This is a genomic window from Bacteroides sp. OM05-10AA (assembly GCF_003439055.1).
GTDB classification, from domain to species: Bacteria; Bacteroidota; Bacteroidia; order Bacteroidales; family Bacteroidaceae; genus Bacteroides; species Bacteroides intestinigallinarum.
The window spans coordinates 1,612-59,282 of record NZ_QSUR01000004.1; the positions used below are offsets into that span (position 1 = coordinate 1,612).

General features: G+C 43.6%; 37 protein-coding genes (1 of these 37 running past the window's edge). 10 read left to right on the plus strand and 27 right to left on the minus strand.

The window, feature by feature from the left end; genetic code table 11:
* Positions 1-801 precede the first annotated feature (801 nt).
* The 5 genes from DXB58_RS04140 (at position 802) to DXB58_RS04160 (ending at position 10,204) form a co-directional block, all read left to right on the plus strand.
* Positions 802-1,626 (plus strand): family 16 glycosylhydrolase, encoded by an 825-nt coding sequence (locus DXB58_RS04140; RefSeq protein ID WP_122135991.1) that lies wholly within the window; start codon positions 802-804, stop codon positions 1,624-1,626.
* A gap of 11 nt (positions 1,627-1,637) precedes the next feature.
* Positions 1,638-4,826 (plus strand): SusC/RagA family TonB-linked outer membrane protein, encoded by a 3,189-nt coding sequence (locus DXB58_RS04145; RefSeq protein ID WP_122135992.1) that lies wholly within the window; start codon positions 1,638-1,640, stop codon positions 4,824-4,826.
* An 11-nt stretch (positions 4,827-4,837) separates the two neighbouring features.
* A complete protein-coding gene (locus tag DXB58_RS04150) occupies positions 4,838-6,514 on the plus strand; it encodes a SusD/RagB family nutrient-binding outer membrane lipoprotein (protein WP_122135993.1) in 1,677 nt (558 codons plus the stop codon).
* Positions 6,515-6,534: 20 nt separating this feature from the next.
* Positions 6,535-7,797: a hypothetical protein gene (locus DXB58_RS04155; RefSeq protein ID WP_122135994.1), complete on the plus strand. Its 1,263-nt coding sequence runs from the start codon at positions 6,535-6,537 to the stop codon at positions 7,795-7,797.
* A 112-nt stretch (positions 7,798-7,909) separates the two neighbouring features.
* Positions 7,910-10,204, plus strand: coding sequence for a glycoside hydrolase family 3 N-terminal domain-containing protein (locus DXB58_RS04160; RefSeq protein WP_122135995.1), 2,295 nt, complete (start codon positions 7,910-7,912; stop codon positions 10,202-10,204).
* Between the two features lie 254 nt (positions 10,205-10,458).
* Here DXB58_RS04160 and cysK read toward each other — a convergent pair whose 3' ends face one another.
* Positions 10,459-11,406, minus strand: coding sequence for a cysteine synthase A (cysK, locus tag DXB58_RS04165; RefSeq protein WP_004324060.1), 948 nt, complete (start codon positions 11,404-11,406; stop codon positions 10,459-10,461).
* 127 nt (positions 11,407-11,533) lie between these two features.
* Positions 11,534-12,334 (minus strand): alpha/beta hydrolase, encoded by an 801-nt coding sequence (locus DXB58_RS04170; protein ID WP_122135996.1) that lies wholly within the window; start codon positions 12,332-12,334, stop codon positions 11,534-11,536.
* Positions 12,335-12,728: 394 nt separating this feature from the next.
* On the opposite strand from DXB58_RS04170, the gene DXB58_RS28090 reads away from it, so the two are divergent.
* Both DXB58_RS28090 and DXB58_RS04175 read left to right on the plus strand, forming a co-directional pair.
* Entirely contained in the window at positions 12,729-12,923 is a 195-nt protein-coding gene (locus DXB58_RS28090; RefSeq protein ID WP_229036689.1) for a hypothetical protein, read from the plus strand.
* Positions 12,924-13,012: 89 nt separating this feature from the next.
* A complete protein-coding gene (locus DXB58_RS04175; RefSeq protein WP_233527228.1) occupies positions 13,013-14,059 on the plus strand; it encodes a TIM-barrel domain-containing protein in 1,047 nt (348 codons plus the stop codon).
* Between the two features lie 153 nt (positions 14,060-14,212).
* Here DXB58_RS04175 and DXB58_RS04180 read toward each other — a convergent pair whose 3' ends face one another.
* From DXB58_RS04180 to DXB58_RS04230, 11 genes are all read right to left on the minus strand, one after another.
* On the minus strand, positions 14,213-15,109 hold the full coding sequence (locus DXB58_RS04180; protein WP_122135997.1) for a heparin lyase I family protein: 897 nt from the start codon (positions 15,107-15,109) through the stop codon (positions 14,213-14,215).
* A gap of 5 nt (positions 15,110-15,114) precedes the next feature.
* Entirely contained in the window at positions 15,115-16,104 is a 990-nt protein-coding gene (locus DXB58_RS04185) for an alpha/beta hydrolase (RefSeq protein WP_122135998.1), read from the minus strand.
* A gap of 27 nt (positions 16,105-16,131) precedes the next feature.
* A complete protein-coding gene (locus DXB58_RS04190) occupies positions 16,132-17,334 on the minus strand; it encodes an alginate lyase family protein (protein ID WP_009001240.1) in 1,203 nt (400 codons plus the stop codon).
* 225 nt (positions 17,335-17,559) lie between these two features.
* Entirely contained in the window at positions 17,560-18,312 is a 753-nt protein-coding gene (locus tag DXB58_RS04195; RefSeq protein WP_004324067.1) for an SDR family NAD(P)-dependent oxidoreductase, read from the minus strand.
* A 22-nt stretch (positions 18,313-18,334) separates the two neighbouring features.
* Positions 18,335-19,801 (minus strand): MFS transporter, encoded by a 1,467-nt coding sequence (locus tag DXB58_RS04200; protein ID WP_122135999.1) that lies wholly within the window; start codon positions 19,799-19,801, stop codon positions 18,335-18,337.
* Between the two features lie 4 nt (positions 19,802-19,805).
* Positions 19,806-20,150, minus strand: coding sequence for a cupin domain-containing protein (locus DXB58_RS04205; protein WP_004324069.1), 345 nt, complete (start codon positions 20,148-20,150; stop codon positions 19,806-19,808).
* A 26-nt stretch (positions 20,151-20,176) separates the two neighbouring features.
* Positions 20,177-22,384 carry a heparinase II/III family protein gene (locus DXB58_RS04210; RefSeq protein WP_009001241.1) on the minus strand — a complete coding sequence of 736 codons (2,208 nt, stop codon included), beginning with the start codon at positions 22,382-22,384 and terminating at the stop codon, positions 20,177-20,179.
* A gap of 36 nt (positions 22,385-22,420) precedes the next feature.
* Complete coding sequence (locus DXB58_RS04215; protein WP_122136000.1) at positions 22,421-24,697, minus strand: chondroitinase-B domain-containing protein; 2,277 nt, start codon at positions 24,695-24,697, stop codon at positions 22,421-22,423.
* A gap of 3 nt (positions 24,698-24,700) precedes the next feature.
* Positions 24,701-26,386, minus strand: coding sequence for an IPT/TIG domain-containing protein (locus DXB58_RS04220; RefSeq protein ID WP_074556649.1), 1,686 nt, complete (start codon positions 26,384-26,386; stop codon positions 24,701-24,703).
* A 21-nt stretch (positions 26,387-26,407) separates the two neighbouring features.
* Positions 26,408-27,925 carry a RagB/SusD family nutrient uptake outer membrane protein gene (locus DXB58_RS04225; RefSeq protein ID WP_117932580.1) on the minus strand — a complete coding sequence of 506 codons (1,518 nt, stop codon included), beginning with the start codon at positions 27,923-27,925 and terminating at the stop codon, positions 26,408-26,410.
* Positions 27,926-27,938: 13 nt separating this feature from the next.
* Positions 27,939-31,094, minus strand: a complete 3,156-nt coding sequence (locus DXB58_RS04230; RefSeq protein WP_122136001.1) for a TonB-dependent receptor — start codon at positions 31,092-31,094, stop codon at positions 27,939-27,941.
* A gap of 240 nt (positions 31,095-31,334) precedes the next feature.
* Between DXB58_RS04230 and DXB58_RS04235 the strand changes: the two genes are divergently transcribed.
* Positions 31,335-32,054, plus strand: a complete 720-nt coding sequence (locus DXB58_RS04235) for a FadR/GntR family transcriptional regulator (protein WP_009001245.1) — start codon at positions 31,335-31,337, stop codon at positions 32,052-32,054.
* A gap of 84 nt (positions 32,055-32,138) precedes the next feature.
* On the opposite strand, the gene DXB58_RS04240 is transcribed toward DXB58_RS04235, so the two are convergent.
* The 10 genes from DXB58_RS04240 to DXB58_RS04285 all read right to left on the minus strand — a co-directional run bounded on the left by DXB58_RS04240 (position 32,139) and on the right by DXB58_RS04285 (position 45,466).
* Positions 32,139-32,624 (minus strand): HU family DNA-binding protein, encoded by a 486-nt coding sequence (locus tag DXB58_RS04240; protein ID WP_009001246.1) that lies wholly within the window; start codon positions 32,622-32,624, stop codon positions 32,139-32,141.
* A gap of 199 nt (positions 32,625-32,823) precedes the next feature.
* Positions 32,824-33,618, minus strand: coding sequence for an endonuclease/exonuclease/phosphatase family protein (locus tag DXB58_RS04245; RefSeq protein ID WP_117932576.1), 795 nt, complete (start codon positions 33,616-33,618; stop codon positions 32,824-32,826).
* Positions 33,619-33,679: 61 nt separating this feature from the next.
* Positions 33,680-35,059, minus strand: a complete 1,380-nt coding sequence (locus DXB58_RS04250) for an SMP-30/gluconolactonase/LRE family protein (protein WP_117932574.1) — start codon at positions 35,057-35,059, stop codon at positions 33,680-33,682.
* A gap of 17 nt (positions 35,060-35,076) precedes the next feature.
* The gene (locus tag DXB58_RS04255) at positions 35,077-35,910 is read right to left on the minus strand and encodes an endonuclease/exonuclease/phosphatase family protein (protein WP_117932572.1); all 834 of its coding nucleotides are present in this window, start codon (positions 35,908-35,910) and stop codon (positions 35,077-35,079) included.
* A gap of 26 nt (positions 35,911-35,936) precedes the next feature.
* Positions 35,937-36,665, minus strand: coding sequence for a DUF3823 domain-containing protein (locus DXB58_RS04260; RefSeq protein WP_122136002.1), 729 nt, complete (start codon positions 36,663-36,665; stop codon positions 35,937-35,939).
* Positions 36,666-36,697: 32 nt separating this feature from the next.
* Positions 36,698-38,638 carry a RagB/SusD family nutrient uptake outer membrane protein gene (locus DXB58_RS04265; protein ID WP_122136003.1) on the minus strand — a complete coding sequence of 647 codons (1,941 nt, stop codon included), beginning with the start codon at positions 38,636-38,638 and terminating at the stop codon, positions 36,698-36,700.
* Positions 38,639-38,652: 14 nt separating this feature from the next.
* Positions 38,653-41,820 carry a TonB-dependent receptor gene (locus tag DXB58_RS04270; protein ID WP_122136004.1) on the minus strand — a complete coding sequence of 1,056 codons (3,168 nt, stop codon included), beginning with the start codon at positions 41,818-41,820 and terminating at the stop codon, positions 38,653-38,655.
* 8 nt (positions 41,821-41,828) lie between these two features.
* Complete coding sequence (locus tag DXB58_RS04275) at positions 41,829-42,989, minus strand: glycoside hydrolase family 130 protein (protein ID WP_122136005.1); 1,161 nt, start codon at positions 42,987-42,989, stop codon at positions 41,829-41,831.
* A gap of 165 nt (positions 42,990-43,154) precedes the next feature.
* A complete protein-coding gene (locus tag DXB58_RS04280) occupies positions 43,155-44,402 on the minus strand; it encodes an MFS transporter (RefSeq protein ID WP_009001254.1) in 1,248 nt (415 codons plus the stop codon).
* Between the two features lie 17 nt (positions 44,403-44,419).
* Complete coding sequence (locus DXB58_RS04285; RefSeq protein ID WP_122136006.1) at positions 44,420-45,466, minus strand: glycoside hydrolase family 130 protein; 1,047 nt, start codon at positions 45,464-45,466, stop codon at positions 44,420-44,422.
* 155 nt (positions 45,467-45,621) lie between these two features.
* On the opposite strand from DXB58_RS04285, the gene DXB58_RS04290 reads away from it, so the two are divergent.
* The gene (locus DXB58_RS04290; RefSeq protein ID WP_199487918.1) at positions 45,622-49,605 is read left to right on the plus strand and encodes a hybrid sensor histidine kinase/response regulator transcription factor; all 3,984 of its coding nucleotides are present in this window, start codon (positions 45,622-45,624) and stop codon (positions 49,603-49,605) included.
* Between the two features lie 21 nt (positions 49,606-49,626).
* A complete protein-coding gene (locus DXB58_RS04295) occupies positions 49,627-50,502 on the plus strand; it encodes an endonuclease/exonuclease/phosphatase family protein (RefSeq protein WP_122136008.1) in 876 nt (291 codons plus the stop codon).
* A 159-nt stretch (positions 50,503-50,661) separates the two neighbouring features.
* Here DXB58_RS04295 and DXB58_RS04300 read toward each other — a convergent pair whose 3' ends face one another.
* The 4 genes in view from DXB58_RS04300 to DXB58_RS04315 are tightly spaced (at most 52 nt apart) and all read right to left on the minus strand, a layout consistent with a single transcriptional unit that may run on beyond the window.
* Positions 50,662-53,178, minus strand: a complete 2,517-nt coding sequence (locus DXB58_RS04300; protein WP_122136009.1) for a glycoside hydrolase family 31 protein — start codon at positions 53,176-53,178, stop codon at positions 50,662-50,664.
* A 52-nt stretch (positions 53,179-53,230) separates the two neighbouring features.
* Positions 53,231-55,009, minus strand: coding sequence for a glycoside hydrolase family 66 protein (locus DXB58_RS04305; RefSeq protein ID WP_122136010.1), 1,779 nt, complete (start codon positions 55,007-55,009; stop codon positions 53,231-53,233).
* A 14-nt stretch (positions 55,010-55,023) separates the two neighbouring features.
* A complete protein-coding gene (locus DXB58_RS04310; protein ID WP_122136011.1) occupies positions 55,024-56,538 on the minus strand; it encodes a SusF/SusE family outer membrane protein in 1,515 nt (504 codons plus the stop codon).
* A gap of 36 nt (positions 56,539-56,574) precedes the next feature.
* Positions 56,575-57,671 carry the 3' portion of a RagB/SusD family nutrient uptake outer membrane protein gene (locus DXB58_RS04315; protein WP_369907076.1) on the minus strand. It continues 367 nt past the right edge of the window, so only the last 1,097 of its 1,464 coding nucleotides appear in the window; the start codon falls outside the window, past its right edge — the gene reads right to left on this strand; its stop codon occupies positions 56,575-56,577.

Here is a 57,671-nt window from a genome sequence, read left to right on the forward strand (position 1 = left end):
GATACCATCTTGTTGCAGATTATCGTAGCCAAGACTGAATCTGAAATCATGGAATAATCCCCTATTTGTAGGAGTATTTTCTTTTTTTGATGTATATTTGTACGTTGTAGATATGACTTGTTGCATTGTAACTCTTAATGATGTGGTGTCTTTAAAGTTACTAAAAAGCAAACATATCTACAACTTTTAATAGGATTAAGAAAGAAGAAGACCGGTGAAATAAAAAAGAGATTACCACCAAATTTGACGAAGAACCTTTTTCAACTTTATAGTAGGAAAAAATTTCATTCATTTCCGTACCGTTCTTTATTAAATGGGGAATTTAGCGGTTAAATGGGGAATTTAGCGGTTAAATGAGAATTTAGCGGTTAGGCTGAAAGCCTTACAATTATATATTTATTGGGGTGCCCTGAAAGGGCTTAATTATATAGCGTAGGGCAGCGCCCTACGAAAAAACACACCAGCCACAAGCCCTGAAAGGGCGGAACTGTATACAATTATGCCCTTTCAGGGCGTAAATTCAGATTGTCGTTTTTACGTAGGGCGTTGCCCTACGCTATATAATTAAGCCCTTTCAGGGCACTCCGCAAAATTATCATTTACCTCATTCTTATACAGCAACAATCTTCGAAAAAGAATGGGTAAGATAACGTCCGTTCGATAAAAATCAGCAGATTTGTCAGCAATCAAACCTTATATGTCAGCAATCTAACCATCGTTTCAGCCGGATATTAGCATCTTTGCACCAAGCTTTACAAGTATAAAGCACATATTACGTTTAACCTTTAAAATGCTAAAACGATGAAAAAAGTAGCACTATTCCTATTTTTATCCGTTTGCTTCGCGCAACAATCCTGTTCGTCGGATTCTGTTGGAACGGAACCGGAGGAAAATCCACAAGACATTCTTTTTAAAGACGATTTCAACTTTTTCGACGAAAAAGTATGGACGAAAGAAAGTCATGAACCCGGCTGGACCAATCAAGAGCTACAGGCATACGATGCCGCTCATGTATCGGTAGGAAAAGACGGGGATAAATCGGTTCTGATTCTTACCGCCGAACGTAAAGGGAATAAAATCTATTCAGGCAGGATCAATTCAAAAGGAAAAAAGAGTTTCAAGTATCGCAAGATAGAAGCAAGCATCAAGCTTCCCAAAACTAACGGCGGACTATGGCCTGCTTTCTGGATGATGGGAGACAACGACAAACAGTGGCCGGCATGCGGGGAGATCGACATTATGGAAATGGGAGAACAGAGCGGAATGGCTGCGGGCGATTCGGAAAAACAAGTGAACACCGCCATTCACTATGGCCCCAGCGCAGCGGCTCACGAACAGCAATACTACAAAGCCAATGTGGCCAACAGCCTGCAAGACGGCAATTATCACACCTACTCTCTGGATTGGGATGAAAACAGCCTGACAATATCCGTCGACAACGTCAAGTTTCATACGTTCGACATTAGCTCGAACACATACTTTCATGACAACTTCTACATCCTGTTCAACCTCGCCGTGGGAGGTGCGTTTACAGGAATTACCGATATTAATAAGCTGACGGGCCTGAAAGACGGTCAGAAAGTGAATATGTACATCGACTGGGTGAAAATATTAAAGGAATCTTAAATATACATGCTATGAATATGGAAAAATGTAAGTATCTACTGTTTTGCGGAACACTCGCCCTTTGGATGGCGGGAAGTTTCCAGCAAGTGTATGCAGCAACGGAACCAAGTTCCCAGGCTATTCAACAACAAAGCAACAAGGTAACCGGAAAAGTGAGCGATGCCACAGGTCCCATCATTGGGGCTTCCGTAGTGGAGAAAGGAACTGCCAACGGAACGATTACCGATCTGGATGGAAATTTCAGTTTGAATGTAAAAGCGGGAGCTACGCTCGTTGTCAGCTACGTGGGTTATAAATCCGAAGAAGTAAAAGCGGGAAGAGGTCCTTTGAGCATCACCTTAAAAGAGGATGCCAAAGCATTGGATGAAGTGGTAGTCACCGCCCTTGGCATCAAAAGAGAGCGCAAAGCGTTGGGCTACGGCATTGATGAAGTGAAAGGTGAAGCCTTGACCAAAGCGAAAGAGACGAATCTCATCAACTCCATGGCAGGACGTGTGCCGGGCTTGGTAGTCAGCCAGACCGCTGGTGGTCCTTCCGGTTCTACGCGCGTTATTCTGCGAGGCAGTACCGAAATGACCGGCAATAACCAACCTCTTTATGTAGTGGACGGTGTACCTTTGGACAATACCAATTTCGGCAGTGCCGGTACAAACGGCGGCTTCGACTTGGGCGACGGTATTTCGAGCATCAATGCCGATGACGTAGAAAATATGTCGGTATTGAAAGGCCCTGCGGCGTCCGCACTTTATGGTAGCCGTGCCAGCCACGGTGTTATCTTGATTACAACCAAGCGAGCCAACAAGGATAAAATCAGCGTGGAATATAACGGAACGCTGACTTTCGACACCCAACTTGCCAAATGGGACGAAGTGCAACAGATATACGGTATGGGAAGCAACGGTACTTATAGCTATGATGCCATATCCAACACAAACAAAAGTTGGGGCCCCAAAGCGGACGGTTCAAACATGCTGAAGTATTTTGACGGCGTAGAACGCCCTTTCCTCATTGTCCCCGACAATACGTCCAACTTCTTCCGCACGGGTATCACCGCCACCAACTCCGCCATCATAGGTGTGAACAGCGGAAAAACCGGAATTCGCTTTACCTATACGGATATGCGCAATAAAGACATTGTTCCCCAAACGCACATGAGCCGTGACATTTTCAACCTGCGCGCCAATACGTCTGCAGGAAAGGTAGACCTGGATTTCAGCGTCAACTATACACGGGAAGACGTGAAGAACCGTCCGGCACTGGGCGACAGCAAGTCCAATATCGGTAAAAACCTGATGACCCTTGCCACCACCTACGACCAGGAATGGTTGCAAACCTATCAGACTGCCGACGGCGAATACTCCAACTGGAACGGTATGGATCCCTACAACGTGAATCCGTATTGGGATATCTATAAGAACTTCAATAAATCCAAGAAAGACTTGTTCCGCATGAACGGCAAGGCCGTATGGAACATCGACCCACATCTGAAACTTCAGGCAACGCTGGGTGCCGAACTCAACTGGTTCACGTTCGATGATTACAAAGCGCCTACCACTCCCGGATTCGAAGCCGGAAGACTTCAAAACAGCGCTTTCCGCAACCGCATGTACAACTTTGAAGTGTTGGCTCTCTATAACAACCATTGGGGTGATTTCGATTTCAACGCTACGTTAGGCGGCAATGTATATAAGGTGAACAACCAGACCACCGTTACCACCGCTCAAGACATGAAGATACGCGATGTCCCTTCATTGACGAGCTTCAACGAGATCAGTGTAGTGCCCGGCAGTTACCGCAAGCAGATTAATTCGGTTTACGGAGCAGTGAACGTAGGCTGGAAACACATGCTTTACCTCGATGCTACGTTGCGTGGCGACCAATCGTCTACCCTTCCCACTGGCAACAATATGTATATGTATCCTTCTTTCTCCGGCAGCTTTGTATTCTCCGAGCTGACAAAACTGGGCGACCTCCTGCCTTACGGAAAGTTACGTATGTCATGGGCGCAAGTGGGTAGCGATACAGACCCTTATCAATTGGGACTCGTCTATACGAAATCCAAATATGCTTATCCCGGATATACCATCGGATATATCGATAACGGAACCATCCCCAACAAAGACTTGAAACCAACCAAAACAAACTCCGTGGAAATGGGATTGGAATTGAAATTCCTGAAGAACCGTATCGGACTGGATTTCACCTACTATTCTCAAATCAGTAAAAACCAGATTATGGGAATGGCAAGTTCCTGGACAACTGGTTATAACTATCGCTTGATTAATGCCGGCAAGATAGAAAACAAAGGTATTGAGATTGCCCTTAGCACACGACCGATTCAAACACGCGATTTTTCCTGGGACATTAATCTGAACTTCTCCAAAAACAGCAACAAAGTAAAAGAACTGGATGGCGAATCGGATATGTTTGAACTGGAAAAGGCGTCTTGGCTCGACGTTCAGGTGGCCGCTAAGGTAGGCGAGAACTTTGGTTCTATTGTAGGCCCGGACTTCCAACGGAGCGCAAAGGGAGATATTCTGATTGACCCGCAAACCGGTCTGCCGCAATATGACAAGAGCAACCACGTATTGGGTAATGCCTCTTGGGACTGGACAGGTGGATTACTCACCAACTTTACCTACAAGAATCTTTCGCTGGTAGCGGTATTCGATGTGAAAGTAGGTGCCGACCTCTATTCTATGTCTGCCCGTGCTGCTTACGAATCGGGTAAAAGTCCGGAGACATTGGCAGGACGCGACGCCTGGTATCGCTCGGAAGAAGAAAGATTGGCAGCCGGCATTGCAAAAGGAGCCGATAACTGGAAGCCGACAGGCGGATTCGTTGCTCCGGGTGTCATCGACAACGGTGATGGAACGTATCGCCCCAACGACATCTACATCAATCCGGAAGACTACTGGATGAGCGTTTGCCGTAATGCACCTTCTATGTTTATTTACGACAACTCATACGTGAAATGCCGTGAACTGACGTTGAGTTACAATGTGCCCAAATCCTGGCTGAAGAATGTAGTAAGCGGACTGACCGTTTCATTCGTTGCCCGCAATCCGTTCATCGTATGGAAGAATATCCCGAATATCGACCCGGATTCCAACTACAACAATACTACCGGTATGGGACTTGAATACGGTTCGTTGCCTTCACGCAGAAGCTATGGTTTTAATGTAAATGTGAAATTCTAAAAAGATATATCATGAGACAATCTAAATACATCACAATCATCACGATGGCATGTGCCCTGTTTTTCGCTTCTTGCAGCGATGAATACATGGAAAACATGAATACCGACCCTTCCAAGGCCGCTACCATCGACCCGAATGCGCAGCTCACCACTGCCCAACTGCAAACGTACGGAGACCTTAGTATGATGGAAATCTACCGTAACTACCATTATGCATTCACCCAACAACTGATGGGATGTTGGAACACCACCAACTACGGCGGACGCCATACGCTAGACAATAATGAAATGAGCCGTATCTGGACATCGTTCTACACTCAATCCCTGAAGAATATCATTGATGCTCAATATCGCACAGCCGAAGATGCAGAGAAAGTGAACATCAACTCTGTGCTCCGCATTTATCGGGTTTATCTTATGTCTATCATCACCGACACTTACGGAGACGCTCCTTTCAGTGAAGCCGGACTGGGATTCCTCGAAGGAAAGTTCAATCCGAAGTATGACAAACAGGAAGATATTTACAACGCTTTCTTTTTGGAGCTGGAAGATGCCGTCAATAAAATCGATCCGACCAAAGATAAAGTGACAGGTGACCTCATCTATGCCGGTGATGTAACTAAATGGCAACAACTGGCAAACTCGCTTCGCCTACGTTTTGCCATGCGAATCTCCAATGTTAATCCTACAAAGGCACAAACGGAATTTGAAAATGCTTTGGCTGCCAATGGGGGTGTGATAACGGACGCCTCAAGCGATGCGCTCATCAAATACATGACAATCGCATTTAGTTTCGGACAAGAAGCTTACTCTGATTATCGCGGAAATTCATTGTCACAGTTGTTGTTCGGCAACGACCCCGCTAATAATCCAAGTTACCTCTGTTCCACTTTCTTTAATCAGTTATACAATTCCGGTGACCCCCGTACATTCAAAATTTCCCGTTGTTATTATGACGGGCTGATGAGTGCCACCAGTCCCGACAATCGTGTCGACATCACCCAAGAGATGATTGAAAAAGGGATTGCTTTCAGTCCGCGCGACCCAGGTGCCTACTCGTGGGAACCATGGCCTACAGGGTACGACAGCGATATTTGTGCGGAATTAGCCGTTAACAACCCTTCCGTTACAGCAACCATGGCTCGTGAAGTGGAACCCAAACTTGCCAATAATTTCCTAAAAAGCGACAATCCGGGCGTAGTGATGACCTCTGCAGAAGTGAAGTTCCTGATGGCAGAAGCTACTGTGAAAAAATGGAACGTTGGCAGTGCTTTGGCAGAAGATCTTTACAAACAAGGAGTGCGTGCGGCTATGGATTTCCTGACAGACAATTACGGTTGCACAGCTACTACTGATGCAGAGTTTGATGCATTCATTCAAGATAAAGGGGCGTTCGGACATACGGACAATCAGAAACTTGAAGCTATCAATACACAGGCCTGGATTCTTCACTTCACCAATCCTGCCGAATGTTGGGCAAACGTGCGTCGTTCCGGTTATCCGAAGTTGAAATCACCGGCAGAATATGGGTTCGGACAATACCTCACCGGTGGAACGGAAATTCCGGTACGTCTCTGCTATCCTGTATTGGAATCTTCCTATAATAAGAAAAGCTACAATGAAGCCATCGAGCGCATGGGAGGAACAGACAATTGGCACAGCCTTCTGTGGTGGGATACTGAAAACTAACTATTAAACAATCATCCATTATGAAAAAGATATATATTGCACTATTTGCCCTACTCGCTGTAGGCTCCACATTTACTGCATGCACCGAGGAAGAACCGTTCGCTACGGTGACAGAAAATGATGATCCGCATATCCTTGCCCCAGTATTCCCTGACAGGACGAACGGCCAATTGGCTACATTCGCCAACATCAGCCGGGATGCGAACTTATCCATCGCGCTGACCGTGACTCCGAAAGATTACACCACAGTAACCTGGTTCATTGATGGGCAGGAAGTGGAATCGGGTACCGACTCCGACAAGGAAATCAACCGTAGTCTGAAAGCCGGTACGTATAATTTGAAAATAGAAGTGGAAACTGTGAAAGGGAAGAAGACTTCCCGTGAAGGATTAGTGGTGGTCAATCCGTTGGCTGATGACCCTCAATCTAAAGAAGTAGCCTTTGAGAGAATTGTATCTCCCGGTAAGACTGCCCGTTTATATGGCAGTAATTTACAGAACGTAACAGCCATCCTCTTGGGAGGAAACACGATCACCGATCCTACTTATGTTGAATCGGCAGACGAGAATTATCTGGAATACACCATTCCGACAGGCGTAAGCGAAGGCGATTACCGTATCGTTCTGCAAGATGCCGACGGCAATCAATATGGAGCCGACATGGTGAAAGTAACCAATGCTTCCCTTGTCATTTCGGGTGCTAACCGGGCTACTGCCAACGTGGACTGGACCATTTCCGGTATCAATCTTGAAAACATCGCTTCTCTAACTATCGGCGGACAGACGGTGTCTCAATTCAGCAATCAATCTTCTACGGAAGTTACGCTGACTTGTCCGGATTTGTCTGATGGAAGCTATACGCTGACAGGCAAAACCCGTAGCGGAGAGGCTGTGCAGTTCTTGAACGATAATATTACGACTACCGAACAGACTGTGACCGTATCTACCGAAATAACGCTTTGGGCAGGACACCATTACGTTTCGTGGGATAAGCCGGACGGTGACCCCAACAAAACTTTTGGTTTGATTCCAATGGATGTATTTGCTGGTATCACAGCCGGGTCGACACTGAAAGTAGTCTACTCCATAGAACCTACTGCCGAATATCATAAAATGCAGCTTGCCACAGGCTATTGGACAGGCTTGGCGGGTGAGATGGAATTTACGGAAAACGGTGAATATACACTGATACTAACACAAGACATGTTGAATAAGATTCAAGCTGAAGCCGGATTCTTATGTGTAGGACATGGCTATTATGTAGATTTGGTAACCGTGAAATAATGTTCCTAAGTAAGTTTAAAAATCATTCATACCATAAGTGTCTGTCATTCTTCGGGTTAAAGCCCTCTGAATGACAGATTACATAAACGATGCTACTTAAAAACAAATCATAATGAAACTAAGAAATATTATATTAATGACCGCATCTATCGCAATGACTGCCTGTTCCAAACAGGCAGTTCCCACTGCCATTCCTGAAGACGCTAAAATAGAACAACAAGTGGAAAAGCTTCTATCAGAGATGGACCTTGACGCCAAGATAGGGCAAATGACCGAGCTTGCTATTGATGTATTAGGAGAGACGATAAATGGAGAATTCCAATTGGACGAGGCAAAACTCCACAAAGCAATTGCTGAATACAAGGTAGGTTCGTTTCTCAATGCTCCCGGCCCGGTAGCACAAAGCCCTGAAAAGTGGAACAAGATTATCGGTCGAATACAAGAACTGTCGATGGCGGAGATTGGTATTCCATGTATCTACGGCCTGGATCAGAATCATGGTACTACCTATACATTGGGCGGCACGCTCTTTCCTCAAAATATCAATATGGGTGCTGCCTTCAATCCGGATTTGACCTACGAAGCGGCACGTGTAACGGCTTATGAAACAAGGGCTAGCAATTGTCCCTGGACATACTCCCCCACTGTCGATATGGCACGTGATCCCCGTTGGCCGCGTGTATGGGAAAATTATGGAGAAGACTGTTTAGTCAATGCCATTATGGGCAGCACTGCTGTCCGAGGTTTCCAAGGAGATGATCCTAACCATATTCCCGCCGACCGAATCGCCACCTCCGTGAAACATTACATGGGATACAGCATGCCACGTACCGGTAAGGACCGCACACCGGCTTATATATCTGTTTCCGAACTGCGTGAAAAATGTTTTGCACCGTTCAAGGCTTGTGTGGAAGCTGGTGCACTGACTATAATGGTCAACAGTGGTTCCATCAACGGAAAGCCTGTGCACGCCGACCGCGAACTCCTTACACAATGGCTGAAAGAAGACTTAGGATGGGACGGAATGTTAATCACCGACTGGGCGGACATCAACAATCTTTATACCCGCGAACATGTGGCGGCAAACAAAAAAGAAGCCATCGAAATGGCAATCAATGCAGGTATAGACATGGCTATGGAACCGTATGATCTCAATTATTGTACACTACTAAAAGAGTTAGTGCAAGAGAAGAAAATACCCATGAGCCGTATTGACGATGCCGTCCGCCGGGTGCTTAGACTTAAATTCCGTCTGGGTCTGTTCGATCATCCGAACACTTTATTGAAAGATTATCCTCTCTTCGGCAGCAAGGAGCATGCACTTATCGCACTTCATGCAGCTGAAGAATCGGAAGTATTGCTAAAGAATAAAGAGAACATTCTTCCGCTTCCTCAAGGGAAAAAGCTACTGGTAACCGGTCCGAACGCCAACTCTATGCGTTGCTTGAACGGCGGTTGGAGCTATTCGTGGCAAGGACATCTGACCGATAGATTTGCCGACAAATATAACACCATTTACGAAGCAATCTGCAACAAATTCGGAGCCGATCATGTCCGTCTGGAACAGGGCGTAACCTACAAACCCGAAGGTGCTTACATGGAAGAAAATGAACCGGAGATTGAGAAAGCTGTGGCCGCCGCCCGCAACGTGGATATTATTATCGCCTGCATCGGTGAGAATTCATATTGCGAAACACCCGGTAATCTTTCCGAACTTGCCATCTCTGCCAGCCAAAGCAAACTGGTAAAGGCACTTGCCGCTACAGGAAAACCGATCATCCTGATACTCAATGAGGGTCGTCCCCGCATTATCAACGAGTTGGAGCCATTGGCTGATGCAGTTATTGACATTCTATTACCCGGAAACTATGGTGGCGACGCATTGGCGAACATTCTGGCAGGAGACGTGAACCCCAGTGCCAAGATGCCTTACACATATCCGCGACACGAAGCAGCACTGACTACCTACGATTATCGGGTGAGTGAAGAAATGGACAAAATGGAAGGAGCTTACGACTACAATGCGGTAGTCTCCGTTCAATGGCCTTTCGGATACGGATTGAGCTACACCACTTTCGAATACAGCAACTTCCAAACGGACAAATCTTCGTTTACCACAGGAGATGGTTTGCACTTTTCCATAGATGTAACCAATACCGGTAAATATGCCGGAAAAGAAGTTGTGATGCTGTTCAGCAGTGATCTTGTGGCATCGCTTACTCCCGAAAACCGTCGGTTACGAGCCTTCAAAAAGGTGGAACTGCAACCGGGCGAAACCCAGACTGTCACTCTATCCATCAAAGGCAGCGACTTGGCTTTTGTCAATTCTGACGGGCAATGGGTACTGGAACAAGGGGATTTCCGTATGCAATGCGGAAATCAAGTAGTGACTATTACTTATAAGTAGGCATTTATAAGTAGGTATTTATAAGTAAATGCGCATTATTAATGTATACACTCCCGACAATAACTCTATGAGACACTGCGTTACTTTGTGGTGAACTCAAATTATCATCTAACCGGTTGAACAGCCTCAAACGGCTGTTCAACCAAATTTAAACAACCGCTCCTCTTGATCCAAACGACCGTATGTCTACAACAAAAAGACAATCGTTTGAGCCCAAAGGAGCGATTGTTTTTATCTGAAGGAAAGCGGCATTATTACAAAGGGTATTCCTCAAAAGCATACAAAATGGTAGATAAATAACGTTCACCTGTATCGGGTAATAATGCAACAATCATTTTCCCGGCATTTTCCGGTCGCTTCGCCAGTTCCGTAGCAGCATATACGGCTGCTCCTGAAGATATGCCTACCAACAAACCTTCCTGTTTAGCCAATTCACGACTCGTACGAATGGCATCGTCATTCTGCACCTGAATAATTTCATCTACGACAGAAGCCTTGTACGTCTTAGGAATAAACCCTGCACCGATTCCCTGAATCTTATGCGGACCTGGTTTACCTCCCGATAGTACCGGAGAATCAGAAGGTTCTACTGCCACAATCTTTATACTCGGATCACGCATCTTCAGCGCTTCCCCTACACCGCTAACTGTCCCGCCAGTACCTACTCCGGCCACAAAGATATCGACTTTCCCCTCGGTATCTCTCCATATTTCCAGACCGGTAGTCCGTAAATGCATGGCAGGGTTAGCAGGATTCTCAAATTGTTGTAAAATGACAGCTCCCGAAGTGACCGCCTTCAGTTCTTCAGCTTTGGCAATGGCTCCTTTCATGCCATCCGCACCAGGAGTCAATACTAATTCCGCCCCTAAAGCTTTCAGAAGATTACGCCGTTCGATACTCATGGTATCGGGCATCGTCAGAATCAGTTTATAGCCTTTAGCAGCTGAAACAAAAGCCAATCCCACACCGGTATTCCCACTGGTCGGTTCAATGATAGTTGCTCCGGGATGCAAAATTCCTTTCGTTTCTGCATCCTCAATCATAGCCAATGCTATGCGGTCCTTCACGCTTCCTGCGGGATTGAAAGATTCAATCTTTACAATCAGACGAGCTTTCAGGTCGTTACTTGTATTATAGTTACTAAGTTCCAATAACGGAGTATTACCTACCAAATCCGTCAATTTTCTTGCTATCTTTTCCATATATATCTGTTTTAAATTTCTCTTGTTTTAATATATGACAAAGATAGTGCGGATTCTGTTCAGGGTAAATACCATATATATGGTAAATTCATACCACATATATCTGACTTCTTGCCAGAACAATATATCATTTGAATCTCTTCACATAATCTGCAATCAGATAACATGCCGGACCGAGTACTTGACCATGATCGAATCCTTGCATTTCGTACAAAGTCACTTTCTTGTTACCTATACTTTTCAAGACAGCTTCCAGCAACGCATTTTCTTCATACCTTGCCGCCATCTCCAGATGCTTGTCCCCCGTAATCAACACGAGAGGAGCTGTTTCCTTACGAGCCTTATTTACCGGAGCATACTCATCAACCACCGGAATACCGTCAGGCAAACCGCGTTCCTTGCGAATAGTGAAATGTGTCACTGTCTGACCACTCACCGGAAGATAAGCAGCTACACTATCGGCATCTGCTCCGTATGCTGCCATGTACTTTTTATCCATTGCCAGAATCAATGAAAGATAACCTCCCGCAGAATGACCGGAAACAAAAATATGATCCCTACGACCACCATACTTTTCAATATTCTTGAAAACCCATGCCACAGCTTCAGCCGCATCTTCGATGTAAGCCGGATTCTTTGCTTTCGGACTCAAACGGTAATTCACCGTCACTACTGCAAACCCTTGTTCTCTCAATTCTTTTGGGACAAATTTATTTCCGCCTTCCATACCACCACCGTGAAACCAGACAATAGTTGAGAAATCCTTCTTGTTTTCAGGGTAATAAATATCCAGTTTACAACGTTCCAGACGATAGGTATCCGTTTCGGAACCAGAGACATAAGATATATCTTTGTCTGTGCGATAAGCATTTTGTGCTTGAGCAATGCAAGTACTAAACAAAAAGAGAAGAAAGCAAATCTTTTTCATAACCACATTATTCAGTGTACTTAATAAAAATGCAATATTACGAAATCTTAATAAGAATAGAAAAGGAAAATTACTCCAATAACTACCACTCCACAAATCAACCAAACATTTAAAAGAATAAAAGCGTAAAAATCTCACAATTTTTATTTATGTTTATGACCTTATTTAACGGAAAGAGCCGCATAAAAAGTCATATATAAATAAAATCATTAATGGACCAATAACAATAAAGAAACTATTAATCTATCTTTCTCTAATTACAACAGGACTATTGTCCACTATACAAGTATCCGTCCAAAAAGAAATTGCTCCAGGGGTTATTAAACTACAAAAGGGAGAAATTGACCCTTCCCCCCCCTATTCTCTATTTGGCGGAAAGCCTGTTATAGAAACTATGAAGTCACTTCCTACAGCCAAGTTACCTTTCGACATTCAAGAAATACAAATAAAAATAACAGATAGAGGATGCTTGATAGAAGCCCCCTTGGAAGACAATGAACAAATCTATGGCTTCGGACTCCAGTTTGAAACCTTCGGTCAACGTGGCTTACGTAAACGTCCGATAGTGAACGACAACCCTCTAAACTGACTCGGATATACACACGCCCCACAAACATTCTACGTCTCTACCAAAGGTTATGGCATTCTCGTCAATACAGCACGTTATACCACTTTTTTATGCGGATCCAACCAAAAAAACAGCAAAATATACAAAACGCGAAAACCCGCAAACATATTTCCACCACCACGGAAGACTTATATAAAAATAGAAGCAATGGAGACAAAGTTTTTATCGACATTCCTGGTGCAAAAGGTATCGAAGTATTCATTATCACCGGACCGGAATTACTTGATGTAGTGAAAAAATATAATCTTCTCTCCGGTGGAGGCTGTCTCCCCCCAATGTGGGGACTCGGATTCAAATACCGTGTGAAAGGAGATGCTATACAAGATTCTGTTATGCGTTTTGCTGATTATTTTCGTAACAATCATATTCCATGTGACGTACTAGGGCTTGAACCCGGATGGCAAACGGCTACTTATTCCTGCTCGTACATATGGAGTAAAGAACGATTCCCACAACACAAAGAAATGCTAGCCCAACTCCAGCAGAAAGGCTATAAGATCAATTTATGGGAACACGCTTACATACACCCCACCTCTCCCATCCGAAAAGCGTTGGAACCTTACCTTTATACAGCTTTCCGCACATACCAGCAAGAGGGAATACCTCCTTTTCGCCCGCTGCTGATGGATGATCCCAAGGATGAACGTCTGCGCACCATCAGCGATCAATACATGATTGGCAACGGAATGATGGCTGCTCCCCTGTACGAGAATAAGAAATCACGGAAAGTTTACTTCCCGGAAGGAGTCTGGTACAACTTCAACACCAATGAAAAGTACGAAGGTAACCGTGAATATGAGATAACAACCGAGCTTAATCAATTACCACTCTACGTACGTCAAGGAACGTTATTGCCTCTTGCCGAGCCTGTTCCTTATATAAATACGCAGACCGTATTCAACCTGAACTGTAAAATATACGGCACTCCCACCGCTACTTGCCAACTTTTCGAAGATGATGGTGTAAGCTATGATTTCCAGAAAGGGCAATTCAATCAGGTTACGTTGAATGCAGCTAAGGGAAAGGTCAAACTTACAAGAACAAAAGGCTGCAAGATTAAGAGATACCAGCTCAAAGGCTACGAATTTATCAACTAGAGCATGTCTTTTTAAGAAGATATACTTACTATATAACTTTCTTGAAAGAATATTTTCACCAGAGACACAATACGACAATCTCCCGCCCGAATATGTACCCGAAAACACATTTCCAGACAGGAGATCCACCATTATAGACAACAAAGTCCCTCTCTAAAGTTTCTTGATGGAGAAATCGGCAAAACGGATTTCTTCATCGCGCAACTGGTCTTGCCAGCTACGGTTCTCGCCCAGATAGCGGTAGATACCCCATTTGGGGCGAAGTCCCGTACAATCGGTGCGCCACATATCCATCTTTTGGGGATCGAGTTTCAAGAGAACTTTCCCGTCTTTCACGCGCATGATAGTTACTTCATAAGAACCATCCTCACCGAAACGTGCTTTCTCTTCCACCTCTACCCAGTTACCGAGGAAGTCGGCCAAATCCGCGCTGGCAATAGTCGTAGTACTCTCGCCACGCTTATCATAGCGCACACGTAACTGTTGTCCGCTCTTACTATTCGAATAGGCAGTCAGAGTGATGAGCGGAGAACTGACATCTGCCGTACCGGATGCGTTGTCGATACCTTTCAACTGGTGAAGATGGGAGAATTTGGTAGTTGTGCGAAATCCTGCCGGCAAACAGAATTTCCAACGGAACACCATTGTCTCTCCTTGCTGGCCAACAAGGCTTTGCGGAGATTTATTATCCGTTTTTATTTCATTCCGCTGACGGTCTGTGATATTCGGCAGACCGCGGTCGTCGTCTATCGCAGCATGAATAAATAATGCGAATACATATTTGTTCAACTGATTGTCACGCACCTGCTGAATATGCTGGAAATGCTCCGTTTTATGCTCGCGCGAAGAATCGGGAGCCTCGTGGTTGTAGCCCGAGCGCTTTATCAAATCGTACGTTTTCGCGCTGTTGCCATCGGCTATTAATGAACCATCCACTTGCTGTTCCGGTTGTCCGGGCTTCGGCTGTTCCTTGTCGTCTATCACTTCGGATGAACTATTGGAGCAGGCAATAAAAGCAAAGAAGGTTAAGAATAAGATTCCTGTTTTCATACGGTTTATTTCATATAGGTAGTCAGGAAATCGACAGACTTGAAGAAAATCTCTTCCATCTTATCAGAAGTCTTTGAACTTACGTTGTGGTCATAATACTTATACGTCAGCAGGTTGCAGACGCCTCCTTTTTTCTTTAGTGCCGATGCAAACATTTCACTTTGCTCACACTCTACCGTCACATCACACGTGCCACATACCAGCATGGAAGCAGGGATATTCTTCTTTGGAATGAGATTGATAGGAGATGCTTCGCGCAGGACTTTCGGGTTCCGGTCACAGAAATAAGCGATGCGTTGAGCATCTTTTGTCTTCATGGTGATGGCAGCCTTTTCCAGATCATAGATACCGGAATAGCCGACAAGTGCTTTCGTTCCGGGAGCAGTCATGGCAGCAACTGCCGCCAGGTGTGCACCTGCAGAAGTGCCCAGGAAGCCGACACAGGCAGGATTTACATTCAATTCGGCAGCATGCTCCTGCACGTATTTCACAGCATCCAGAATATCTTGAATGGAGACTTTCACGGTTGCGTCGGATTGCGGTGCCAGTGTATAAGAGACACGTACACCTGTAATACCCTTTTGCTTTGCCAGGTATTGAGACAGAGATCTGGACGAACCATTATCTCCACGTGCCCATCCACCTCCGTGGATGTAAACCACGAACGGAGCGGGTTTGTCAGTCTCTGCAAAGTCTACTGTGAGTATCAGCTCATAATCCTTATGTTTCTTATACACAATGTCTTTGGTAGTCACTCCCTTATAGTCCTTGCTTTTCAGACGGTCCGGCTGATAGGTATAAGGCACCATCACATCGGGAATGGTATTCACATCGATAAACTTCGCATATTTCTTTGCATACAGCAGCGCATAGGAGCCGTCCTCATTCTGCGTCATCTTCATGCCATAGCGATTGGAAAATTGCTGCGGTTGCGCTTCCTGGGCAAGGCAAAAAAGCGGCAGCATACACAAACATAAAATCAGTTTCAATTTCATGATATCACTTCATTAGGTGGGATAATCTTATTTCTTCTTTAAAATTAGATACGGTATCGTTTCTACATCCGACGTACTGTATTTCAGTCCGATGCGCTTTGCCGTATCTATGTACTTCTGATTGCCCAATGCCGTTCCCGCTTCATAAAGAAGAATGGCGGCACGCGACTGGTCGAATGGTTTAATCTGCTTGAACTTCCAGCTTTCGGGATTCATATAATAAGGATACAGATAGTCTACTGCCTGCGAAGCCACTTTACCGTTGGCGGCCGGAGTATTCCACAAGTTGATACCTATCTGGCTGGTAATCTGATTGGCTTCCATCAGAGCTTCAAGAGCGAAAGTTGAATAATGCAGGGAGAGCGTCCGTTCCAGTTCTTGGGGTAGTGAGCCATCGTCGGCAATCTGTGCACCCATTTTGGGGAGGATGCTTTGCTCGGCTACTTCACGGATGCGGTCGGTGCGGTCCAGATAGGCGAGTACCATCAGGTGAATGGCTTCGTACCACAGGCCATGATTGTTGGCAGCATGAGATTCTCTTTGTCCCTGTGTGCTGTTCTCCATCCAATAACAGAAAGCGGTAGCCCAGTCATCGAGCTTTTTCTTGTCCGAGGCAGTCCAGCTTTTCGAGCTTTCTATTAATTTGGCAACTCCCAGTGCACGACTGAAACGACGGGAGTCAATGAAGCCCGAACCACGCATATTTTTCATTCCCGGAACGGATTGTGCATAAGTCATATTGGGGTTCATACCCAATTTCGGGTCGGTAAACCATGTTCGTAAATGATCGGCACAGGCTTTGGCGTAGACTTCTTTTCCGGTGATGTAATAGAGTACGCCCAAACAGTAGGCAGCGTCGCCAAAACGGTTGGCATTCTCACGTTCAGGGTATTCATAAACTTCCGGGTTGCGTTCGCCATCCTTACGGATATAGGGAAGCCCATCTGTCTTCGTGGAGTCCGGCCACCAGTATGGGGATAGAGTCATATAATCCCGGGGGTCCTTGCTGGGAGGTAATTTCTTTTTAGCTGTTACCGACAGAGGAGACATCTTTATATATTTCTCTGCCGCCTTTTCCTGTAATTCGATGTACTGGGTCACCTCTTTATCGCCTTTCTGATAATCGGTCTTCAGCTTCTCGAGCAATGTCGCATTAAACGGTCCCAACGGTGCCGCGTTCAGTACTCCCCAACAAAGGCATAGAGCCCATATAGCAAAGATTCGTCTCATAAATGTATTCTTTTAGAGTAGTGGAGATGAGTGGTTAAGATAAGATGTGTAATGGTAAGATTAATAGTGAAGCAAGTAAGAGGTAAGTTAGCCAAAAATAGGTAATCAGGAAATAAGCAACCAAGCAGTAAGTAGTTGATTATAAAACATTTGCTACTTAACTACTCACTACTTGATTGCTAAATCTTTACTACTTATACTAGCTCCAGATTCGGTGATTCTTCTTTAAGAGAAGAAACAACCACCGTTAATATCAATATTCGTACCTGTCAGGTAAGAAGATTCGGAGCAAGCTAGGAAGCAAACCAGTTCGGCAACTTCATCAGCAGTTCCCTCACGACGCAATGCGTAAGAGCCTTTCATACGTTCACGATTCTCCGGTGTATTGAAGCGGTCGTGGAACGAAGTAGCAATCGTACCCGGACAGATAGCATTGCAGCGGATTCCTTGAGGACCGAGTTCTTTGGCCATAGAGCGGGTGAATGTCATTACGGCACCTTTGGCAGTTGCATACATGGAAGCTCCGTTGCCACCGCCGTCGCGGGCAGCCAATGAAGAGAAGTTTACGATAGAACCACCCTCCGGCATCATCGGAACTACCTCACGGGTACAAAGGAATACGGAACGCATATTGACATCCATCAGGAAGTCATACCAGTCTTCATCCTGTTCGGTGATTTTCTTACGGCCTACGATTCCGCCTACTACATTTACCAATACATCTACCTTGTCGCCAAAAGCCTTGTTGCACTCTGCAAAAAGATTCTTCACCGCAGCAGCTTTCGTCATATCACCCTGAACAGCGATTGCTTCACCACCCACGTTTTTAATCAATGCCAGTGTTTCCTGTGCATCGGCTTCATTATCAAAATAGTTCAAACAAACTTTAGCGCCTTCTGCAGCTAATTTTACAGATATTGCGCGACCCAGGTCACGTGCACCACCAGTTACAATAGCAACTTTTCCTTCTAATTTCATAATTGTCTTTTTTTAAATACGTTTATTTATTGATTTGTTTAATCTCTCCTACTGTCAGGAAGATGGAGCACAACGATAGTGGTACCAAAGCTCCCAACAGGCTGAATAATAAAATCCAGTTTGTAATATAGCTGGCAAAAAGAATAGCCAGAATTGTACCCAACACAGCCGAAGCACCTCCAAGACCTGCTAGAGAACCTACGGACTTGCCGCTATGCAAATCGCTCGGAATGGTTTGCAAGTTCGTCATGAAGAACTGGAAGCCTCCCAATACCAGTGCCATAAAGAGAATGGCAACCGGAGCTGTGGTAGACATGATAGCTGCCAGAATGGACGGAATAATTATAAATCCACCAATCAGCATGGCTGCTTTGCGGGCATAGTTCACAGTCTTTCCACGGTTTATCAGCCAACCGGAATACCAGCCCCCGGCAACACTTCCCAAAGCCGCGCCCACATAAGGCACCCAAGCAGAGAACGCCACCTCTTTTATATTCAGATGGAATACGTCGGCAAGATAAAGCGGCAGGAAAGTTACAAACATCCACCAGATAGGGTCGAGGAAGAATCGGCCGAGAATGACAGACCAGTTCTTTTTCACGCGCAACAGTTCGCCCCAACTCTTTCCTTTATCTTCTGTCTTTATCTCCTTTTCGGGCTGACCGCTTAGAATATAAGTACGCTCTTCTTCCGTAATCCAGGGATGCTCTTTCGGAGTTTCCTTATTGATTATCAACCAGGGAATCAGCCAAATCAATCCCAATCCACCGACTACAATGAAAGTCAGTTTCCAGCCAAAGGCGATGAACAGCATCAGAATGATAATCGGAGCAAGAATGGAACCGATGGAAGCTGCCGCTCCAAACAATCCCTGTGCAAAAGCACGCTCTTTCTGCGGGAACCATTCGGCATTACTTTTCGTAGTGCCCGGCCATGGGCCGGCTTCACCCAAGCCCAACATCATCCGGAAAAAGGTCAGTGAGAAGATTCCTCTGGAAAGAGAGGCCAGCGCATCCGCCGCTCCCCATACCAGCACACTCCAGAAGAAACCTTTCCGGCATCCGATTTTATCGTACAACTTGCCGGAGACAAGTTGGCTGATGCCGTATGCAATCATAAAGAAAATCGTAATCAGGCCGAGAATGTCTTTCGCTTTCTGCGACGCATCGGGATCGTTACGGTCTATCAGACCGAGGTCGATGGCGATACCCTCGCGATTGGTGACAAAGGTGACTCCGTTCTTCTCTTTCATCTGCACATTGGCTACGCTGACCGAATCGCGGTTTCCGTTGGCGGCTGTCAGGATATACTGGTCGCCCACCAATGCGGCGTGGTTGCCTTTATCGCTCAACGCCTCCGCCTCGGGCAGAAGACGATAGTCGATATTAGCCACCCACATATAGTTGAGCGTGCCTCTATCCAGATAATTGATGATGGTTATCAACATGATTAATCCGATAACCACCCATCTAAGTCCTTTTACTTTCATGCGCCTAGAGGTTTAAGAAGTCTGCACGCACGGGACTAAAAGTATCAATCAGAATACCAGCTTCCAGGCAAACGCATCCGTGCCATTCATCCGGTGCTACGTAATAACCATCTCCGGCAGAAAGAATCTCTTTCTTATCGCCGATGGTGAGTTCGAATTTGCCGCTCACCACGTAAGTGGCCTGGCTGTGATAATGCTCGTGCATGGTTCCTACCGCACCTTTATCAAATTTCACTTTGACCATCATCAACTGTCCGTCATACGCCATAATCTGACGATTGACACCCGGAGCGGGGTTTTCCCACTTCAAATCTTTCTCAAACTGAAAAGTTTCACTACATGTTTTCATACTTTCTATCTATTAATGGTTTGTTCTCATTTGGCAAAAACTCCGCAACGACCGTTCCAGTCGTAATTCTTTCCTTCGACGGACAAGTGATGTTTATTCTCTTTGCTTTCTTCTGCGTTGGCCAGACAGAGTGTTACGGAATGTCCACCTTTATATATAGCTTTGATAACGGTGTATTCGGCCGTATCCATCACCACTTTCACTTCCTCGCAGGAGGATGTCAGATTGTTGGAAGTCTCCATCACTACGTCATAATCTCCATGCGTTTCGATGGAAGTAGCAAACGTGTGATTCTTCTGTTCCTTTTCTCTGATTAGAAACGCTGTCTCGTTTCGCAAATTGAAATCCGGATCATTGGCTCCCAGGCGAAGCATCTTTAGCTCTGTCTGGGGAGTGGTGGCCGCACTAATGGTATAGAGGCGGTTGTCCTTGACAAAAGTGAAACTGGAGGTGTTCGTTTTCTCATTCTGTCCCCATGCTTCCAGCCACAGATGCTGATAACCGTTCTTTGTTCCGAGGGTTTGCAATCCGTTGCTTGCTTTGGTATATGGGAAATTCAAAGAAACGAAGTGCCCGTTATACCATAGCGGATAGTCGTATTGGTGTTCCTTGTCGGAGTTGGCCTGCAACACGTCCAGTATCAGCGGGAATTGCAGGAAAGGAGTAGTCACATACACCAATGTACGTTTCATTTCCACTCCGGAATATGCATTGGTTTCTTTGGCTACCATCACTTGGAAATGATCTCCGTTGAAATCACTGTAAATGATGTCCGAATGATAACGGGAAGACACTTTTATATCGCCGCCGAAATTGGACGTTTCATCGACCACCAGTGTGTTGTGTGCAATGGTCTGTTTGGCAAACGATTCGTTCTCACGTGTGTAATGTCCCTTATTCTTGGCTTCGATATTGAGAAAACGGGAAGCTCCGTAATCTGTCAGAATCTCGTTTCCATTATCGTAATAGGCCATTGTGAGTTTATCGTAATGTCCGTGGCTAAGGCCATGAGAAGTGGCTTTCAGGGTCAGGGCACTATTCAGTTTCGGGTCTGTCGAGCGAATCACGGCAATGCCTCCCTCGTCTCCTTTGCGTCCGTCACGGAACACACTGCTGCGATATACGATTGGAGCAGCTTCGCCACGGGCAATATCACGGGCTACCCGGAAACCACCGATTGTAGGCAGATAAGTATGCTGGTATTCGTTCGCTACGGAGAGCAATGATTTATCCGACGGATGGACATTGTATAGAATATCTGCAGCGTAAACCAGTTCCTGTGCAGAAAGTCCTTTCAGCAGGGCATCGTTGATGTGGAAGAATTCTCCCTCATAAGATAGCTGTATTAACGTGGAAAGTGCTTTTGAGAGTATGCTGTCGCGATAGCTGAAGATTTTCAGCTCCGGCAGTTTGTTTTCAATGCATTGGGCGAAGATGACGAAAGGCCAGATGGCATAACGTTGATAGTAGGCCCCCTCTGTGAAATAGCCATCGGGAGAGAATAGATAATCCATTTGACGGATGAATCCTCCGTGTTTGCCTGTTTCGTCGGAGCCATAAAGGGCTTTCTTCACGTAATCTTCACGATTCATGGCGAAACCAATCATACCTACGGCAGCCGTAGCCCAGGTGGCATGATTATGCATCTTGTTGAAAGTCTTATTGTTTGCATGGTTATCGCCCATACCATCCATGATGAAGTCCGCCATTGGGGCAAACAGATTCTTTTCGATGGTGGTGCGCTGCTTGGCCGAGAGTGTATGATAGATGCAATCGTATGCTACTGCTGTATGTACCAGCCATACACTTTCATTCAGTGTCTGCCAGAACAGGCGTCCGGGAACAGGGGAAAGTGATACGGGATGGAAACTCAATGTAGGATAGAGCTTTGCATAGGCTTCCAGCATATCTGCTACGTAACGGGCGTATTTCTTGTCACCGGTCAGCTGATAGGCAACTCCGCAATGAAACATGGCATAATAGTTCGACTTATGCTGTTCGTGTACCACCCCGCCACCGCCATCTGTCGGAACGGGAACGGAGATAGGAGAATTCAACGCTGCGTCGGCTGCGCTCAATACTTCCGAGAGCGTTTTATCGAATGCAGGCACGGTTCCCTTTCCTTCCCTCATCTCGTTCACTTCTTCCTGTGTGAAAAGAAGAGACGGATGTTGGGCAAACGAAAGGAGACATCCTCCCAAGACCATGAATATACAAATAATAAGTTTTCTCATCTAATCATTATTTTCTTGTTCCACTTACGGTTACGGTCATTGCGGAAGCGAATTCTTTTTCAAGCCAATAGAGAGTTTTTCCAATTCGCTGCCCGGCACTGGAGTATAATTGTATGCGTCGGCATTGATATATGCGGGACGGATATTATACATTTTTCCTTGTATAGCTTGGGAAGTGGTAGTTACCATTCTGCCGGAGTTCCACAGGTTACAGTTGGCTATGCGAACTTTTTCCCAGGTGGCCTCATCCAAACGGATGGTTGCTCCTCCGCGTCCGCTGTTGTCAAAATTACAATTCTCTACTGTCAGTACTTGTGGACCAATCAGGCGCATCACGCTTCCACGCTCTTTGTTACAACAGTCTGCGAAATTACAATGTCTGATAGTGATATAAGGGCCAGCCGTACTTTCATCACTTCCTCCACGATAAATATTAATAGGTAAACCCAGCAAACGATAGAAAGAACAGTTTTCAATCAGCATATCATCCGCATTGTAACGACCGATATCGTCTTTCTCGGCGGCATAGTTGATGGCATCTCCAGATAAGTCGCGGAAAAAGCAGTTTTTGATTGTCACACTCTTGGCGAAAGTGGCTTTCGTTCCTTTGATGGCAAAGAAGCCGCCCTCTCCGAAGTTCTGAAATTCGCAACCGTCTACTGTCAGTGTATAAGGTTGTATCATATCGATGGCTGTAGAAATTCCCGCTTTAGCCAAGGCTTTACCGGGTTCCAGCACTCCGTCAAATGCGATATTCTCAATAATCAGTTCACCACCGTCGGCGATGGTTACCATGTTATCCGGTTTCTCTCCGTTGAAACGAACCAACGGTTTATTGGCTGCGTTGGCAGCGCGAATTGTCAGCGGTTTATCGATGAACATGGCGCTTTGGATAGGATAGGTACCCTTAGCCAGAACAATAATCCCACCTGGTTCTGCTGAACGAATGATTTCAGAAAGATCAGTTCCCGGAGCTGCGTTGTATTCCTTATGAGTCTTTGCAGATGGTTGCGCTACCCGGTTTTCAAACCAGGAAGCACCTTTATCCTTACGTATTGCGACCTGATCCGGCAACTGGGGAACCTTTAGTTTCTCCGTAGTAAATCCCGGAGCCGAATAGTTCTTTGCCAGTTGCACTTTATTGCCTTTGAACTGAATACCTGATACATCATCAACGGCTATGTAAGGTTGAGACAGTTCCTTATTTATTATGATATTATCCGTAAAGCTCACATTGTCCGGTGCAAGGGTACGTTCCATGTCTTTGCCTGTGCCGAATTCGATATTTGTACAGTCTACGAAAGTATTACGGTACATCTTCACGTCAACTACCTGGCAATAACGGTTAGGCAACGAATTAGGTACGGCATCCATCACTCCCAAAGCAGAGAAGAAACGGGTTCCTGCCAGACCGACCAAGGTATTGTCATAAATCTGATGCCCGGCATTAACTACGCGAATACCGCCTGTGTTACGGAGTCCGTTGCCAATAAACAGGTTATTATTAACCGTGTTACGGTCACCGTGTCGCAGTGCTACTACTCCCTCGCATTCCAGCAAGATATTGTTCCGAATCACATTATCGCTGGATTTTATAGAGATTACTTCCACTTCGCCGGAACAGCGTTCGAACAGGTTATTTTCAATTACTGTGTTCGAGGAACTGTATGCCTGTTGGGAAGTTCCCACACGCATAGTTTCCGCACCGTTCGAACCGTACACCGGCCTCTCTCCGAAATAATTATGGTCTATCTGATGATGATTTTCCAGACAACGTTCATCGTTGAGGATAACAATCAATGTCACCCCCAAATTAAGTTTTCCTGTCAATGAGCAATGATCTACACGGTTATGACGACCATAAAGCAAGATATAGCTGTAAGCCTGGTCCCGACGGGACGGATTGAATCCGTCTATCACACAATTTGTCAGGCGGCAGTGATTGGCCAGTTCCTGTCCGTTGCGGAATTCTATCACAGAACCTTTGGGAGCGTATCCATCTGTAAAATGTAATCCACCGACAGACATCCACTCTCCTGCTATCCGCAAAGTAGAGCCTCCCTCAATTTTTACTTTTCCAGGATTCAAGGCTTCTATCTTGATAGGAGCTTTCTCGGTTCCCTTACCTGTCCACTTCAACTGCATGTCTTTATACTGACCGTCTTTGATATAAATCTGGTCACCCGGTTGTGCAGTCTTCAAGCAGGAAGCTACTTCGGGAAGTGTCACATCATATCTCTTTGCAAAAGAGGTGAAGGGAAGCCCGATAAGTAAGGAGGCTATAATCGCTTTATGTATCTTTCGTGTCATCATTGGTTATTGAACTTTTGAGTAATCGTAGTCTTTCTTCTGCCAGTACATATCAAATTCAATGGAACTGGATGAAGGAGCATTGGTGTTATTGTACATTTTAAAGTCAATCGTCTTTATATGCAGTAGTCCAATACGTTTCACGTTATCAGCGACATTAGACGTCGAACCATTTACATTATAATATAATATAAGCAAGACGGCACCTACATTCACTTTTTGCTCTTTTCCCACTTCAAAAATACCAGGTGCCCATACATCTGTGTTTATTGATGTTTTCATGCTCGAAATGCTAAATCCACGACAAGTTTTAGCTTCAACATCTATCGGGAAGGTAGTTTCATCAATATTATCCAACGTACCGTTTTTCACTTCATCTATCAATGCTTTATAACCGGACTTAGTTGGGTCTAAGTATAAGAAAGTCAATACCGGAGTACCATAACAGTTTCCATTGATTCCTGGCACCCTATTCTCATCTGCCGAATTATTTATCATATAAAAATTCTTCAACTGTCCATTAGAACCCGCCGGGCTATTGATTTGCAATGTTCCTGCATTAACACCCGAGAAGAAGAAATAAGGATTCACAGAATTATATTCACTTTCAGAGACAGCCGGTTTATTATTTGCAGAACAAGTTGCAGCCTTGTATTGGTAAGATATTGGATCTACTTTTGTTCTCCAATCCGCATTTGCATACACCAATCCTGTTTCCGGAGAGAAGAATGAAGATAATTCTTCTACGTCACGGCCTTGTGCATATACTTTCTTGTTCTCCCAGAAATAAACGAAAGGCACTTTGACTACAAATGCATCTGTCAGAGTATGCACCTCACGTCCGTCAAAATAAGAAATCTTCAATGCCATCGTATTATCTCCATCCACATAGTTTTCCGACGAAGGTACGGCAAATTTCAGTTCATTCTCTGTTTGAAGAGCAATATTACATTCAATGGTTCCCAATATTACTTTATCAATCTTATTCAAATAAGTACCATTCAGAACGACTATATCTCCTATGTTTGCAGGTTCAAAAGAAGAAGTAGTAACATTCGGTTCATAACGTGCCACGGTCATCTGTGGTGCAGATTCAATCGGAGTTTCCACCTGTGACGTACCATTGAAATATCTGAATGTAATAGCAGCTTTATCACTTTCTACATAAGGAATCTTCACTAAGATTTCATCCTCATTCTGCGAAAGTATGCTAGCCTCGTTTCCAGTAGTATGTCCTTCAGCTGTAAAAAGCACAGCACTGATTACGTTCATATGGGAACCTGAAATCAACAGTTTATTACCCATCTCTACCTCGGTAGGCATTCCCGTTGAGGAAATAGTGGGAGCCGGATATTCAATGGTAAAATTGCCTTCTGAAACTCCTTCGCCAACTGAATTACTTAATACAATTTTTCCGCTCTTTGCATTACCGGTCACTTTGAGTGATAAACGCTCATTGGACACTTTTTGAAGTATCGTGACTTTTTCTCCTCCAATTGTCGCACTGACCACATCGTCCAGATACTCTCCGGTAACTACGATTTCACTTCCGATGCTTCCACTCTCCGGTGAGAAAGATACGATTTGTGGCGCACTGACCACAACGTCTTTCATGGATATAGAATCACAACTGGTCCAAAAGATAACACATGCAAATAAGGATGCAAGGCTCCATTTTCTATATTGTTTCATATTCGTATTCATTTTAAGAGATTAATAACCCGTATTCTGTGCAATATCCGGATTGATGTTGATTACACTTACCGGAATCGGGAGGAATGTCTGCCAATCAGCAATATCATTCACGACATAGGTATATTCCGAATAGAAAGTCTCACTTTTGAAATAATTATTCACTGTTTGAGCAGCCGTACCCCAACGGAGCATATCGAACCAACGCTGGTTTTCAAAAGCAAGTTCCAGTCTTCGTTCATTACGTACGGCTTCTCTGAAGTCGTAACGGTTAGAAAGATCGGCCAACGTATAAGTTGAAACACCGGCACGTTCGCAAATCATATTCAGATATTTCAAGTTATCAGCAGACGGACCCGATATTTCATTCGTCAGTTCTGCGTACAACAATGCGATATCGCCTACACGGATAATCGGCCAGTCACTCTCACCATCATACTGCGTAGACACAGGATTTGTGTACTTCTTGCAATAACGGCAGTTACCCGTAGTCACCCATTCTTGAGTAGTCGAGTTAAAGTACTTCTGGGCAATATTTACATCCAGGCGTTTGTCTGTTGCGCCTCTCATTGTATAGGCAGTAATGATATTATCACTTGGAGTATTATAGCCGGAAGAAGTTCCTATAATCACATTTGCACCATTATTGACCGGAGCAAACATATTACCGAATGGAGAACCGAGTCCTACATTACCCGAAAGATAACGGGCTGCAAAAATGATTTCCTTGTTCATCTCATTTGTGATGTCGAATATCTTATTATATGCTACCAGATCAGCACCTGTCTGCGGATTACCTACGGCAGCACTTTCAAGTACCTCCTTGCATAACTGTGCGGCGCGGGCATACTTGGCGTCTCCCGATTTATAATGAGTCGCATACACTTTTGCCAACAATGCTTTAGCAGCATTTCTGTCTGCACGCCCCATATCTGCATCCGCCATTCGTTCAGGCAACATTCCATTATCAAGAATCCGTTCCAGATCACCCTCAATCAGTGCATAAACCTCTTCTACCGTAGAACGCTGCATATCACGGGCTACATCTGACGGAACCTTGGAAGTAACTATAAACACAGGACCCCATAAACGAACAAGATTAAAATATTCTAAAGAACGGAGAAACAAAACCTCTCCCTCATATTGATTCCGGGTAGTTTCATCTTCTACCACATCAAGATATGAAATCGCATTATTGACACGGGCAATCGTTGCATAACAAGAATTCCAATACTCTTCCACCCATTGGTGCTCTGCCACGATAGTTCCCTGGTCAAGCTGTTCAACCAGTTTCGTAGTGCTGGCGGAAGAACCAGTAGCATACATACGTCCATTATCCGAACGTAATTCAGTCATTGCCCATTCATAATACATCACGTCATGAAGAGAATTATAGCAACCAAGTACCAGATTATTCACTGAAGAAGCATTTTTCACATATTCATCCGCAGCAACTTCCGAATAGGGATACTTGTCCAAATCACAAGATGCAAACAGTAACGTTACTAACAGTAATCCTATATAATTTACCTTTTTCATCGTTCACTTTCCATTAAAAGTTAATATCAAAACCTGCGGAGATAGTACTGGTCAATGGGAATCCACCGCGCTGATATCCCGAAATCATAGAGCTTGAGTATTGAGAAGAAGTCAGGCGGGATTCCGGATTGATACCCTTATAACTGCTTCCCCAAATGTAGAGCAAGTTACTACCGGACACATAGAAACGTACACCCGACAGTTTCAACTTACGCGCAGCCGTACTTGGCAATGTATATCCCAATGTGAAGTTTCTCAAACATGCATAAGAAGCATCCTGCAAAGGATAATCAGTCAAACAGATATCATATCCCAACTTCAGATAAGGCACTTTTCCATTACCCGGATTTTCTGCACTTACCCAACGATCCTTGGTGTAAGCTTTGTTCCATTTCACTGTCTCATTGTAATAAACGTCACCATTGTAAACGTCAATTCCCTGTACTCCCTGAATCAGGAACGAAATATCAAAATTCTTAATCTGGAATGTGTTCGTGATTCCCCATGTAAAATCCGGATACGGATTACCCAAAGGAACACGGTCTTCAGGAGTCAACGAACCGTCATTGTTGGTATCTACGATACGCAATCCACCCGGTACGTCATTCGAGAAGTGAGGATTCGCATTGATTTCCTCCACGCTATTCCATACACCATTCGTTTTATATCCATAAAATTGAATCAACGGTGAGCCAACTTTAGCAATGTAACACTCGCTTCTTTCCCCCTGATTGATAACCTGTTGTTCACCTCCCAGCTCCAGCAATTTATTGCGCGACAAGGAGAAATTTATATTTGTATCCCATGAAAACTTACGATTCTTGATATTGTGCGTATCGATCTGTATTTCCACACCCGAATTACGTACCTTTCCAATATTATTCCAATAATAACTATATCCGGTGAATGACTGTGTAGGCTGCTCAAACAACAGAGCACGAGTCACAGAGTAATAAGCATCTATCGAGAGATTTATCCGGCTCTTGAAGAATCCCAGATCCAGACCATAGTTGAATTCATCTGTCTTCTCCCATGTAATGTGAGGATTAGCAAGCGAAGAAGATATATTTGCCGAACCATTAACCAGTTGTCCATTACCAGTACCTGTCACATAGTTCGCACTGTTCAATACTTCAAGAGCTGCATCATAACTGATACGGTTATTTCCCGTCACACCGTAAGAAGCACGGAGTTTCAAATTAGAAATAACTTCGATATTCTTCATAAACTTCTCCTCATTCACACGCCAGCCCAACGATACAGAAGGGAACCAGGCATTGCGATTTCCTTTCGAGAACAAGGAAGAACGGTCCAGACGTAAAGAAGTAGACAAGAGATAACGACCCAAATAACTGTAATTGATACGTCCCAAATAAGACTCTAATACCACATCCGGATAACGGAAAGTTCCCGTACCATCAGTATTCCCATTCCCTTTACTTGCCAATGAATAAACAGTTGCCGCATTCAGCGTATGAACATCATCAGTAGCAAATCCTGTTGCAGTCATGGCTACTCGCTGGTTGCGAGTGGACTCCACAGTATAACCCAACAAAGCATCAATGCTATGAGCATTATTTCTTCCGAAATCAATGTGATAATTCAATGTATTCTCGCTCAACAAATCCACATAGAGTGTGCTAAAATAAGTAGCTCTGCTCTCTTCTTTATCTTTTGTCGCGTCTTTATTACCATAATAGTAAGACGGGCTAAAACGGACATTCAAACCATTGGACGTCTTGAATTGCAACCCTTTACAAAGATCAATAGTCAGATACATACTTGCCAAACCCTGCATGGACTCACTCCAACGAGAAGTATTAGCCATCACACTACGGGGATTATTATTGGCTGACGAGAAAGGAGATGATTTCTCCAGCGTCGGATTTCCCTCCGCATCCGGTGTACCGGTAGGAGTCATGATATTATTGAAATGACTACCTCTTGCAAAACCTGAATACCCTGTCATTTCAGTACTCCAATCATTATGATAAACAGGAAGAAAAGACGGAGTACGATAGAAATCTATAAAATTATTTTTCGGACGTTCTGTTTTGGTATAAGTCCCGGATAAGTTGACCCCTACACTAACAATATTCGAGAGTTTGGCATCCAATTTCGTACGGAAATTCAATTTATCCAATGAGTTCTGCAACATCACACCCTCATCTTTGGTATAGGCAGCCGAAATAAAGTACTTCGTTTCTTTACGTCCACCGGAAACGCTCATCTGCACATTGGTAATACCTGCCATATCGCGCAATCCCTCTTTCTGCCAGTCGGTAGTCCCCATCTGACTTTCCAGATAAGCAGCGCCACGAGCTGCCGCTGGTACAGACGGACCTCCCATTTCTGCTTCCTGCGTCAACAGATTCAACCACTCGGAAGAAGTCATCATATCGTGCAACTGATAAGCATACTTAAATCCCTGATAGAACTTGAACGAATATTTCGGTTTATCGGGAGTGCCGCTTTTGGTGGTTACCATGATAACACCATTTGCTGCACGTGACCCATAAATAGCGGCAGAAGCCGCATCTTTCAATATTTCAATAGACTTCACATCTGCCGCATTGATAGATGAAAGTCCACCGGCTACCGGAAAACCATCAATAATCACCAACGGCTCACTTTCAGCCGAGATGGAACCTGTTCCACGGACACGGATAGACGGTGTCACACCGACTTCTGACGTTTCATTAGAAACGGTAAGTCCGCTCATAGAACCTTGCAAAGCAGTAGTCATATCACTCACAGGAGCATTAATCAGTTTCTCACCTTCCAATTTAGAAATCGAACCCGTTAAGTGAGACTTAGCCTGTGTACCGTAACCGATTACCACCACATCATCCAACATCTTCGAATCTTCTTCCAACGTCACATTGACAACGGTGCGTTTGCCTACCGCCTCTGCCTTATCAACGTAACCGATATACGAATAAACCAAAATGGTCTTTGAGTTAGGAACTTTAATGGAGTATTTACCTTCAGCGTCTGTCACAGTACCTGTAGGAACAGCAGCATCTTTAATTGTCACTGAAGCCCCGATTAACGGACCTTGTTCATCTATCACCTTACCAGTAACTACATGCTGGGAGTAAACGTTCAATGCTCCAACTAACAACAAGAGCACCAATACGACTTTTTTAAAATGCAGAAGTTTGTTCATAGATTAGCGTTTTAATTTCTGTGACAAACGTAACGATTAAAATTGGTAAACCAAAATTTTGGTCTACCAATTATTATTTATTAACAATACTAAATAAACATCTAATAAACAGCACTTTATGCGTACCTCTTTATAAAAAGGGAAAAGAATATTTTTGCTATAAAGCTTTACTTTGAAAGATAATATTCGTACTTTTACACCCGAATTAAGAAAGAAAACCTTTTAAAATTTTTATATCTTATGAAGGACGAAGTAAATTCGCAACCAGTTAAACTTGTCATCGAGCACATAAAAAAACAAATCGCAGAACGTCAAATTCTGCCTGGTGAACGTCTACCGTCTGAACGGAAATTATCGGAACTGCTGAAGGTTAGCCGTTCCCATGTTCGTGAAGCTTTGCAAAAGATGGAGTTGTATGGTATTGTAAAAACATATCCTCAAAGTGGAACAGTGGTTTCCGAGTTCTCCAAAGATCAATTGGATACCATGATTACCGATGCTTTAAAGATAAGCAAATATGACTTTTCCAGTTTGGTATATGTACGCGTTCTGTTAGAGATCGAGGTCTGCAAACTGTGTGCATCAAACCGGACAAAAGAGGATTTGGAGAATATTGAAAAAACACTTATCGAATTGGAGGAAAAGTTTGATACAGAGCTTCGTGTTGAGAAAGATTTTGCGTTTCATCAAGCAATTGCACAAGGTGGACACAACCCGGTAATTAGTTCACTCTTGCTTATCATTACTCCTGATATATTAAAATATTATCAAAAATATAAAGTCTGCGCTGTTCCACAAAAAACAGTTCATGCAGAACATAGAGAAATGTTGCAAAAGATAAAAGATAAAGACAAGGACGGGATGAAAGAACTGGTACTTCGCCACTTGTCCAACCTGATTGATTTTGCCAAATTATCAGCTAAAGGAGAGATCCCTGAATTCGAATACGGGCATATCTAAAAAGCAAAAGAAAGCAATAAAAAATAATAGAGGAAGACATTTGTTCTCCTCTATTATTTAATATTATAACAGCCACTCTTTCAATTAAGCTGCCGGATCGGGAGCTTCCCCTTGATTGCCGCCCGGATTTTCGCCATTGCCAGGATCAGAGCCACTATTACTGCCACTTGTTGCCACAACATCCAATGGTACATATTTTGAGATACTCATCTTATTCAACATCGTTTTTAACTGGGTTCCCGGAGTAAAAACTATTTCTCTCACTATGATATTGCTACTATCGACATCCTTAGCTTCTATACCACTTTTAGCGTTAAAAGTAGGACGAAGTGTACCGAACTCACCTAACTTCACCGTTTTTCCCTCATCCATATATCCTTCCAATGAATCAAGCAGACCATCTAAGACTAATTTAACCTGACCACAATGAGTGCTACAAATCAATGATACATTTTTACACAATTTCGAAAAATCAATCACTCCGTCACTCACCGGAGCAGCAACATACTTCTTAGTTTTGGTTTCATCGAAATTAAAGACCCTTTCTTTTACTGCATACCGTAATCCCATAATTTTAAGTTTTAAATTATTTCATAAAAATGTTGTTTTGTGATCACGATGCAAAGATACAGCAGGAAAAAACCGTCGAAGTGCTTTAATGGTGCTTAACTACTCGTTAATCTAAAATAGTCCTTTTAGACAAATATTCGTGTAAACCACCAGCACGATCTTCTTTCCATTGGAAACAACCTCAACTGGAAGGTTAATCTTATTTGATAAGATAAGTAGCCACTACCGGATAATGATCCGATTCTTTATCTGCCCAATAACAAACATTGTACGCCTTTACTGTAAAGGCTTCATTCGGAGCATAAATCAGCCAGTCGCAGGTATAAGTCGGACTTGGAACGGGCACTGTCCACGGAGCAGCGTCGCTCAAACAGTTTACTGTGAAATACTTCTGAAAAGCAGTCATGGTAACAGAACCACGACGGGAGTTCAAATCCCCACCGAGGATGATTGGTTTGTCCAGTTGTTCCATACAAGCAAGAATCTCATCAATCTGTTTCAGACGGGCAGCATCTTCGTACTTATGGTCCAGATGTGTCGTAGCAAAATAAAATTCTTTGCCCTCTTTCATCACTTTTACATAACCAAACGAACGAACGTAGTCGTTTTCCTTCAATACACTCAATTTAAAGCTTTTCTCTTCCGAAATCGGAAACTTGGAAAGAATTACATTTCCATAGTCTCCTCCGGTAGGAATATCAAGTGCATGGGCAAAATAATAATACTTCATGCCTGTCAGTACCGATAATCTTTCAGGAGTATTCCAGGGATTAATCTCTGTATTTCTTTCTATTTCCTGAAGTGAAACAATGTCCGGATCTTCCTGTTTTATAACCTCGGCTATTTTATCAATACCTTGTTTGCGCCCACTGTAAGTATTGTAAGTCATCGCTTTTACTGTAACTTCTTTCTGCTTATTTTTGTCTCTCTGCGCCATCACAGGGGACAACAGACAGCATACCAGAAATAACGAAATGCATATTCTGAAATTCATATATCGTCAATTAGTGAGTGAATGTTATCCTTCAAAACAATCTTTTTTACCTAATACCCTATTAATCCTTTTCTATCTTGCGAATCTTATGATTCCAATAATCTGAAACATACAATGCACCGTCGGGCCCGAATTGCACTCCTTCCGGATGATTGAACTGTGCCTTATCCAATGGCCCATCCGTAGTACCGGAAGTACCTGTACCTGTATAACTTGTCACTACTCCATCAGGTGTAATTTTCGCGATACGATGCTTTTTACGGACTGCTACATAAATATTGCCTTCTTCATCCAAATCCATCTGACAAGGTTCTTGGAGTCTGGCATCGTTTCCTTGCCCTTCTACAAAGCCTGTTTTATCATACTGTCCAATCCAAATATGAAGATTAGAAAATAATCCGGTCACCATATCATAATCCCCTTTATAAATCACATCCTTCTCCTGTGAACTCATATACACTGTAGTTCCTGCCTTATCGAAAAGGATACAACGGATCTTCACTTTCGATGCATTCTTTCCGTCCGCATCGGGAAGTTGTTGTCCGGTAGTCACCATCGTATTCTGCTCCGGATCATATTTGTAAATCATGGCATTTCCATGAGCTACGGAAAAAACTTCTCCCGTAACAGGATGTACGCCTACATTGGTAACACCGTTACCTAAAGACGAAGTTATCGACCATATTGCAGCAAGACTTCCAGTATCATACTGATGCGCATCATTACTCCATGACATAGTGGCGATATGTGCGCTTCCGGAACCATTCGCATCATTAGACAAGAACAAAGTGTTGCCATCCAGTGAGAAAGCGATATTCATCATTCTAAATGCAACTCCACCCGTTACGTCCCCACGAAGAAAAGTAGCTACTTGATTATCTTTTGCAATACGAATATCACGGTCATCGTCTTCCACAATATACAAAGTGCCTTCCTTATCAAAGGCTATAGAACCTGGTTTCCAAAGGACTGCTTCCATCAAGGAACCCTCTTTTTTCTCTGTTTTGGCAGCAGGAACATAGCTGCCGATATACGAGCTTACAATAGGAGACTGAGAATATTCAAATTCTGTTTTATAAGTCAGTTCCTGAATATTTTCCCCCTGACCGATATATATTTTCACCGGACCGGAGCCAGAACCTCTCTGCACATTGGCAGTAATAATATTCCCCAAAGCACCTGTCACCTCTGCATCTACTCCGTTGACCGTCACTCGGATATTATCCAAGTCCGTACCAAAATGAGTACCATATAAAGTCAGGCTAGTAGACTTTCCACCTGCCGTCGGAGTATACATCGTAATCTTAGGAGTAACTTCACCTTCTCCGATTTCAGGCGTCATATCCTGCCGATTCTCATCTTCGCAACCAGCAAAACCTACTGCTCCAAGCAATAGTGTATATATAGAAAATCGTTTCAAATGATGAATCAATGTTTTCATGTTTCTATCTTTTTAGATTAATCGTTTATACTGAATGTAGCTACTACCGGAAAATGGTCTGATTCTACATAAGCATCATAATACACATCATAAGCCTTCGGAGCCATTCCTTTATCCGGGGTATACAACACGAAGTCAATAGCCTTTACCGGAACGGGAGTTCCGGTCGTCAATCCATAGTTCCCGTTCAGGCAACCAATATCAAAACGCTCATACAATATCTTCATCGGACCCGAATCAGCCAACGCATTAAAGTCGCCGGTCAATATCATCGGGGCATCCATCCCCTTCGTTTTTTCCAGAATAGTTGAGGTCTGATTGATACGGTTGGTTTCATTACCGACATGAGACAAATGAGTTACTCCAAAATAGAAGTTCTTCCCCTCTTTTTCTGTTTTCACAACTCCCATAGAGCGTGGGTAAACATCTTCCACGGTCTCTATTCTCGGTAAATCATAATTCACCTCGTCGCTTATCGGATATTTTGAGAGAATCAGATTACCGTATTCTCCACCATCCACATCACGGGTTTTAACGAAGAAAGCATATTGCATTCCCGTCACCTCTTTCATCAAAGCAATAATATCCGCTTTCTCGACCTTATTGGTTTTCGTTTCAAACTCCTGTAAACCGGCCAGATCCGGATTTACCTTTTTAATCACTTGAGCAATAGCCTCCATTCCTTTCTTTCCGGAATAAACTTTCTGCCCGCTGTATATATTGTAGGACATGACTTTTACCAGTACTCCATCCTTATCGTCAGGAGGAGTTACACCATCATCATCCGAACTGCAGCCGATAAACAAACCGTTTATCAACAGTACCAGTAATAAATAGAATTTATGTTTCATTGTTACATTCTTTTTTATCGTTTACCTTATCTGATATCATTCACAGTTACTTCCACCACCCGGCTATAGTTCACATACGGTTTGCTTTCCGCTGTTACCGTAGCCGCAACACGCACGTATACCCGATTATTATTGGAAACAATCTTATAGTGATTCTCAATAAATTCGGTATCACTCATCAAGTCAATGACATGCGTACCACTGGCCTTTGTTCCCAATGAAGAAAGAGTAGCATGATTAGCATTGTTCACGTCTACTCCCGGAGCATAATTCCAGATAACGGAAACATCTGTCAGTTGCAATGTTTCGTTCGATGTCTTTGCATCGTAGGTAAGTGTCAGTTTATTATCTGCGGATACAGTAACATCAAGACTAATACGCGAAAATGGAATGGTATATAAGTCAACCTGCGTTTGTCCGTTCACGGTGACATATCCCTCACACACTCCAACAAAAGGGCCGTCCTTTGCCTGAATGCGGTAATTACCATTAAATACTTTGGTATGCTCAAATGTCCCATCCTGCCGGGCCCGGAAATCGACCGAAGCAGTAGCTCCGGTGTTCTGCTCATACAAACTCATCATCACCCCACTACTTCCCGGCACAGGCATGGGAATCGGCTCATTCGTTTCCTTGTCATAAATGGTGCCATGCACACCGCCATTCGGCGCATCATAATTGTCGATGTCATTTTCGCATGCTACCATGAAACAGGCGAATAATGCAGTCAATCCTATATTTATTATTTTATTCATATCGGTTTTTCTTTAACTTATAATTGAACATATCAGTTGCCGTAACCCGGATTCTGCGTCATCAACGGATTTGTACTCAAATCTTCCGCACGGAAAACCGTATAATAGTTCTTTTCGAGGAAAAGACGTTTTCTCTTTTCAGGTACCCCAGTTTCAAATGTGTATTTTCCACTCTTGACATTGTAATATGGACAAAGAGCTGTACCACGGAAATTAGTCAAGCCACCTTTGCTGACATCCAAATGGGCCAGACGCCAACGTTTCAAATCCCAGTAACGATGCTTTTCAAAAGCAAGTTCCACTTTTCGTTCATGGCGAACCTTGTCAAGAGTCAGATCACCGGCAGTCAACAGCTTGATACCTGCCCTGCCACGGATCTCATTGATATCTTTCAAAGCCACATCCAAATGTTGATTCAACTCCATACAAGCCTCTGCACGATTCAGGTAGATTTCTGCCAGACGGAACACAACCCAAGGGGTAGAAGAACGTTTTGCATCAATATCCGTATAATCCGTCAGACTTTCGTCCAAAAACTTTCGCTGATAGAAACCTGTTTTGCTGGCGTCACCTACACTTAATGAACCACCGTCTTTCCCGGAAGTATTGTAAGTCTGTCCGTCGATAACTACCTTATTTTCCTTATCCGGTTGAGCGGAAGCTTCATATTTGGTTCCTATTCCATCCTGTCCGTTGATTACTCCACGCATCCACTCTATTTTACCACCGCCATATCCTTTATAATCAGCGCCAGGCAAGTAAACGGAACCTAATAAACGAGGATCTTTATTTTTAAAGATGTCATACGGACTGTCGTAGCTAATCGCCTTTCCACCGCTATCCTTCATTTTTAGTTTACCTTCTGTGCCGTCGATATATTCAAATTCCTCAACCATTTCCAGAACCGGAGACATACCACATCCCCAACCATCACCACGATATGAGAAAGGAACGTTCAGTTTATCCCACATATGCCCTTTTCCGGCAGCTACATTATACTGTTTCTGAAAAATATACTCTCCATTATCCCCGTTCACTGTCTTAGAAAAAAGATTATAAAAGTTCTGTGCCAGCTCTTCCGGATCCGTACTTGTCGACTTGTACAAGCTATATACACGAGGAACCATCTCATCCAAAATCTTTGATGAAGCTGTATAACATTCGTCAAAGTAACGCTCCGCTTCTGTCTCTGGAATATAAACATAGCCTTTGGAAACGGCTTCCCCGGTCAAGGTAAGTGTTTTAGAGTATTTGGCAATAGTGCCGGCATACAATGCAGCACGAGACCACAAAGCCAATACCGCCCCACGATTGGCCCGATACTTGGCATCGCTGTTGCGCACTTCCGGCAATGATCCATAGATGGCTTTACACTCATTGATTATAAAATCATACGTAGCTGCTTCCGTATCACGAGCCTGATACAGCGCTTGCGTATTTCCGGTGGTGTATTCTTGAGGAATAGTTTGCAAAGGCACACCTCCGTAACGTTTCACCAACCCAAAATACTGCATTGCACGGATAAAACGGGCTTCTGCTCCAATCTCTTCTTTTTCATCCTCACTCAGCACTGAAGTCTTTTCGATATTCAGCAGGAAGTTATTTACGATACGGATCTGTTTGTAACGAGTCACCATATCGTCATTAAATACATAATCGCCATAAGAATAAGTAGAATTTGATTTATCAAATGCACTCTCTTTCTGATAACTGGCCGTAGCCTCATCCGAAAGACTGGTCTGATTCGCCAAATTCGCTTTCTTGCTTCCATACCAATCATCAAACTCATCCAGCTTTAATCCGGAATCATACATATCCGCCAAAACGGCTGTAATTGCTTTCGGATTCTGCCAAATTAGATCCGGAGTGTTAACCCCACTGGTACTTTCACGATTCAGGTAATCATCACATCCCGTCAATCCGAGGATAGATACTCCGGCTATCCATATATATTTCAAATAATTTCTATTCATTGTCTTTATAGATTTTAGAAGGTTACATTCACACCAAAGTTATATGTCTTCATTTGCGGGTAATAGCGCACTCCGCTAGAGTTGCTTTCCGGGTCAACATTCTTCATCAATCCATCACGATTAGTGAAAGTCAGCAGATTGTTGCAGTTGATGTAAAAACGCACACGGTCGATAGCTGCTTTCTTCGTCAATGCTTTAGGTAGTGTGTACCCTAGCTCCAATGTTTTCAGACGCAGATAACTTGCATTGTGCAGTGACCATGAATTACCGGAACGATTATCCGCAACACCCGCTACACGAGCGGCAGGCATATACCCGGAAATCCACTTACTATAAGGATCGGTCGGGTCTTCCCGATGCCAACGGTCGGTCATGATGGCCAGTCCATTACCCAAACCCTGCTGGATAAATGGGTCCAGAATATCCCCACTGACATAAATATCATGACCTGCCGCCCCCTGAAAGAATACCGTCAGGTCGAATCCTTTATATTCTCCGGACATATTCAATCCATAATACATACGTGGAGTAGCACCATGTCCGAGTGGCTGCGTATCGTTATCATCAATAATGCCATCCCCATTATAGTCTTCAAATTTCAGATCACCTGGCATTAATGAACGGTTACCGTCTTTATCCTGAACCGGTGAATTCAAGATTTCCTCGAAACTGGAGAACTGTCCGATAACTTTCTTTCCCCAACGAATATCTTTATAACGACCGTTCGTGTTATTACGCCAATCATCATACATATTGGTAGAAGCAGCTCTCTCTACATAATCATACTTAATCCGGGTAGTAGAGAAATTAGCCGACACATTATAATTGAAGTTACCAATCCGGTTCTTATGTCCAACTACGATCTCAAATCCCGTATTAATATCAGAATTCAGATTCTCCTGCGGCATTGATTCTCCGAAAATAGTAGGTAATGATCCTACACGAGTAGCAGGAAGTCCCGAACGGTTTCTACGGAACCAATCGAATTCTACGGAAATCAATCCTCTATGATAAGAGGCTTCAAAGCCAATATTCATAATCTTTGATTCATACCAGGTCAGCCACGGATTGGCCATACCTACCGTAGTCATACCGGAAGTCACTCCGTTGCTGCCCATAATATAGCTCCCATGAGATGTATATCCATCCAGATATTGAAAAGCGTCGAAGTCTCCTTCATCTCCCACTTTGGCATACGAAGCACGGATTTTCAGGTTGTCCATATCAGGCAACAGTTTCTTGAAAAAGGCCTCTTCGGAAACACGCCACCCTAAAGACACACCTGGAAAAAATCCCCAACGGCTACCTTCACGGAATTTATAGGTTCCATCGTAGCGGAAATTGAACTCAACAAGATAGCGATTGGAAAAATCATAATTCAAACGCCCCACCAGACCGGCATGTGCCGTTTCCTGTGTTTTACCGGAGGCTTCCTGATTGGTTTTATCTCCATAATCCAAGTCAGGAATGAGTCCGATAGCAAAATCACGTGTTCCGGTCACCCAACTTCTTTTGTCATTATACATTTCCCATACCAGCATAGCACCAATATTGTGCTTCTTGGCAAACGTATTATTATAGTTCATTGAGAACTGATAAGTCGGTTTATCATAATTTTCCAGTTTCGATTCCAGATGTGCGGTATTAATCACCTTCTCTATATACTCTTCATTGGCATAATCATAAGTATATTCCGACAAATCTTTCCTCCATGTTTTCCATTCCTTATTTGTATAATCATAAGCAACCAATGCTTTTGCCATCAGTCCTTTCACCCAGGGAAGTTTCCAGGTAATAGCCAATGAGCTGTTAAATTCACGACGCAGACGATCTTCATATCCGCTGTCATCCGAACTGGATACATGTACAGGATTAGCCATATCACCTACCGCTCCCCAATAATCCGGATTATCATTGGCATACATGGAATAAGTCGGGATTGCCATTTGTGCCGAACGGAACAGATTATCGCCGTTATAAGGCTTCTTGCGGTTATCAAACCGTCCGCTCAAACGCAACTCTACGTTCACCCCTTTAGCAACTTCTACACTTAGGTTTGAACGGACATTGTAACGTTGGTAGTTCCAGTCGCCCGAACGGATGATGCCGCCCTGATCCATATATCCGATAGACATATAATATTTCACCTTCTCCGTACCTCCCGTCATGCTCAAGTTGTGTGAAGTTTGAGGAGCTGAGCTACGCATGGTTTCATTCCACCAATCCGTACCTGCCGTACCGTTCCGGTAAGCTTCCAGCTGCTCCTGCGAGTAAGCAGAAGCTCCGCGCCACGGATTCGCATTATGAATCGCTTCATTGTAAAGTGAAGCATACTCATAGGCATTCATCATTTCCGGATAGCGGGTCACTTTCTGAAAACCTACGTAACCATTATATTCTATCTTTGCCTTTTGCTCCGTTCCTTTTTTAGTAGTCACCAATAAAACTCCATTAGAACCTTTAAAACCGTAAACAGCTGCGGCAGCATCCTTCAGTATGGAAATTGATTCGATGTCATTCGGGTCTAGTTGGGCATAATCACGCTCGATACCATCCACAATCACCAACATACTTCCATATCCGCGAATATCAACAGAAGCTCCGTCATCGCCAGGACTACCACTACGTTGCACGGCACGCAGCCCCGGCAAACGTCCGGCAAGCATATTTGTCACACTAGGAGCTTTTACCTCCATCAACTTATCCGAAGAGATGGCAGCTACCGATCCAGTCACAGAAGCTTTCTTCTGAATACCATAACCTACTACTACCACTTCATCCAACGTTTCCGTATCTTCCTGCAAAGTTACTTTCAATCCGGCTTGTCCGTTTACTTTCACTTCAGCCGTTTTATATCCGATATAGGATATTTGCAACACTCCGTTAGCCGGAACTGACAAAGTGAACTTACCATCCAAATCAGTAATCGTTCCTATACCGGCACTCCCTTTCAACTGTACCGAAGCTCCGATAACAGGTTCTCCATTGGCATCAACCACCACACCCTTTATCGAGATATTCCGTACCGTCTGTTCAACATCTGATATCAAAGGATTTTCTGCATATACCGTGAAAGGTAGACACAAGAACGTCCCTGCCATTAAAGCTGAAACAGTAGCTATCTTCAGCCGGTCATTGAACGACTTTGAGACAACCGTGTTCATTTTACAACCATGTTTCATAGATTAAATTAGTTATGTGTTTTGAGTTTTAAATCCATATTATTATCACATATCGCTACTGCAACCTGCGAATCAGCGCAGCCATAATAGAGATATAGTTTATTTTTGAAGTAAGCCAATCCTTCTATAAATACTGTTCCGTCTTTATATTGACCACTCTTCTCAAAAGCAGCCTCAGGCACAAAGAATGGTTTATCCAAACGACCCAGTACTTGATAAGGATCATCGGCATCGAACAAAAACTGCCCTGCACAATAAGCTCCAGCTGGATATTCCGAATCTCTTTCTTCTTTATATCCGTTCTTACCATTATACAGTAGGACAATACCATCTGTTGTTTTTATGGCAGGAGGACCACACTCTGTCAAACGACTATCAAAATAGCCGCTGCGGGGTTTGGCAATTTCTCTCAATTCATTATTCTCGTTCAATACCGGTGTCCAATCTGTCAGGTTGTCGGAAGTTGCTGCACATACGGCATTTTCCCCCCAATACATAAAATATTTGCCATTCACTTTCTCAATGACAAGTTTTCCATCCTTCACCCCGGTAACAATAGAAGCAGATTTGCTCGCTATATTGGCAAAACGTCCGTTATACGCTTTTGCAAAAGCAAGTCCATGCTTTGTCCAGTTCTTCAGGTCGGTGGAAGTAGCAACTGCCAGACGGGGGAGATGACGATTCCAAGCTGTATAGAGCATTACATATAATCCATCCTCCGTCATTGCCACACGCGGGTCTTCGCAACCTCCTTCCCATTCTATTTCTTTATAATCGTCTTCGGAAGGGAATAATACAGGGGCATCCGATTGTTTCATCGTCACTCCATCCGTACTTTCTGCATAGCCAATGCGGGATGTTCTCTTTCCTATACCTTGCGCTGAATTATCTTCTGCCCGATAGAGTACTACAATCTTTCCATCTTTAACGGTGGCTGCCGGATTGAAAGTATCACTCTCCTCCCATTTTACCAACTGCTTGCGCATCGGGCATTGAAAAGTAGTCGGTTGTGGAGAAATCACCGGATTCACTCCTTCCGGACGAACGAAAGGACCTATTATCCAATGTTCGTTCTGCTCTTCAACAACAGCAGATGTTTGCTTCTGACCCAAGCATCCGGCAAGTGTCATCATACTAATTAAATAGATTACAGATTTTAGTTTTATCATACGTCATTTTTTAGTTTTTCCGAATCAGTCGTTCCTTGTTTTCTGTCAGCAAAACTACCCTCACTCCACAAAAATTGAGTGTACTATATTCTCAAAAGGGTATATAGGTGCTGTACAACATAATAATTCGTTCGTTTGCAACGACGATTTAACGATTTTGAAATATTAGCGAATAGCTTGATTCTGTCTGATGATGTTCCGGGCTAATGGATAGGCAATCAACTGCAAAGCTCCCACTAGGATCAATGCGTACTTCAATGCAAAATCCTGTGATATGACAAATGCGAGTACCATAAAAAGTATTAGTCCGAAAGCACGTCCCAGAAATAGTCCGAACTCATGGCTTAAAATATAGGTATATTCATTTCTTTTTTCGATTTTTACTACTGCATCGATGGTTTGCATCATAATAGGGTAATAAGGCAAGTCAAACAATGGCTGAAAGATCACCTTACAGAGGACAAAGATAATCACTCCGGTGGCTGAAAACAAGATTCCGTTGAACAGAGTACCGATAAAAAAGACAAGTAGCCCGGCTATAAATACCTTCGACCGGTCTTCAGGTTTGGTTATTCGTCCCAATACATAAACCAAAACAGCTGTCAGTGTACCACTGATTCCCTGTATTAAACCCAGTACGCCTTCATCACCTACTAACTTCAGAACCAGAATAGCAGGAGCGGTCACCAAAAATCCCTGTACCATTCCTTTCAGGGAAGCCAGCAACAACATTTTTTTCCAAAGTGTGCAAAACCGGAAATACAGAAAATTCTTCTGCACCGGATTGGCAAACTTACCACGCCATAAAACGGCTACAGCAAACAAAGTCACTATGATTACTCCAACCGTCACCAACCGATAGGCTCCATTAATATCAATCAGGCATCCCATTATTTCCCTGCCATCTATCTGACTGATAAATGCTCCAATCAATAAAGGTACAGTAATCGAAGTAATGGAAAAGAAAAAAGACTCCAGCCCGAAGAAGTAGTTGCGACTATCATCTGTCGTGTTATTCAGAGTCAGCAGATAGCGATTGGTCCAGAAGAAGCCCGATGCAGCTCCAAGTACAAATCCAGCTATACCCAATTCCACAAAGCCTAATGACTTTACCAGCATCATGGCAAACATCGACAATCCACTAACTAATATCCCTCCTGCATACAGCATCTTCACACTCACATGTCGCAACAAGAAACCATTCACAAATGAGGTAGTGATGATGCCAATGTACATGAAAAGCTGATAAAAAGCCACCGAAACCGGTTCACTGGTATGGCGCATCACATAAGCGCCCACGAAAATCTCAACTACAGGAAGCACCAGCGCATAAAGAAGATTAGTCATCAGCAAGACCCGTACATTAGAAGTTTGCTGTTTGAAGAACTGATACTCTCTTTTTAGTTTATTCATTATCTATCTTATTTATATTACGACTTTAATGAACGGAGAATCTCTGCAATAGACAACTCCGCCCCACAGATTACTTCATCACTGGCACCATAATAAAGCCTTATCTTATCTCCCTCTACCAAATGTCCGTTGGTGAAAACTACATTCCCGAAAAATCCGGTTTGTTCGTAAGGAGCAACAGGCTCCATGATAGGTTCTTTACTTCGGGCAATTACCTTTGAAGGATCATTTAAATCAAGTAGAAGAGCTCCCAGACAATAACGGTTTTGATAGTCCGCACCATGATAAATTTCCAACCACCCTTCCTCTGTACGAATAGGTGCCGCTCCTGCACCCACGCGGGCACAGTCCCAACTATCAGGACGGGTAGTTGCAATGCAACAGTGGTTGCCCCAATGCAGTCGGTCGGGTGATTCGGCAAGCCAAATATAGTTGCCACCCAACTCTGGGCTACTCGGACGATGCAGTGCAAGATATTTTCCGTTCACTTTCTCTTCAAACAGCGCGCAATCTTTATTATGAGGAGGGAAAATCATGCCATAACGAGTATAGTTTTTCCAGTCATAAGTATGAATCAGCCCTACACCAACAGCTACAGAAGAGACTTCCGTAAACGTAAGATAATAACCATCGGCAGTAGTGGCCACCCGGCAATCTTCAATGCCAAAAGCCTCTAATGCTCCTTTACCAAAAATAGGAGGATAATCCGGCTCTTCCTTGAAGTGAATTCCGTCTTCACTCGATACCAGTCGGAGATAAGACATGGTAGTCAGATAATTCTGCCCTGCATATCCTATCACACGAGGATCGGAAGCATCCAGTTTCGGGTCATTCTCATCGAAAGAGAGCACTTCTATTTTTCCATCTTTATTATATACGGGAAAACTAATAACTCCCTGTTTCTGCACAGGCCGTTCGGCCACTCGCAGTAATAACCAGATTTTTCCGTCGAAACGGAACACGCCGGGATTCAGGAAACAGGTAATTTCCATACCTTCTATTCCCGGTTGTAAGTCGGAGGGTTTCAACAATGGGTTTTGATGAAATCGTTTTGCAATATCCATTTTCAGATTATTAAATATGTGTTTTTTTATTTCTGGTGACAAAGCTACCCTGCACAACAACGTAAAAGGTGTACTATATTCTCAAAAGGGTATACAGGTGTTGTACAGCATATTTTTATCTTTGTTTTCTTATTTTTCCTCTCTATCTTTGCGACATGATTCTACGAAAACACTCATATTTCCGCTACATCTGCATCCTTATTTATTCATGCCTGATGCCTGTTTTATTACATTCCCAGAATGTAGTGAAACAGATTTCGAATGCAGACGGGTTATCCAATAATTCAGTGAATTGTTTTCTGGAAGATTCGGAACATACTCTCTGGGTAGGAACATGGGACGGGCTGAATGCCTACAACGGACGTAGCTTTAAAACCTATTCTTATAATAAAAAAAATGCAGGATCTATCAGTAATAATGTAATCTGGCAAATTATCGAGCAAAATGACTCTGTCTTGTGGGTATCTACCGACTATGGTGTCAACCGGTGGAAACGTTCCACACAGCAATTTACTCCTTATTATTTAGGTACGCAGAACAATCCGCCCAAACAAGAGAAATCATTCCTGCTGGGTATCACTTCCGGCAAATACATTATCTGCTATGTGAAGGAACAAGGTTTATTCTATTTTGACGACCGGAAACAGGACTTTGTTCCATTGAAGAATAATCTTCCTGATGACATCAAAAATTTCGTTATTGATTCCAAAGACCAAGTATTCTTCCTCACAGGACATGGACAATTATTACATTATCAACTATCTGTCCATAGCTCTAATCCCGAACTCTCGTTCAAAAAAGAAATCAAACAACCTGCTTCCATTTCCGGCATTTATCTTTCTCAAGATTATCTTATCATTAACGATGACCGGGCATTAACTGTTTCTTTGGACAACCGCATACTGAATAGCATAGATATTCCAGAAAATAAAACGGTTTCGCAAGTTATCTGCCACAAAGAGTATCTTCTCATCAGCTTTATCGAAGGGGGATGTATCAGGTATAATCCGGAAGATAATGCTTCAATGGAATTACCTCAATTACCAGCGAAAGCATCCATTTTCACCATCTACATCGGTTCGCAGAATATACTCTGGGTAGGCACCGACGGGCAAGGAGTATTGGAAGTCTATGAACACAGTTCTCCATTCCACACCGTAAAAACTGATTATCCCGTACGTTGTTTTTGCGAAGAAGATAATGGTAATATACTCGTGGGAACCAAAGGAGAAGGAATTCTGCTGCTTGACAAACAGGAACGGCAGGTCGAACCTTATCTGTCAACCGGCAACGGATTGATTTCCAATTCTGTCTATACTATCCGAAAAAATATGTCCGGAGACATATTTATCGGAACCGAGGGAACGGGCATCAATTATATTCCACTTAATAGCAGTCAGGTAAAGAAGTTAAGCATTCCTGCTGAATATCCGACTTTCAAAGCTGTATACAGCATTCTGTTCACTCATAACGACTCACTATTATGGTTGGGCACTTCCGGCTATGGACTTATCAAACTAACCTTGCAAAGGGAAGGAAAAAGTTATAAAGTGACAGAAATGAAACAATATAAATCTCCCGGACCTTCCTCACCAAGTAATAACATCATTTATTCGGTCATTGCCGGGTATAATGAAAATGAACTTTGGCTAGGCACACGAGGCGGCGGAATCAATAAGTTCGATATCGCATCCGAATGCTTCCAACAAATTCATGAGATAGACTCTACTTTATCCCTAACCAACAATGATATACTCTATCTGACCAAAGGAGATTCTGCCAGCATTTGGATAGGCACCAGTTACGGCCTCAATCGATTATTTCCGGCAGACATTCCGCCATCTATTATGGAATATACGGATCACAACGGACTACCCAACAATACGATTCACGGTATTCTGAAAGATGAAAACGGTAATATCTGGGCAAGTACCAATCAAGGTATCTCTTTTATTAATCTATCTTCGGGAAAGATTACTAACTATTCTTCCAGAAACGGATTACAAAATGATGAATTTTCCGATGGAGCGATTTTTAAGGATAAAGCAGGATGGTTGTATTTCGGAGGAGTCAGTGGGCTGAATTATTTCGATGAGAACAAAATACGTTTACGGGACCATATTGCTACTCTAAGTTTGAATAGTCTAAAAATTAATAATACCAGCCAAAACATTTACGAGCGTATTTTTAATCATACGCTCCGGCTCGACTATGACGAACCTTACATTACATTAGGGTTCACAGCACACGACTTTATCAACAACGAGAACTGCGAATTTAGTTATCGGATTATTGACTTCGCCGATGAATGGATTTACAACGAAAACAACCCCAATATCGTCATCACCAAACTTCCTCCGGGGAAATATAAACTGGAAGTAAAATGTACCAATGGTGACCGTGTATGGAGCAATCAGATCTACTCTCTTCATCTGGATGTCGCCTATCCTTGGTGGCTAAGTACTACTGCCTTTATTATCTATTTTATTTTAATTGCTATTGCTATTTATATAACACAGTCTGTCATCAAGAATCGTATCCGACTGAATCGCCAGATTTTACTAGAACATATTGAAAAGCAAAATCAACAACGTATTCATGAATCGAAGTTGAACTTCTTTACGAACGTGGCACATGAGTTCTTCACTCCGCTAACACTGATATATGGTCCGGCACAGCATCTGCTGGAAAAAGCAGACCTTGACAGTTATACGAAAAGGTATATCTACATCATCAAGAACAATGCCGACCGGATGCAGAAACTCATCAACGAACTAATGGAGTTTCGGAAAGCAGAATCGGGACATACGGCTATCTATGCAGAGAAAGTAGATATCCAGCTACTCGTTGATTATGTGTCAGACAACTATACCGAAATTGCTGAAGAGAATAAAATAGACTTTAGTTTCAAAAGTAAAGAAGTGTCGTCTTTTACTACAGACCGGAATGCGCTGGAGAAAATTATATTCAACTTATTATCTAACGCATTCAAGTATACACCGTCCGGAGGATATATCCGGGCTGAAATACGACAGAATACCACTACCGGAACATTACATTTTCGTATACGCAACTCTGGTAAGGGATTGACTGAAAAACAAACGAGCGAAATATTCAGTCGCTTTAAGATTTTCGAGAGCAGTAACCTGAAGCATGCCGGGAGTACCGGAGTGGGTCTGAACCTAACCAAAAGCCTGACTGAATTATTAGGTGGAGAAATCACTATAGAAAGTACTTTGGGAGAATATGTAGAATTCAACGTATCTCTGCCTCCTATGCACGTGAATTCCGAAAAAGAAAGTCAGCCTACAGAAGAAGCAGCAGAGGTCAGTGAAATGCTTTTCATTCCTAAGCAGAAAGAAATTACCATACTGATTGTAGAAGACGAAAAGAATATCCGGGAACTGTTGAAAGATATTCTGCTTCCCTACTATCAGGTTCGCGAAGCTGCCGATGGAGAAGAGGCGCTGAAAGAAGTAGAACAAAAGCAACCGGATATCATTATCAGTGATGTGTTAATGCCCAAACTAGATGGCATTACGCTGACAGATATATTGAAATCTAATGAACGGACAGCGCATATTCCGGTTATTCACATTTCTGCCAAAAACTCTATTGAAGACCAGATCAATGCCTATAATCACGGAACAGATTTGTATATCCCTAAACCTTTCCATCCAAGACATGTGTTGAGTGCGGTAGAGAATATGATTAATAAATACTCTCTGATGAAAGAGTATTTCAAATCCGGCCGTTCCTCTCTTATTGTAAGGGATGGGATCACCATGCACAAAGAGGATGAATTATTACTGAACAAGATTATCAAGTTCATTGAAGATAATATCGACGATGAATCCATGAATCCGGATTCTCTTGCAGACTTTATAGGAGTAAGTAAAGCAGGATTGTACCGCAAACTCAAAGAATTGACTGAAAAAACACCAAGCGAGTTTGTCCGTACCATTCGTTTAGAGTATGCCGCTAGCCTGCTAAAAACAACTAAGCTCACCGTCACCGAAATTATGTATAAATCAGGCTTCTCGAACAAGTCTTATTTCTACCGGGAGTTTGCGAAATTGTACAATACATCTCCCAAAGAATACAGAAGCGAACAAACAGAAGAAAAAGATGCTAAATAACCATTTAACAATAAAAAGACAATGAGAAAACTTTTGATTGTATTGGCGCTCTGTGGTGTGTCAATACTGAATGCGCAGCAACTAAATGTAGCCTCCTACAACGTACGAAACAGTAATCCCAACGATGCCAAAGCGGGAAATGGCTGGGAACAACGCTGCCCGATACTTACCCAGTTAATCACTTTCCATGACTTCGATATTTTTGGAGCACAGGAAGTGAAACATAATCAACTGGAAGACATGCTCAACGCTCTGCCTGCGTACAACTACATAGGTGTAGGACGGGATGACGGCAAGACAAAAGGAGAATATGCTCCTATTTTCTATCGGAAAGATAAATTCAAGCTACTCAAGTCCGGTAACTTCTGGTTGTCGGAAGACACTACAAAGCCCAATAAAGGATGGGATGCTGCTTATACCCGCATCTGCACGTGGGGAGAATTCAAAGACAAAACCGGTAAGTTCAAATTCTGGTTCTTTAATCTGCACATGGATCATATCGGAGTGGTAGCCCGCCGAGAAAGTGCCAAACTGGTTATTAGCAAAATTAAGGAAATGTGCGGCAAAGATCCCGTTATACTGACAGGTGATTTCAATGTAGACCAAACCAGTGAAAGTTATCAGGTTCTTCATGAATCCGGAATATTATCAGATTCTTACGAGGTAGCTCAAATGAGATATGCGACTAATGGGACATGTACAGGCTGGAATCCGAATACATATACTCCGAACCGTATTGACCATATCTTCGTAACCCCCAATTTTACTGTAGAGAAATACGGTGTATTAACAGATACTTATCGCACCAAGAACGAAACTACTGGAAAGTATGAATCTCATATTCCTTCGGATCATTTCCCGGTAAAAGCGGTTCTGAAATTTCAGAAAAAACACTAATTAGAAAAAATCGTGAATGGTAGAGATTGTTTTCACCTCCGCCATTCACGATACTTCCCTAAAGTTTAAGGTTGTATTTCATAGTTTGTTGTATATATGCCCAATAAACAGGGAATACATGACTAGAGCTGTACTTCCCTCTATTTATGTCTCTGTCTACTATTTGGAGATAATCATAATCTGTTCATCAATACCCTTATCAGGCATGCGCACACTACATATACCAGTTTCTTTATCCCAACTCCATAGTATAGATTCCGTGTCATTCTCTAAATTTTCTTCCAATCGTTCCGGTTTTACCTTCTTTATCTTCTTTCCTTTAGCAGTTACCTCTTTCGGAGCTTTCGCAGAATAAATACGGAATAATAGATTTCTCGGACCGGGGACAGTGTAACCTTTTCCTTCACGGACAGAGACAGTCAATTCATATCCATTTGCCAAAGTATTACAAACAATCGGCGTTTTGACAAATTCATCGCGCTGATATCCTAAGTCTTCTCCTTCATCTTCGTAGAGAGTAAAGGTAGCCTGTGCACCTTCCTGTGCAGGGAAAACTTCAAAAGTTAGTGGGTATACCGGTTTCTCATGGGTGTAGTTCATCACCGGCATGGTGGGAATGATAGAACCTTGCTTCACAAACATAGGAACGGAGGACAAGGGAGCGTCAACCGTAGTCCATTGCTCTCCGGTGTAAACCGTCTTCTTGTTATTATAGTCAATCCATGTACCTTCGGGCAGATAGACATTTTTGGTACGAGCGCCTTTCTTCACCACAGGAGCTACCAGCAATTCACGGCCGAACATAAATTGGGCATCCGTAGAAAATGTTTCCATATCCATTGGGTATTCGAGAAACAGAGGGCGCATGATAGGCAATCCTGTATCATAAGCTTCGCGGGCATAAGTATAGATATAGGGCAATAAACGATATTTCAACTCGATAGCCGCCTTTGCGTTCTTTTCTGCTTCGGGACCGAAAAGCCACGGTTCCACCGGATTATCTCCCTCGTGGTGAATACGACTCAAAGGATTAAATGCTCCGAACTGTATCCAACGGGTATAGAGTTCGGCCATAGCCGGATAATCTTCAATATCTCCACAGTAACCGGTAATGTCACAGGAAGAAAACGGTATCAGTCCTAAACCGGCGGAAAGCATTACGGGAATCTGATTGGCTAACTGTCCCCAGCCTTGCAACACATCATCTCCGTTCCCGCTATCACCTGTCCAACCGAACGTATAGCGTTGCAATCCGGCATAAGCAGCACGGGTCATTTGGAACACACGACGGTCCGGATTCCTCTTTTCAAATTGTTCTTTCACCACTTTATCCCAAGTCAATCCATAGACATTATGGATTTCATCGTGCATACCCAGATAGTGTTTCATGACGAGACGTTCCGTCTGCTCTTCGTTACTCCAGGCAGGTTCGCCCATGTCCGTCCAGAAGCCGGAGATACCGTCGTCAATCGGTTTCTGCTGATAGGTTCCCCACCAATCGGCTACGGCAGGCAAAGTAAAATCCACCACTCCACAGTTACCACCCCAAGGCCAGGGCATATCGTAGCTTTTACCGTTCGTACTGTCCTTTACAAAATAACCCAAACGATCTGCTTCTTCCCATTGCTTTTTGTTGGCTTGTGCAATTACCGGATCTTGAGATACTACTACCTTAAAACCCATCCCTTTCAAATCCGAAAGCATCTTCTTTGGATTCTCATAGTTTCCTTTACGCCATTCGAAATCCTGCAAGTATTCCGTCCAGCCGATGTCCTGATAGATAATATCACAAGGGATTCCACGTTTCCGGTAACCCTCGGCTATTTCGCGACTTAGCTTTTCGCTTGTCAGCAGACCACGGCATTGAGCAAAACCCAGCGCCCATTTCGGCGGCATAATAGGTTTGCCCGTCAGTCCGACGTATTGGCCGATAATTTCCTTATAGTCTTTGCCGAAAATAAAATAGTAGATCATTTCACCGTTCGGAGCTTCAAAGCTGTAATAGTCGCGACTTTCCGTACCGAACTTGAATTCCGTTTTGTACGTATTATCAAGAAAAATACCATACCGATAACTGCTCATAAAGAAAGGAATACTCTTGTAGAGCGGATCTTCCACTATACTGTAACAGGGTTTGTCACTATTCCACATCTTATAAGATTCGCCACGACGGTCCATCTTTCCTGTCTTTTCTCCCAGTCCAAAGAAATGCTCGTCACGACGGAGCACTTTATATTCCGTCTTCTTTGTTCCTTCACTCACATGCCCCTTGTCGGCATAATCACTAAACAGGAGTTTCTGATACTTATCAAATATCTGAAGACTCAACGGAGATTTATTTACCCGAATACGCAATTTCGGAGTAAAGACCTCATAACAGGCTGCCTGTTCGTCCACATGAACGGTCCCTACATCTTCCAACTCTTCATTAATCACTGCAAAAGAGGCATTCTTCCGTTGCAGCTGTCCATCGGGCGAAAACCAAACTTTGACTACCGAAGGGCTACAAAGCTGTAACTGCAACGCAGCACTGTCCGTCAGGTGAAAAGTCACCTGACGCCCTTGTTGTGTAAAAGAAGTGCATGTATATATCGCATTTTCCGCCCATACCCATGTTGGAAACATCAGGCACAATACCCACACCCATAACCTATATCTAATCTTCATACCTATCATTTTAGTTATTCTGCCACAGCCGATTTATTCAGCTAAGCATGCGCAATTAGTTTTATTCAGCCACAATCATTGTCCAGTATTTCAGAGACGGCAATGTGAAAGAAACAACTCCGTTCTCCTGCGTAAAAGCCAGTTCCTGCAAAGCGCCTCCATGTACATCCGGTGAAGCTACCCATAACTTGTTCACTTTGGCCGGCAGATTCATTTGTAAAGCAGCTTTCGTAATCAAGGTCGGTTCCGGCATCGTGCCGTCCACATCTCTCCAGCTAAGGCTGTTTGCCTGCGAGAAGTTAAGAAGATGTATCACCTGCCTGTTGCCTACCTGCTTGGCATAAGTAGTGACCGAACCTTGTTGGGGAGGCCATACATTCAACCTCATTTCCCCGTTGGTACAATTCATGGTGATACTATTTTCCGTACCTCCGTCACGAAGCAGATTCTGATAAGAAGTCAGGAAGTCATAATAATGAACCATCGCTGTTTTCAGTTCTTCACTCATTGTCAGATTCTCATTCGGGAAATACTCTTTGCATAACATGTGATCGCCTCCCAATTCCAGATGCGAACCACCCAAAGCAAACATGACAGCATCCGTCAGCAGAATACCCGGCGTATTAAATTCACCCCGGTTATCCGCCTTGTTATAATTCATATAAGCTGCAAAAACCGTATTCAACTGATAATCGCCATATACTCCATTTTCATAAAGAATAGCTTTCAGATTGGTAAAATCAGCCTCATCCGCCCATACTTCATTATAGAAGAAATCCACTTTATCCGTCTCCCCTATCTGACGGGCACCGTAACGGCTCACCGCATTCATCACCAAACTCTTGTCCGGATGCACCTGCTTCATTGCATCTATAAAAGAGGCATATCCCTCACGCAAGTTAACAGGAATACCACTATAATTATAAAGCGTGCTACGTCGTCCCAATTGGTCTATCTGATAACCATCGAAAGCGAAGTTTGCATATACATCGTCATTCCTTTCGCCCAGATATTTCTGCCATTCCTTGTTAGAAGGATCTACCAGATAAATATTACTTTTCCATCCGCCCGGCAAGTCATGACTATCCTTAGTAGTGTGAGAAGCATCCTTAAACAGATACCATTCCTCCTTCACTCCATCCGTAGCAGCATCTTTCAACGCTCCGAAACAAAGATTATAAAACATAGACTTCATACCGAAACGATGCTGCGCTTCAATGTAATTTTTCACCGAACTTGTATAAACCTCCCGATTAGCGATATCCATATAGACCTCATCCAACTGTGTACGTGTACCTCCCAACGGCCAGTGATGTTTATTATGCCAATCCTGAAACTGCACCCAGTTGATATGATGACGGTTCAGATACTCCATCTCTTCCTGTGTCTTTTCGGCTGTCTTCTCCTGACTGAAATCAGCGACAAAACCATAACGCGGGAAACGTGCCGGATCACTGGATACATCTACCGCAATCGTACCAACTATTACATCCGTTCCGTTCTCCTGACGGTAAAGCTCTGCCATGTACCCTTTAAAATCGGTGGTAGGCGGTTGCCATGTCCAGCTCGTACCATTTACCGATTCTTCTCCCACCGTTTCACCCGAAAGACGATAACGCACTTTAGTTCCGGCAGGCAAAGCATCATCCGCTGTAAACACTACTTTCTCTCCCGGTTTATAGAAAGCCTTGTCTGTCGACAGGTCTACACTCAAATCCGATGTTACCGGAGTCACTTCGGTGACACCGCCCGAAGCTCCTCCATTCTGTTGGTTCGACTCATTATCATCACTGCAAGCCATACACAGGAAAGCAGCTACCAGATATATTATTTTTTTCATCTTGAATTCTTGTTTTATTGTTTCACAATCGAGATCGTCTCTTTCAACTGGTCAATCGTAATCTGATAAGAACCGGCCTCCTGAATATTCCACTTATAGTCCAGACCACCCAAATCTGCATCCGGATACATACTGCTCAACTCTGCATCCGATTTAGTAACGAACAATGCTGTTTCCACTTCACCCGTCGGAGTTTTACCGTCCTTATCCGCCATAAACCAATCTCCGCTCCAGTCAGACTGCTTATCGCAGGAAATCTTCATCTCACCGGCTTTCAGCGTACCGCTCCATGTAAAGATATAAGGACTGTCGACACTCTTAGTCATCGGTGTAGCATTGTCCAGACTCCATCCGTTCGGAGTTGCCTCACCCACCAGATATAATCCTGCGTAAGGAGTAAACGGACGCATCAGCATCTTTTCTTTTCCCTTGCCTGTATAGAACCATACTTTATAAGGTTTGCCACATTCAGTCTCTTTCATTTGCCATTTATTATCTGCGCCTCCAAGCACTACTGACGTCGAAGTGTACGGAGCATTTGCTACGGCAGGATGGAAGAAAGCATCCGACTGGCCGAAATCCGCCACAGAGCTAAACTTAAATTCTCCGTCTGCCTTCCAAGGAATCACAGCCCCATAATGGAATAAATCCATCTGAACAGCATCTTTAGACAGTGCCTCAAATTCCCAGCCACCATTTCCGGTAAACGAACCGACAATGAAGAACTCGTCAAATCTCCAACCGATATCTTCCGTTTCAGTCAGTGTCAACGTCAGATTGAGCAAGTCTACTTTTACAATATAGGTTGCCCCTTCATCGATTACAAACGGCTCGTCCGGCTCGTCGCCCGATGTACGGTAAGTCAGCTTGAGTGCTTCCACTGCAGTGGCGTCACGGTTGTACGACGGCAAGAATTGTCCCAATGTCGTTATAAATTTCAATGATCCGGCGTTCAGTTTTCCTGTCCATGTAAACTGTCCGTTATCCGTACGCTCCATCGCTGTCGCATTGTCGGCAGCCCACTCATTCGGAGCAGCATCACCAATCAGGTAAAGCGTAGTAGTAACCGGCTGATACGTAGTCACCGTAAAAGTAGTCGTCGCACTTTGCTTCTGCTCTTCCATTCCGGCAACAACCGCTGTGATACGTGCCTCCAACTCCGCTTTCACAGCATAACCGATACCGAACTGCGTATTCAGGAATTGGTTGAGTTCTTCCACTTTCTTAGTCCATTGATACGTTCCCGTACCTAAATCCACCGAATAAGCATTTGCAAAGTCCGTTCCGGCTTTCGCCAGTTCCAGCGTATAAGAGATACGGTTACCGCTTCCATAATTCGTTCCGGTAGTCCATGAGAGAGCGAGTGCTTCCTGACTATGGTTCTTTTCGTTCAACACCAAGTCCTGCTGATTCACCGAAAGAGTGAGGGTATCATGTCCTTTATTTGTCTCCATATAATCTTCGGCACAGGCAACCATCGTTCCGCCGATGAAAAGAGAGCATAACAACTGATATATATATTTCTTCATGATATTATTTATCTAAATGAATGATTATAAAACGGATTAATAACCGGGATTTTGAGTCATCAGATGATTGGAGTCCATCTCTGTCTGCGGAATAGGCAACAGGAGACGTTCCTTGGTCACATTATTCTTACCGATGGATTTCAGGAATGTCAATGCATAATTTCCATTATCCACACGGATCATATCAAACCAGCGGTGTCCTTCAAAGGCAAGCTCCATCCGGCGCTCGTGAATAATCTTCTCCCTCATTTCAGTCTGCGTCAGAGTAGTCGGCACATCTGCCAGTCCGGCACGTTTGCGGACGATGTTCAATGGTTCGGCAGCCTGGTCGGGATGTCCCTGCTCGTTCAATGCTTCCGCTTTCTTCAATAGAACATCTGCATAGCGATATACTACGAAGTTATTGGGATTGGTATTATACTCCGGAGAAACAGTCTTCGACACAAGAAACTTGCGCACATTATAACCCGTATTCGACCAGGAACGTCTGTATTCCATCCCGTCAAAAGCAGGACAACCTTGATACAAGACAGTTACGTCTTTCCGCAAATCACCGTCCTCATATTGCTTGAAAAATTCTTCCGTAGGCAGGTTCCATCCATAAGCACCGGCCACCAGACTTGAGTTACGAGGTCCCATGAAAGTCGACAGCCAGGATGATTGGTTATCACCGCCCCAGAAATCATATTCCGTACTGCCGGAATATTGCACTTCGAAAAGGGACTCCGCACCATTATTGATAGTGGCATTGAAATTATCGGCATAATTGTATTGGGTCAAATCGTATCCCATCGCAGCAATATTGTCGCATAGAGTCACTACTTCATTATAGTATTCGCGATGATTGGGCGCCAATGTCAGATAAATATCCGCCAGCATAGCCATTGCAGCTTCTTTGCAGGCACGTCCTCTATCACTGTCTCCATAACTGCTTTTCGGAGGAAGCATATTTACTGCATTCTTGCAGTCAGAAAAAATCTGGGCATATACCTCATCTACCGTATTACGGGCAATATCCGTAGATTCTCCCGGTTCAAACGGCGTTAAGCGCAAAGGCACACCTCCATACAGACGAACCAGAATATAGTAGTAATGTGCACGCAGGAAATAAGCCTCACCCATGCAACGGGTCT

What these genes read in the sequence shown, in the direction of transcription:
- DXB58_RS04140 (WP_122135991.1), top strand. Translation starts at nt 802, where the DNA reads ATGAAAAAAGTAGCACTATTCCTATTTTTATCCGTTTGCTTCGCGCAA.
- DXB58_RS04145 (WP_122135992.1), top strand. Translation starts at nt 1,638, where the DNA reads ATGAATATGGAAAAATGTAAGTATCTACTGTTTTGCGGAACACTCGCC.
- DXB58_RS04150 (WP_122135993.1), top strand. Translation starts at nt 4,838, where the DNA reads ATGAGACAATCTAAATACATCACAATCATCACGATGGCATGTGCCCTG.
- DXB58_RS04155 (WP_122135994.1), top strand. Translation starts at nt 6,535, where the DNA reads ATGAAAAAGATATATATTGCACTATTTGCCCTACTCGCTGTAGGCTCC.
- DXB58_RS04160 (WP_122135995.1), top strand. Translation starts at nt 7,910, where the DNA reads ATGAAACTAAGAAATATTATATTAATGACCGCATCTATCGCAATGACT.
- cysK (WP_004324060.1), bottom strand. Translation starts at nt 11,406, where the DNA reads ATGGAAAAGATAGCAAGAAAATTGACGGATTTGGTAGGTAATACTCCG.
- DXB58_RS04170 (WP_122135996.1), bottom strand. Translation starts at nt 12,334, where the DNA reads ATGAAAAAGATTTGCTTTCTTCTCTTTTTGTTTAGTACTTGCATTGCT.
- DXB58_RS28090 (WP_229036689.1), top strand. Translation starts at nt 12,729, where the DNA reads ATGAAGTCACTTCCTACAGCCAAGTTACCTTTCGACATTCAAGAAATA.
- DXB58_RS04175 (WP_233527228.1), top strand. Translation starts at nt 13,013, where the DNA reads ATGCGGATCCAACCAAAAAAACAGCAAAATATACAAAACGCGAAAACC.
- DXB58_RS04180 (WP_122135997.1), bottom strand. Translation starts at nt 15,109, where the DNA reads ATGAAAACAGGAATCTTATTCTTAACCTTCTTTGCTTTTATTGCCTGC.
- DXB58_RS04185 (WP_122135998.1), bottom strand. Translation starts at nt 16,104, where the DNA reads ATGAAATTGAAACTGATTTTATGTTTGTGTATGCTGCCGCTTTTTTGC.
- DXB58_RS04190 (WP_009001240.1), bottom strand. Translation starts at nt 17,334, where the DNA reads ATGAGACGAATCTTTGCTATATGGGCTCTATGCCTTTGTTGGGGAGTA.
- DXB58_RS04195 (WP_004324067.1), bottom strand. Translation starts at nt 18,312, where the DNA reads ATGAAATTAGAAGGAAAAGTTGCTATTGTAACTGGTGGTGCACGTGAC.
- DXB58_RS04200 (WP_122135999.1), bottom strand. Translation starts at nt 19,801, where the DNA reads ATGAAAGTAAAAGGACTTAGATGGGTGGTTATCGGATTAATCATGTTG.
- DXB58_RS04205 (WP_004324069.1), bottom strand. Translation starts at nt 20,150, where the DNA reads ATGAAAACATGTAGTGAAACTTTTCAGTTTGAGAAAGATTTGAAGTGG.
- DXB58_RS04210 (WP_009001241.1), bottom strand. Translation starts at nt 22,384, where the DNA reads ATGAGAAAACTTATTATTTGTATATTCATGGTCTTGGGAGGATGTCTC.
- DXB58_RS04215 (WP_122136000.1), bottom strand. Translation starts at nt 24,697, where the DNA reads ATGATGACACGAAAGATACATAAAGCGATTATAGCCTCCTTACTTATC.
- DXB58_RS04220 (WP_074556649.1), bottom strand. Translation starts at nt 26,386, where the DNA reads ATGAAACAATATAGAAAATGGAGCCTTGCATCCTTATTTGCATGTGTT.
- DXB58_RS04225 (WP_117932580.1), bottom strand. Translation starts at nt 27,925, where the DNA reads ATGAAAAAGGTAAATTATATAGGATTACTGTTAGTAACGTTACTGTTT.
- DXB58_RS04230 (WP_122136001.1), bottom strand. Translation starts at nt 31,094, where the DNA reads ATGAACAAACTTCTGCATTTTAAAAAAGTCGTATTGGTGCTCTTGTTG.
- DXB58_RS04235 (WP_009001245.1), top strand. Translation starts at nt 31,335, where the DNA reads ATGAAGGACGAAGTAAATTCGCAACCAGTTAAACTTGTCATCGAGCAC.
- DXB58_RS04240 (WP_009001246.1), bottom strand. Translation starts at nt 32,624, where the DNA reads ATGGGATTACGGTATGCAGTAAAAGAAAGGGTCTTTAATTTCGATGAA.
- DXB58_RS04245 (WP_117932576.1), bottom strand. Translation starts at nt 33,618, where the DNA reads ATGAATTTCAGAATATGCATTTCGTTATTTCTGGTATGCTGTCTGTTG.
- DXB58_RS04250 (WP_117932574.1), bottom strand. Translation starts at nt 35,059, where the DNA reads ATGAAAACATTGATTCATCATTTGAAACGATTTTCTATATATACACTA.
- DXB58_RS04255 (WP_117932572.1), bottom strand. Translation starts at nt 35,910, where the DNA reads ATGAAACATAAATTCTATTTATTACTGGTACTGTTGATAAACGGTTTG.
- DXB58_RS04260 (WP_122136002.1), bottom strand. Translation starts at nt 36,665, where the DNA reads ATGAATAAAATAATAAATATAGGATTGACTGCATTATTCGCCTGTTTC.
- DXB58_RS04265 (WP_122136003.1), bottom strand. Translation starts at nt 38,638, where the DNA reads ATGAATAGAAATTATTTGAAATATATATGGATAGCCGGAGTATCTATC.
- DXB58_RS04270 (WP_122136004.1), bottom strand. Translation starts at nt 41,820, where the DNA reads ATGAAACATGGTTGTAAAATGAACACGGTTGTCTCAAAGTCGTTCAAT.
- DXB58_RS04275 (WP_122136005.1), bottom strand. Translation starts at nt 42,989, where the DNA reads ATGATAAAACTAAAATCTGTAATCTATTTAATTAGTATGATGACACTT.
- DXB58_RS04280 (WP_009001254.1), bottom strand. Translation starts at nt 44,402, where the DNA reads ATGAATAAACTAAAAAGAGAGTATCAGTTCTTCAAACAGCAAACTTCT.
- DXB58_RS04285 (WP_122136006.1), bottom strand. Translation starts at nt 45,466, where the DNA reads ATGGATATTGCAAAACGATTTCATCAAAACCCATTGTTGAAACCCTCC.
- DXB58_RS04290 (WP_199487918.1), top strand. Translation starts at nt 45,622, where the DNA reads ATGATTCTACGAAAACACTCATATTTCCGCTACATCTGCATCCTTATT.
- DXB58_RS04295 (WP_122136008.1), top strand. Translation starts at nt 49,627, where the DNA reads ATGAGAAAACTTTTGATTGTATTGGCGCTCTGTGGTGTGTCAATACTG.
- DXB58_RS04300 (WP_122136009.1), bottom strand. Translation starts at nt 53,178, where the DNA reads ATGATAGGTATGAAGATTAGATATAGGTTATGGGTGTGGGTATTGTGC.
- DXB58_RS04305 (WP_122136010.1), bottom strand. Translation starts at nt 55,009, where the DNA reads ATGAAAAAAATAATATATCTGGTAGCTGCTTTCCTGTGTATGGCTTGC.
- DXB58_RS04310 (WP_122136011.1), bottom strand. Translation starts at nt 56,538, where the DNA reads ATGAAGAAATATATATATCAGTTGTTATGCTCTCTTTTCATCGGCGGA.